Annotated in this window: 38 protein-coding genes; 29 read left to right on the top strand and 9 right to left on the bottom strand. The window is 73.5% G+C overall.

Annotated elements, in window-relative coordinates:
- Nucleotides 1-68: 68 nt before the first annotated feature.
- A complete protein-coding gene (locus KBX37_RS19115; RefSeq protein ID WP_247658459.1) occupies nucleotides 69-539 on the bottom strand; it encodes a roadblock/LC7 domain-containing protein in 471 nt (156 codons plus the stop codon).
- 252 nt (nucleotides 540-791) lie between these two features.
- On the opposite strand from KBX37_RS19115, the gene KBX37_RS19110 reads away from it, so the two are divergent.
- From KBX37_RS19110 to KBX37_RS19085, 6 genes are all read left to right on the top strand, one after another.
- The gene (locus KBX37_RS19110; protein WP_210777301.1) at nucleotides 792-1,142 is read left to right on the top strand and encodes a VOC family protein; all 351 of its coding nucleotides are present in this window, start codon (nucleotides 792-794) and stop codon (nucleotides 1,140-1,142) included.
- A gap of 3 nt (nucleotides 1,143-1,145) precedes the next feature.
- Nucleotides 1,146-2,468 (top strand): deoxyguanosinetriphosphate triphosphohydrolase, encoded by a 1,323-nt coding sequence (locus KBX37_RS19105; protein ID WP_210777300.1) that lies wholly within the window; start codon nucleotides 1,146-1,148, stop codon nucleotides 2,466-2,468.
- 10 nt (nucleotides 2,469-2,478) lie between these two features.
- Nucleotides 2,479-3,312 (top strand): siderophore-interacting protein, encoded by an 834-nt coding sequence (locus KBX37_RS19100; protein WP_210777299.1) that lies wholly within the window; start codon nucleotides 2,479-2,481, stop codon nucleotides 3,310-3,312.
- Between the two features lie 142 nt (nucleotides 3,313-3,454).
- Nucleotides 3,455-5,104, top strand: a complete 1,650-nt coding sequence (locus KBX37_RS19095; RefSeq protein ID WP_210777298.1) for a BCCT family transporter — start codon at nucleotides 3,455-3,457, stop codon at nucleotides 5,102-5,104.
- Nucleotides 5,105-5,198: 94 nt separating this feature from the next.
- A complete protein-coding gene (gene dnaG, locus KBX37_RS19090) occupies nucleotides 5,199-7,073 on the top strand; it encodes a DNA primase (RefSeq protein ID WP_210777297.1) in 1,875 nt (624 codons plus the stop codon).
- Nucleotides 7,073-7,609, top strand: coding sequence for a hypothetical protein (locus KBX37_RS19085; protein WP_210777296.1), 537 nt, complete (start codon nucleotides 7,073-7,075; stop codon nucleotides 7,607-7,609). The genes dnaG and KBX37_RS19085 overlap by 1 nt, the downstream gene beginning before the upstream one ends.
- Before the next feature lie 6 nt (nucleotides 7,610-7,615).
- Here KBX37_RS19085 and KBX37_RS19080 read toward each other — a convergent pair whose 3' ends face one another.
- The 5 genes from KBX37_RS19080 to KBX37_RS19060 all read right to left on the bottom strand — a co-directional run bounded on the left by KBX37_RS19080 (nucleotide 7,616) and on the right by KBX37_RS19060 (nucleotide 14,681).
- Nucleotides 7,616-8,584, bottom strand: a complete 969-nt coding sequence (locus tag KBX37_RS19080; protein WP_210777295.1) for a TAXI family TRAP transporter solute-binding subunit — start codon at nucleotides 8,582-8,584, stop codon at nucleotides 7,616-7,618.
- The gene (locus tag KBX37_RS19075; protein ID WP_154942541.1) at nucleotides 8,581-8,973 is read right to left on the bottom strand and encodes a roadblock/LC7 domain-containing protein; all 393 of its coding nucleotides are present in this window, start codon (nucleotides 8,971-8,973) and stop codon (nucleotides 8,581-8,583) included. Before KBX37_RS19075 ends, KBX37_RS19080 begins: the two co-directional genes overlap by 4 nt.
- Complete coding sequence (locus KBX37_RS19070) at nucleotides 8,970-11,396, bottom strand: nitrate- and nitrite sensing domain-containing protein (RefSeq protein WP_210777294.1); 2,427 nt, start codon at nucleotides 11,394-11,396, stop codon at nucleotides 8,970-8,972. Before KBX37_RS19070 ends, KBX37_RS19075 begins: the two co-directional genes overlap by 4 nt.
- 65 nt (nucleotides 11,397-11,461) lie before the next feature.
- A complete protein-coding gene (locus KBX37_RS19065; protein ID WP_307849124.1) occupies nucleotides 11,462-12,448 on the bottom strand; it encodes a TAXI family TRAP transporter solute-binding subunit in 987 nt (328 codons plus the stop codon).
- Nucleotides 12,342-14,681, bottom strand: coding sequence for a TRAP transporter permease (locus tag KBX37_RS19060; protein WP_374103795.1), 2,340 nt, complete (start codon nucleotides 14,679-14,681; stop codon nucleotides 12,342-12,344). The genes KBX37_RS19065 and KBX37_RS19060 overlap by 107 nt, the downstream gene beginning before the upstream one ends.
- Before the next feature lie 361 nt (nucleotides 14,682-15,042).
- Here KBX37_RS19060 and KBX37_RS19055 point away from each other — a divergent pair, with 361 nt between their 5' ends.
- Nucleotides 15,043-15,975 (top strand): ABC transporter ATP-binding protein, encoded by a 933-nt coding sequence (locus KBX37_RS19055; RefSeq protein ID WP_210777292.1) that lies wholly within the window; start codon nucleotides 15,043-15,045, stop codon nucleotides 15,973-15,975.
- 110 nt (nucleotides 15,976-16,085) lie between these two features.
- Here the strand turns inward: KBX37_RS19055 and KBX37_RS19050 are convergent, their stop codons facing one another.
- The 3 genes from KBX37_RS19050 to KBX37_RS19040 all read right to left on the bottom strand — a co-directional run bounded on the left by KBX37_RS19050 (nucleotide 16,086) and on the right by KBX37_RS19040 (nucleotide 18,038).
- Entirely contained in the window at nucleotides 16,086-16,997 is a 912-nt protein-coding gene (locus KBX37_RS19050) for a hypothetical protein (RefSeq protein ID WP_210777291.1), read from the bottom strand.
- Entirely contained in the window at nucleotides 16,994-17,518 is a 525-nt protein-coding gene (locus KBX37_RS19045) for a SigE family RNA polymerase sigma factor (RefSeq protein ID WP_210777290.1), read from the bottom strand. The genes KBX37_RS19050 and KBX37_RS19045 overlap by 4 nt, the downstream gene beginning before the upstream one ends.
- Before the next feature lie 274 nt (nucleotides 17,519-17,792).
- The gene (locus KBX37_RS19040) at nucleotides 17,793-18,038 is read right to left on the bottom strand and encodes a flavin reductase (protein ID WP_210777289.1); all 246 of its coding nucleotides are present in this window, start codon (nucleotides 18,036-18,038) and stop codon (nucleotides 17,793-17,795) included.
- Nucleotides 18,039-18,469: 431 nt separating this feature from the next.
- On the opposite strand from KBX37_RS19040, the gene KBX37_RS19035 reads away from it, so the two are divergent.
- The 22 genes from KBX37_RS19035 to KBX37_RS18930 all read left to right on the top strand — a co-directional run.
- Nucleotides 18,470-19,273, top strand: a complete 804-nt coding sequence (locus tag KBX37_RS19035; protein ID WP_307849122.1) for a helix-turn-helix transcriptional regulator — start codon at nucleotides 18,470-18,472, stop codon at nucleotides 19,271-19,273.
- A complete protein-coding gene (locus tag KBX37_RS19030; protein ID WP_210777288.1) occupies nucleotides 19,264-19,455 on the top strand; it encodes a DUF397 domain-containing protein in 192 nt (63 codons plus the stop codon). The genes KBX37_RS19035 and KBX37_RS19030 overlap by 10 nt, the downstream gene beginning before the upstream one ends.
- Before the next feature lie 40 nt (nucleotides 19,456-19,495).
- Nucleotides 19,496-19,684 (top strand): DUF397 domain-containing protein, encoded by a 189-nt coding sequence (locus tag KBX37_RS19025; protein ID WP_210777287.1) that lies wholly within the window; start codon nucleotides 19,496-19,498, stop codon nucleotides 19,682-19,684.
- Nucleotides 19,685-19,814: 130 nt separating this feature from the next.
- Entirely contained in the window at nucleotides 19,815-20,615 is an 801-nt protein-coding gene (locus tag KBX37_RS19020; protein ID WP_210777305.1) for an ABC transporter permease, read from the top strand.
- A 9-nt stretch (nucleotides 20,616-20,624) separates the two neighbouring features.
- Nucleotides 20,625-21,434: an ABC transporter permease gene (locus KBX37_RS19015; protein ID WP_210777286.1), complete on the top strand. Its 810-nt coding sequence runs from the start codon at nucleotides 20,625-20,627 to the stop codon at nucleotides 21,432-21,434.
- Nucleotides 21,435-21,498: 64 nt separating this feature from the next.
- Nucleotides 21,499-22,581: a YihY/virulence factor BrkB family protein gene (locus KBX37_RS19010; RefSeq protein ID WP_210777285.1), complete on the top strand. Its 1,083-nt coding sequence runs from the start codon at nucleotides 21,499-21,501 to the stop codon at nucleotides 22,579-22,581.
- A gap of 211 nt (nucleotides 22,582-22,792) precedes the next feature.
- Entirely contained in the window at nucleotides 22,793-23,971 is a 1,179-nt protein-coding gene (locus tag KBX37_RS19005; protein ID WP_210777284.1) for an ROK family protein, read from the top strand.
- Nucleotides 23,972-24,152: 181 nt separating this feature from the next.
- The gene (locus KBX37_RS19000) at nucleotides 24,153-25,664 is read left to right on the top strand and encodes a sugar ABC transporter ATP-binding protein (protein ID WP_210777304.1); all 1,512 of its coding nucleotides are present in this window, start codon (nucleotides 24,153-24,155) and stop codon (nucleotides 25,662-25,664) included.
- A gap of 31 nt (nucleotides 25,665-25,695) precedes the next feature.
- Nucleotides 25,696-26,808 carry an ABC transporter permease gene (locus KBX37_RS18995; RefSeq protein WP_210777283.1) on the top strand — a complete coding sequence of 371 codons (1,113 nt, stop codon included), beginning with the start codon at nucleotides 25,696-25,698 and terminating at the stop codon, nucleotides 26,806-26,808.
- 124 nt (nucleotides 26,809-26,932) lie between these two features.
- Nucleotides 26,933-27,985 carry a substrate-binding domain-containing protein gene (locus KBX37_RS18990; protein WP_210777282.1) on the top strand — a complete coding sequence of 351 codons (1,053 nt, stop codon included), beginning with the start codon at nucleotides 26,933-26,935 and terminating at the stop codon, nucleotides 27,983-27,985.
- Nucleotides 27,986-28,038: 53 nt separating this feature from the next.
- Nucleotides 28,039-29,214, top strand: a complete 1,176-nt coding sequence (locus KBX37_RS18985; protein ID WP_210777303.1) for a Gfo/Idh/MocA family protein — start codon at nucleotides 28,039-28,041, stop codon at nucleotides 29,212-29,214.
- A 508-nt stretch (nucleotides 29,215-29,722) separates the two neighbouring features.
- Complete coding sequence (locus KBX37_RS18980) at nucleotides 29,723-30,871, top strand: inositol-3-phosphate synthase (RefSeq protein ID WP_210777281.1); 1,149 nt, start codon at nucleotides 29,723-29,725, stop codon at nucleotides 30,869-30,871.
- Nucleotides 30,872-30,947: 76 nt separating this feature from the next.
- Complete coding sequence (locus KBX37_RS18975; RefSeq protein WP_210777280.1) at nucleotides 30,948-31,802, top strand: SCO3242 family prenyltransferase; 855 nt, start codon at nucleotides 30,948-30,950, stop codon at nucleotides 31,800-31,802.
- Nucleotides 31,799-32,716, top strand: coding sequence for a sugar phosphate isomerase/epimerase (locus KBX37_RS18970; RefSeq protein WP_210777279.1), 918 nt, complete (start codon nucleotides 31,799-31,801; stop codon nucleotides 32,714-32,716). The genes KBX37_RS18975 and KBX37_RS18970 overlap by 4 nt, the downstream gene beginning before the upstream one ends.
- A 31-nt stretch (nucleotides 32,717-32,747) precedes the next feature.
- On the top strand, nucleotides 32,748-33,347 hold the full coding sequence (locus KBX37_RS18965) for an EboA domain-containing protein (protein ID WP_210777278.1): 600 nt from the start codon (nucleotides 32,748-32,750) through the stop codon (nucleotides 33,345-33,347).
- The gene (locus tag KBX37_RS18960) at nucleotides 33,348-34,202 is read left to right on the top strand and encodes a TatD family hydrolase (RefSeq protein WP_210777277.1); all 855 of its coding nucleotides are present in this window, start codon (nucleotides 33,348-33,350) and stop codon (nucleotides 34,200-34,202) included.
- Nucleotides 34,202-35,452 carry a metabolite traffic protein EboE gene (gene eboE, locus KBX37_RS18955; protein WP_210777276.1) on the top strand — a complete coding sequence of 417 codons (1,251 nt, stop codon included), beginning with the start codon at nucleotides 34,202-34,204 and terminating at the stop codon, nucleotides 35,450-35,452. Before KBX37_RS18960 ends, eboE begins: the two co-directional genes overlap by 1 nt.
- Complete coding sequence (locus tag KBX37_RS18950; RefSeq protein WP_247658439.1) at nucleotides 35,449-36,978, top strand: alkaline phosphatase family protein; 1,530 nt, start codon at nucleotides 35,449-35,451, stop codon at nucleotides 36,976-36,978. Before eboE ends, KBX37_RS18950 begins: the two co-directional genes overlap by 4 nt.
- Entirely contained in the window at nucleotides 36,975-38,042 is a 1,068-nt protein-coding gene (locus tag KBX37_RS18945; protein WP_210777275.1) for a polyprenyl synthetase family protein, read from the top strand. Before KBX37_RS18950 ends, KBX37_RS18945 begins: the two co-directional genes overlap by 4 nt.
- Nucleotides 38,043-38,378: 336 nt before the next feature.
- A complete protein-coding gene (locus tag KBX37_RS18940) occupies nucleotides 38,379-41,246 on the top strand; it encodes a PQQ-dependent sugar dehydrogenase (protein ID WP_210777274.1) in 2,868 nt (955 codons plus the stop codon).
- Nucleotides 41,247-41,320: 74 nt separating this feature from the next.
- Entirely contained in the window at nucleotides 41,321-43,435 is a 2,115-nt protein-coding gene (locus KBX37_RS18935) for a ThuA domain-containing protein (protein ID WP_210777273.1), read from the top strand.
- A 114-nt stretch (nucleotides 43,436-43,549) separates the two neighbouring features.
- Nucleotides 43,550-43,831 (top strand): hypothetical protein (locus KBX37_RS18930; RefSeq protein ID WP_374103794.1); only part of this gene is annotated, 282 nt, incomplete at its 3' end.

Genomic DNA, 43,831 nt, shown 5'->3' with positions numbered 1-43,831 from the left:
GGCGGCTCCGGGTGCCCCGGAGCCGCCGTCGTCGTCGGTGGGTGTGCTGCGTCGCGGCGGGCCGGGCCCTACAGCGGCGGGCGCCGCCAGGTCGATCCGGGCCGCCGCCTGGCCAGCGCCGGCAGCGGGGTACGCCCGGCGAGCGCGCGGTGCACCTGCGGCACGGGCGTCGCGCCCACCGCCACCCGCTGCGAGTCGAACGCCGAGCCGGCCCGCTCGGCCACCGCCCGCGCCTCCACGTGCAGCGCCTCCAGGTCGGCATCCGCGCCGGTGACCAGGGTGAGCAGCGCGTGCCGCCCAGCCGGATAGGTGACCACGGAGCCGGTGGCCGTGTGCACCACCGACTCCCGGAAGCCGCCGCCGCGCACCGTGTGGGCGACCTGGTGGCCCACCCCGAAACTCACCGCGGCGAGGGCGGCCAGGTGGGTCGCGTCGGTGGTCGGCAGGTCGCTGGAGATGAGCATCCCGTCGCGTCCGCCCAGCACCGTGCCGGCCACCTCGGGGCGGCGTCGGCGCAGCCTCCGCAGCTCCGTGTCCATCACCGTGTCAACGTGCACGAGCGTCCCCCGTTCGTCGCGTTCCGGTCGTCGGTGTCACGTACCGCTCCCGGCACGTTACCGAAGGCCACGCCGCGTCCGCGATCCCGTGACGGTCGGCAATCGGTCGACAACTGTCGTCTGATTGGCGGTTGCGGACCCGCCAGGTGATGTTCGCCGGCGCGCCCCGCGGGCCACCCGGGCGTAACCTGGGCTCCCGCGAGCAGTTGCGTACGACCGGCGAAGGGTGGCCGCATGACCAGCGTCTGGGAGAGCTTGACCGTCGACGCCCGGGACCCGTCCCGGCTGGCCCACTGGTGGGCCGAGGCGCTGGGCTACCAGGTGATCGCGGAGAAGCCGGACGAGGTGGAGATCCGCCAGTCGCGCGACCGGCTGCCCGGCATCGTCTTCGTCCCGGTCGCCGACGGCAAGGAGACCAAGAACCGGCTCCACCTCGACCTGCGCCCGGCCGACCAGGAGGCCGAGGTCGAGCGGCTGGTCGACATGGGGGCCCGGCACGTCGACGTCGGCCAGGGCGACGCCTCCTGGACGGTGCTCGCCGACCCGGAGGGCAACGAGTTCTGCGTGCTGCGACAGCAGGGCTGAGGGGTGCGTGACGCCGACCCGGCCGGGCCGTGGGACGCGTCCGACGCGCGGCGTCGGGTCGACGAGGCGCCCAAGGACACCGGCTACGGCCGGTCGCCGTACGAGCGGGACCGGGCCCGGGTGCTGCACTCGGCGGCCTTCCGGCGGCTGGCCGCCAAGACCCAGGTGCACGTCGCCGGCACCGACGACTTCCTGCGTACCCGGCTGACGCACTCGCTGGAGGTGGCCCAGATCGCCCGGGAGATGGGCGCCCGGCTGGGCTGCGACCCGGACGTGGTGGACACCGCCGGGCTGGCGCACGACCTCGGCCACCCGCCCTTCGGGCACAACGGCGAGGACGCCCTGGACCGGCTCGCCGCGCCCTGCGGCGGGTTCGAGGGCAACGCCCAGACGCTGCGCGTGCTGACCCGGCTGGAGGCCAAGGTGGTCGGCCCGGACGGCGTACCCGCCGGGCTCAACCTCACCCGGGCCTCGCTCGACGCGGTCGGCAAGTACCCGTGGCCCCGGCAGCCGGGGCTGCGCAAGTTCGGGGTGTACGACGACGACCGGCCGGTCTTCGACTGGCTGCGCGAGGGCGTACCCGCCGGGGACGGCGGCGGCCCGCCCGGCGGCGCGCGGCGCTGCCTGGAGGCCCAGGTGATGGACTGGGCCGACGACGTCGCCTACTCGGTGCACGACGTGGAGGACGGCATCCACGGCGGGTATCTCTCGCTGCGGCCCCTGCTCGATGATCCGGGCGAGCGGGCCGCCCTCTGCGTCGACGTGGCCGCCGTCTACTCCGGCGAGTCCCCGGCCGACCTGGGCGAGGTGCTGGTCGACCTGCTCGCCGAGCCGGAGCTCGCCGCGCTCGCCGGGTACGACGGCAGCCACCGCGCGCAGGTCGCGCTGAAGGCCACCGCCAGCGTGCTGACCGGCCGGTTCGTCTCCGCCGTGGTGACCGCCACCCGGGAGCGTTTCGGCCCGGGCCCGCACCGCCGGTACGCCGCCGACCTGGTGGTGCCGCGCCGGGTCCGGGCCCAGTGCGCGCTGCTGAAGGGGATCGCCTGGCGTTACGTGATGAACCGCCCGGGCGCCGGCGCCCGGTACGACCGGCAGCGGGCGATCCTGGCCGAGCTGGTCGGCGTGCTGGGCGACCGGGCGCCGGACGCGCTCGACCCGGTCTTCGCGCCGCTGTGGCGGGCCGCCCCGGACGACGCCGCCCGGCTGCGGGTGGTGGTCGACCAGGTGGCGTCGCTCACCGACCCGGCGGCGGTGGCCTGGCACGACCGGCTCGTCGGGCGGGCGGGTCGCTCTCCCGACCGGGGGCCCCGCGACGACTTAGGCTAGCCTAAGTGACATGACGGAGCGCCCCAAGAAGGTCACGTCCGCCCGGGTCCTGCGGACCGAGCGGCCCACCCCGCACCTGATCCGCCTGGTCCTGGGCGGGGAGGAACTGGCCGGGCTGCCGGTCGGGGAGTGCACCGACCACTACATCAAGATCGTCTTTCCGGTGTCGGGGGTCGACCATCCCAGGCCGCTGGACCTGGCCGCGATCCGTCGTGACCTGCCCCGCGACCAGTGGCCCCGGCTGCGCGCGTACACCGTGCGCGCCTGGGACCCGCTGGCCGGCGAACTCACCGTGGACGTGGTGCACCACGGCGACGAGGGGCTGGCCGGGCCCTGGGCGGCCCGGCTGCGCCCCGGCGACGAGGTGCTCTTCGTCGGCCCCGGTGGGGCGTACGCGCCGGACCCGACGGCGGACTGGCACCTGCTGGTGGGCGACGAGAGCGCGCTGCCGGCGATCGGCGCGGCGCTGGAGCGGCTGCCGCTCGGCGCCCCGGCCGCCGTCTTCGTCGAGGTCGACGGGCCGGCCGACGAGCAGCGGCTGCTCAGCCCCGGCGCGGTGGCGCTGACCTGGCTGCACCGGGGCTCCCGGCCGGTCGGCGCGGCGCTGGTCGAGGCGGTCCGGGCGCTGGAGTTCCCGCCCGGCCGGGTGCACGCGTTCGTCCACGGCGAGGCGACCTTCGTCAAGGAGCTGCGCCGCCTGCTGCGCGTCGAGCGCGGGGTGCCCCGCGAGGCGCTCTCCATCTCCGGCTACTGGCGTCGGGGCATGGACGACGAGGGCTGGCGGTCCACCAAGGCGGACTGGAACCGCCAGGTCGAGGCCGAAGAGGTCGCCCCGGTCGGCTGACCCTACCGCGCCCCGCCGATTTCGTACCCGGGTTGTTCTCGGGGCCGCGATGGCTCCGCGAGCATGGGATCTCCCGGTCGACGCGGGTGAACCGTGGGGGTATGCGGCTTTTCAGGAGGTTCGTCGGCGGCACCATGTGACCATGGCGGAGCGGGCGGGGGAGTCGGCGCGGGAGGCCGGGCCGGCGGGGCGGATCGACCCGGTGGTGCTGGTGCTGGGCGTTGCCGGGGTGCTGGCGGTGGTCGGCTGGGGGGTGTTCGGGGGCAGCTCGCTGGCCGGGTTCGGCGCCGCCGGGCTGGCCTGGGCGATCAACACCTTCGGCTGGTTCTTCGTGGTCGCCGCGGACGCCTTCCTGGTGCTCTCGGTGGTGATCGCGGCGTCCCGCTTCGGCCGGATCCGACTCGGCGCGGACGACGACGAGCCGGAGTTCAGCACGATGGCCTGGGTGTCGATGATGTTCAGCACCGGCATGGGCATCGGCCTGGTCTTCTATGCCGTGGCCGAGCCCATCCAGCACTACGCCGCACCGCCACCGGCCGCCGGCGTCGAACCGCAGACTCCGGCCGCCGCCGAGGTGGCCATGCAGTACACCCTGTTCCACTGGACCCTGCACCCGTGGGGGATCTACGCCATCGCGGCGCTGGCGCTGGCGTACTCGACGTTCCGGAAGAAGCGGGGCAGCCGCATCTCCGCCGCCTTCGAACCGCTGCTGGGCGCCCGGTCGTACGGGCGGGTCGGACAGGCGGTCGACCTGCTGGCGGTCTTCGCCACCGTCTTCGGCTCGGCGACCAGCCTGGGCCTGGGGGCGCTCCAGGTGGCCGCCGGCCTGGAAAGCGCGACCGCGGTGCCCGACAGCACCGCGATCGAGCTGGTGGTCATCGCCGCGCTCACCGCCGCCTTCGTGGTCTCCGCCTTCACCGGGCTGCACAAGGGCATCAAGTGGCTCTCGACCACCAACGTGGTGCTCGCCGTCGGGCTGATGGTCTTCGTCTTCGTGGCCGGGCCGACCATCTACACCCTGGAGGTGCTGCCCGCCTCGGTCGGTGACTACCTCAGCCGCCTGACGATCATGTCCACCCGGACCGGGGCCTTCTCCGACCCGGCCTGGCTCGGCGCGTGGACCATCTTCTACTGGGCGTGGTGGATCTCCTGGGCGCCGTTCGTCGGCATCTTCATCGCCCGCATCTCCAAGGGGCGCACCATCCGGCAGTTCGTCACCGGGGTGCTGCTGGTGCCCAGCGGGGCGAGCGTGATCTGGTTCGCCATCATGGGCGGCACCGCCCTGCGGGTGCAGACCACCGGCACCCGGGACCTCGTCGCCGATGTCTCGGCGAGCACCGAGAAGGCCCTCTTCGGCCTGCTCCAGGCGCTGCCGCTGGCGGCGCTGACCACGGTGCTGGCGATGGTCCTGGTCGCGCTCTTCTTCGTCACCGGCGCCGACTCGGCGGCGCTGGTGCTGGGCTCGCTCAGCTCGCGGGGCGCGCTGCGGCCGCACCGGGGCGTGGTGGTGCTCTGGGGCGTGCTGATCGGCGCGGTCGCCGCCGCGCTGCTGCTCGCCGGTGGCCTGGCCGCCCTGCAACAGGCGACGATCCTGGTCGCGCTGCCGTTCGTGGTGGTGATGCTCGGGCTCGCCGTGGCCCTGCTGCGCGACCTGGCGCGGGACCCGACGGTCAACCCGCCCGTGGCCAGGCCGCGCCGCTACGGCCTGGTTGCCGCGATGCGGGCCGCCCGGTCGTACGAGGAGGAGGATCCGCCACCGGTGACCCGGTGGTTCCACCGCCCCCCGCGGTGACACCACCCCCGCCGGCGTCGTTCGCCACACGCGCGTCCCCCCGGCGGCGGATCGTCGGTCCGGCAGGGCAGGATGTACGCCGAGGGGGTGGCAGATGGCTGGGCGGATCCGGGACGAGGACATCGCGCTGGTCCGGGAACGCACCTCGATCGCCGAGGTCATCTCCGACACGGTGACCCTCAAGTCCGCCGGCGGCGGCAACCTCAAGGGCCTCTGCCCGTTCCACGACGAGAAGAGCCCGTCGTTCAACGTCTCGCCCGCCCGCAACGTCTGGTACTGCTTCGGTTGCGGGGCCGGCGGCGACGCCATCAAGTTCCTGATGGACGCCGAGCACCTCAGCTTCATCGAGTCCGTCGAGCGGCTCGCCGCCCGCGCCGGCATCCAGCTGCGCTACGTCGAGGGCGACAACGCCGCCCCGCGCCCTCGCCCCCAGCAGGGGCAGAAGCAGCGGCTGGTGGCCGCGCACGCCGCCGCCGTCGAGTTCTACCAGGCCCAGCTCACCACGGCCGCCGCCCGGCCGGCCCGGGAGTTCCTGGCGCAGCGGGGCTTCGACCGGGCCGCCGCCCAGCGGTACGGCTGCGGTTTCGCCCCGGACGCCTGGGACCTGCTCACCAAGCACCTGCGCCAGCAGGGCTTCAGCCACGACGAGCTGGTCACCGGCGGGCTGTCCCGCCCGTCGCGCTCCGGGACGCTGATCGACCGGTTCCGCCGCCGGCTGATGTGGCCGATCCGGGACATCACCGGCGACGTGATCGGTTTCGGCGCCCGCAAGCTCTTCGACGACGACGACGGCCCGAAATACCTCAACACCCCCGAGACGCCGATCTACAAGAAGTCGCACGTCCTCTACGGCATCGACCAGGCCAAGCGGGAGATCGCCAAGCAGGGCAAGGTGGTCGTCGTCGAGGGCTACACCGACGTGATGGCCTGTCACCTCGCCGACGTGCCGACGGCCGTGGCGACCTGCGGCACCGCTTTCGGCGCCGACCACATCGCGGTGCTGCGCCGGCTCCTGCTGGACACCGACGCGGTGGCCGGCGAGATCATCTTCACCTTCGACGGGGACGCCGCCGGCCAGAAGGCCGCGCTGCGCGCCTTCGAGGACGACCAGCGCTTCGTCGGGCGTACCTTCATCGCGGTCAGCCCGGACAACATGGACCCGTGCGAGCTGCGCCTGGCCAAGGGCGACCTGGCCGTGCGCGACCTGGTCGCCCGCCGCGAGCCGCTGGTCGACTTCGCGCTGCGGCACGTGATCAACCGGTACGACCTGGACACCGTCGACGGCCGGGTGGAGGCGATGCGCCGGGCCGCGCCGCTGGTCGCCAAGATCAAGGACCGGGAGAAGCGCCCCGAGTACGTCCGCAAGCTCGCCGGCGACCTCGGCATGGAGATCGAGCCGGTGCAGCGCGCGGTGCTCGCCGCCGACGCCACCCCGACCGCCGAGCGGCGCTCGCCCGCCCCGACCCGGTCGACGGCGACCCCCGAGCCGGCGGTGGACAGCCCGCAGTCGATGGTCGAGCGCGAGGCGTTGAAGCTGGCCCTCCAGGAGCCGGTGCTGGCCGGGCCGATGTTCGACGCGGTCGACGCCCCGGAGTACCGGCACCCGGTGCACGCGGCGGTCCGCGCGGCGATCGCCGCGGCGGGCGGGGCCGCGGCGGCCACCGGCGGCGCGGTCTGGATCGAGTCGGTCCGCGACGCCTGCGAGGACCTGGCCGCCCGGGCGCTCGTCGGCGAACTGGCCGTGGAGCCGCTGCGCATCGACGGCGAACCCGACCCCCGGTACGTCTCGATCACCATGGCCCGGTTGCAGTGGGGCTCGGTCACCGCCCGGATCCGGGACCTCAAATCCAAGATCCAGCGGGTCAACCCGGTGAACAACAAGGACGAGTACTTCGCCCTCTTCGGGGAACTGCTCTCGCTGGAGCAGCACGCGCGGGCGCTGCGCGAGCAGGCCGCGGGAGGACTGTGATGGGACTGTTCAGCCGCAAGCCGAAGCTGCCGCCCGCCGCCCGGCCCCAGCTCGCCGACGACGAACGGGTGCTCGCCTGGGCGACCGCCGGCAACGGCGAGGGCGACGGCGTGGTGGTGGCCAGCAACCTCGGGCTCTGGCTGCCCGGCCGCCCGCACCGACTGGGCTGGCACGACATCCTCAAGGCGGTGTGGTCCGGCCACGAGCTGACCGTCACCCCGGCCGAGCGGGTCACCGAGCGCGACGGCTACCAGGTGGTGGCGGACTGCCCGGCCGAGACCTACCTGCTGGTCGACCCGGGCGAGCTGCCGCACCAGGTGCGGGCCCGGGTCACCCGGTCGGTGGCGTACACCGCACACCACCCGGTGCCCGGCGGCGCCGGGCGGGTCGCGGCCCGGCGGGTGGCCGGGGTGAACGGGCTGAGCTGGACCGTGCGCTTCGACCCGGGCACCCCCGCCGACGACGAGGCCGTGCTGGCGGAGGCCGACCGGCTGGTTGCCGCCGCCCGCGCCGCGACCGCCCCCGCCGACGCCTGAACCGGCTCACCCGCCCTGGTAGAACCGCGCCGCGCCCGGATGCAGCGGGATCGGGTCGGTGCTGGACGCGCTCTGCCGGGTGAAGTTGCCCGCCTCCGGGTGCACCCCGATCAGGTCGCCCTGATGGGCGAAGAGCAGCCGGGTCAGGTCGTACGCCAGCTCGTCCGGCATGTCCGCACTGACCAGGATCATGTTCGACACCGTGACCGTCGGCGTGCCGGACGGCGTGCGGTAGGCGTCCTTCGGCAGCTCGGCGGTGGTGTACACCGAGCCGTACCGGGCGTTCAGCGGCTCGATCAGGTCGGCGATCGGCAGCAGCGTGAACGTGCCCGGCGCGCTGGAGAGCAGGTCGGCGATGCCCGGGGTGGGCAGGCCGCCGGAGAAGAACATCGCGTCCAGCGTGCCGGCCCGCATCCGCTTGACCGTCTCCGGCAGGGACAGGGTGAACCGGTCCACGTCCCGGTCCGGATCCATCCCGGCGGCGGTCAGCAGCCGCCCGGCGATGATGTCCGTGCCGGACTTCGGCGAACCCGTGGAGACCCGCTTCCCGCGCAGCCCGGCGAATTCCTTCACCTTGGCGTCGGCCCGCACGATCACGTGGGTGTAGTTGCTGTAGACCCGGGCCAGCGCCCGCACCGGTTGGGGTTGCCCGACGAAGGCGCCCTGCCCGGTGACCGCGTCGGCCGCGGTGTCGGCGAGGCTGAAGGCGATCTCCATGTCGCCGCTGGCCAGCCGGGTGACGTTCTCCACCGACGCGCCGGTCGGCTCGGCCCGCGCCTCGTACCCGGGCAGGTGGCGGCTGATCACGTCGGCGTAGCCGCCGCCGAGCTGGTAGTACACGCCGGTGGTGTTGCCGGTGGCGAGAAAGATCCGGCCGCCGTGCCAGGCCTGCGGCGGCGCGGCCGGCTGCCCGCAGCCCGCCACCAGCAACGTCACCAGCAGGGCGGCCAGCCAGGGCGGTGGCCGGCGGGTCACGCCCGGACCGCCGGTTCCAGCGCCTCCGCCACCCGCTGCACCAGGGTCGCGGTCTCGAAACCGATCTGACCCAGATCGCAGCCCGGCGCGGCGAGCACCCCGAGCAGAGCCCGCTCGCCGACCGCCATCACCAGCATCACCCCGCCGTCCATGTCGACGATCTGCTGGCGTACGCGGCCGGCGGACATCAGCCGCGCGGCGCCGACGGTCAGGCTGGCCAGGCCGCTGATCACGGCGGCGAGCTGGTCCACCTGGTCGGGGGAGAGGTGCGGTGAGGAGGCCAGGCGCAGCCCGTCCTCGGAGACGGCTACGGCGTGCGACACGTCCGGCACCTGCTCGGCGAAGTTCGCCAGGAGCCAGTCCAGGCCGGCGCTCACGGGTGTGGTCATCGGTGTCTCCCGTTGGGTCTCGTCTGCTGGTTACGTCGCATCGCGCTGGCCACCCCCTCGGCGAGCGCGGACAGTCGGGCCCGCACCACCTCCGGGTCGAGCAGGTTCTCCGCCGGCCGGACCGACGGGGTGTCCGGCAGCGTCGGGAGCTGACCGCCGCGGGTCCGGCGGGGCAGGCCGGCGCCGGGGGCCGCCGGCCCGGTCGACGGGTGGGCGGCGCCGGGCGGCGGCGCCACGGCGGCCCGGAGCACCGGCGGCCGGGGCGGCGCCGCGACCCGGGTACCGGGGATGACCACCGGCAACGTCACCGTCGGCGCGTGGTGGACGTCGGTCGGGTCCGGCCGGAACAGGCTGCCGCCGTACGCCGGCGTCAGCCGGGGCGCGGGCGTCGAGTTCGGCACGGTCGTCGCCAGCGCCGGCGCACCGGCCCCGGCCCGGAACCAGGCCGCCGTCGAGGCGGGCTGGCGGACGGGAACGGGACGCCGGGACACCGCCTCCACCCGGACGAGCGCCGACTCGGGCACCTCGACCTGGGCCACCGTGCCGGTGCCGGTGTTGTGCAACTGCACCCGGATCCCGTACCGGGCGGCCAGGTGGGCCACCACGTGCAGGCCCATGCTGCCGGCCGCGGCGCTGGAGAGCACCGCCGGGGCGAGCAGCCGCTTGTTGATCGCGGCGAGCCGGCCCTCGCTGATGCCGATGCCCTGGTCGTGCACGCGCAGCGTGAGCCCGTCGACCGTCCGCCGGCCGTCGACCTGCACCAGGGTGTGCGGCGGCGAGTAGTTGGTGGCGTTCTCCAGCAGCTCGGCGAGGAGGTGGACCAGGTAACCCACCGCCGACCCGTGCACCGCGGCCGCCGGCACGTCGATCTCCACCCGGGTGTAGTCCTCGATCTCCGAGGAGGCCGCGCGCACCACGTCGGCGAGCAGGTGGTCCCCCTCGTACGCCCGCCCCGGCTCGCCACCGGCGAGGACCAGCAGGTTTTCGCCGTTGCGGCGCATCCGGGCGGCGAGATGGTCCAGCGCGAAGAGCCGGGCCAGTGCGTCCGGATCGGTCTCGTCGCGTTCGAAGTCGTCGAGCAGGCGCAGCTGCCGGGTGATCAGGGTCCGGATCCGGCGGGCCAGCGCCTCGGCCATCCGGGTCACGTCCAGCCGCAGCTCGGCCTGCTCGCCGGCGAGCCGCAGCGCCGCCCGGTTGACCGTGTCGAACGCCTCGGCCGCCTGCGCGACCTCGTCCCGCCCCTGCCGGATGTCCTCGGTCAGCCGGGTCGACTCGCCCTCGGCCGGCGCGCCCTCCCCGGCCGCGATCGCGGTGATCCGCTCGGGCAGCTCCGAGTTGGCCACGGTGAGCGCCGCCACCCGCAGCCGGCGCAGCCGGCGGCTGGTGCGTACGGCCAGCAGCGCGGCGGCCAGCAGCGAGGCCGCCGCGACGGCGGTGGTGGCCCCGCCGGTGACCAGGGCCCGTCGGCGGGCGTCCCGGGCCAGGCTGGCGGCCTGCTGGTCCAGGTCCTCGGAGAGCTCCCGGCCGAGCAGGTTGAAGCGCCGGATCGTGCCGCTCTGGGCCACGTACCAGGCGTCGCCGTCGACCTTCAGCGCGGCGGCCAGGGTCTCGCCCTTGACGGCGGTGTCCCGCATCCGCTGGGCGGTCGCCACGTCGGCGCCGGCGACCAGCCGGGCGTACGCGGCCTCGGCGTCGGAGTCGGCGATCCGGGAGAACTCGGCCTGGCGCTGCTCCCGCGCGCCCCGCAGCTGGCCGAGCCGGACCAGTTCGCCCTGGGCCAGCTCGCCGCGGACGAAGACCGTCCGGAGCAGGTCGCGTTCCAGCGCGGCCAGGTGTTCCTGGCTGGCGACCGCCGCCACCTCCCGGGCGGCGTTGGCCAGCTCGGTGTCGCGCAGCTGCGCGGGCAGCGCGTCGGCGACGGTGAGCAGCGACTCGACCAGTGCCACGTAGGTGGGGTCGGCCCCCTCCGACGTGGGCGCCGACCGGCGGGCGGGGTCGAGCTGGTGGAGCTGGTCGTCGGCGGTGTCGAGCACCCGCCCGAGGTCCGGTGCGGCCCGGCGGGCGTCCCGGCTGGCGGCGCGGAACCGGTCGACGGCGGTGTCCACCCGCAGCCGCTGGGCGTCCACCAGCGGCCGGCCGGTGGAGCCACCCCGCTGGCGCAGGGCGGCCGTCTCGCCGAGTTCCCGCTCCAGCTCGTGCACCAGGCGCACGGTGGCGGTGGCGGTGCCGGCGAGGACCCGGGCCCGGTCGGCGTCGGCGGAGGCGTCCAGCGCGGTGCTGGTCTGGCTGGCGCCCAGCACGACCAGGCCGACGGTGGCGACCAGGATCGGTGCGAGCAGTTGGGTGCGGACCGACCAGAGTCGGCCGGTGTGGTCTGCCGGCCGGTTGTGCCGGCGGACGCGGGCGGGGCGGGGGAGCGGCACGCGGGTCTCCCGGGAATGGTCGGGGACGCCGGGCCCGGGCGGCGGCCCGGACCCGGCGCCGTCGGTCAGCTCGCGCCGAGGTCCTGCAGGGCCTTGGCCGCCCCGCGGTGCAGCGGTACGGGGTCGGTCTTGCGGGCGTTGTCCAGGTTGATGCCCTTGGCGGCCGGGTTGGCCTGAGCCAGCGCGTCCTTCTTGTCGAAGACGGTCCGCGCGACGGCGCAGGCGACGTTGGCGTTGAGGTCCTTGCGGACCAGCAGCACGTTGGGCACCACGATGGTCGGGGTGTCCGTCGCCGTCTTGTAGACGTCCGCGCGGATCGTCCCGGCCTGGTACGCGGGGTTCAGCTCGGTCATCTTGGGCAGCAGCGGGGCGATGTCCAGGAACCTCACCTTGTCGCCGGCCGTGGTGAACAGGTCGGTGACCCCGCCGGTCGGCACCCCGCCGGACCAGAAGAAGCCGTCGATGCTGCCGTCCTTGACCCCCTCCACGGTCTTGGCCAGGTCGAGCCGCTGCGCCTGGACGTCCTTGGCCGGGTCGAGACCGGCGGCGGTGAGCAGGCGGTTGGCGATGACCTCGGTGCCGGACTTGGGGGAGCCGGTGGAGATCTTCTTGCCCTTCATGTCGGCGACCGAGCCGATGCCGGAATCGGCCCGCACGATCACCTGGGTGTAGTTGTCGTAGATCCGGGCCAGCGCCTGCACCGGCTGCGGCGAGGTGAAACTGCCCTTGCCCTGCACCGCGTTGACGGCGGTGTCGAAGAGCGAGAACGCGACGTCGTACTGGCCGCCGACGAGCTGCTCGATGTTCTGTACCGAGGCGCCGGTCTCGGCGGCGGTGCCGGTCAGCTTGCCGTCGGTCGCCGTGGCGAGCTGGCCGGCGAGGGCGTTGCCGACCACGTAGTACACGCCGGTGGCGTTGCCGGTGGCGATGCCGACGCGGGTGCTGTCAGTGACCTTGCAGGTGATCTCGCTGGCGGCGTCGTCCTTCGTCGCGCCGTCCTGTTTGCCCCCGCACCCGGCGGCGCCGCTCGCGACGAGGGCGAGTGCCCCCACTCCCGCGGCCAGCCGCACGTTGATCCGTCTCACTGTTTTCCTCCCCATAATTCACCGGTGGTGTTGCCGACGGCTCGCCGGTCCGGTTGGCGGAGCCGCGTCGTACGAGGACACCCGCCACCACGGCGGCGGCCAGGACCGCGCCGACCGTGACGGGTACGGGTTCGAGCCAGAGCAGCGTCAGCCCGGCGAGCGCGCCGAGGATCCGTTCCGGTACGCCGGCCGCGCCGACGCCGGGCAGCCAGCCGCCCGCCGCCACGGCCAGCACGGCGACGCTGAGCGCGGAGACCACCGCGGCCACGGCGACCCGCTGCGGCCCGCCGATTCCGAGCAGTCCCAGACCGGCCGGGGTGATCACGAAGGCGATCGGGATCAGGTAGGCCGGCAGGGCGTACCGCAGGGTCTGCCACATGGTCGGCACCAGCCGGCCGCCGGTGACCGCGGCGGCGGCCACCGCGGCGAGCGCGGTCGGTGGGGAGACCTCGGACAGGACCGCGAAGTAGAAGACGAACATCGCCGCGGCGGGCGCGGCGACCCCCAGCTCCAGCAGGGCCGGGCCGATGATCACCCAACCGATCACGAACGAGGCGGTGACCGGCACGGCCAGCCCCAGCAGGCTGAGCGCGACGGCGGCCAGCACGGCGGTGAGCGCCAGCACCACGGCCGGGTCGGACGAGACCGCCTGCGCGCCGGAGACCAGCAGTGCCGCCGCCTGCGGGCCGAGCCCGGTCTTGGTGGTGGTCGCCGTGATGATGCCGGCCGCGGCGCAGACCGCGCTCACCGCGAGCACCCCGCGCGCGCCGGTGCCCAGCGCCTCGACCAGCCGGGCCGGGGTGAGCCGGTGCCGGCGGTCCAGGAAGGACAGCGCGGCGGCCAGCACGGTCGCCCCCACCACCGCCTTCGTCGCCGAGACGCCCAGGGCGAGCAGGCCGGTGATCACCAGCAGGGACAGGAAGTGGTAGCCGAAGCGACCCAGCAGCCGCCAGGGCGAGTCGGCGTGGACGACCACCGGGCGCACGCCCGAGCGCCGGGCGTCGATCTCGACCGCGAGCAGGATGCCGAGGTAGTACAGCACCGTCGGGATGGTCGCCCAGCCCAGCACCTGGAGGTACGACACGCCCAGGTACTCGGCGATGATGAAGGCGGCCGCGCCGAGGGTGGGCGGGGACAGGATCGCCCCGACGCCCGCGGCGGCGAGCATCCCGCCGGCGCGCTCGGCCGGGTAGCCGGCCCGGCGCAGCACCGGCCAGGTCACCGCGCCGATGCTGACTGTCGTCGCCGCGCCCGATCCGGAGACCGTGCCGAGCAGGAAGCCGGAGGCGACCGCCGTGCGTCCGGCGGCGGTCCGGGAGCGCCGGAAGGCGGCGGCGGAGAGTTCCACGAAGAACCGCCCCGCCCCGGAGAGGTCCAGCACCGCGCCGTAGATGGTGAACAGCACGATGTACGAGGCCGCGACGTCGAGCGGGGTGCCGTAGAACCCGCTGTCGGAGTTGTAGAACGCGTCCACGAGCTGGCCGAAGTCGAGCCCGGCGTGCGCCACCGGCCAGGACTGCGGCAGCAGCCCGCCGTAGTAGCCGTAGGCCAGGAACAGCAGGCAGACGGCGGGCAGGATCCAGCCGGTGGTGCGCCGGCAGGCCTCCAGCAGCAGGAGCAGCAGCACGGTGCCCATCGCGACGTCGAGCCCGACGAGCAGGCCCTGCCGGTCGAGGAAGGCGTCGTACCCGCCGCCCCCGCCGCCGACGGTGAACGGCAGCACCGGGTAGAGGCAGGCGACCAGGGCCGCGGCGGCCAGCAGCCAGTCCGACCGGGTCGGGCCGGTCGGGTCCGGCCCGTCGACGGAGGTGGGTGTGCGGCCCGGCCGCCAGGGAATCGAAAGGCCCGCCGGGTACGCCAGGAACACCGTCGGCAGCACGCCGGCCAGGAAAACGATCAGGTAGTACTTGCTGCCCTGCGGAAGTGGTTGAAAGACCTGGACTAGTGCCAGCAGCGCGATCCCCACCGTCGTGCCGGTGACCAGAAGTCGGACCGGGCCGGTGAGCGAGCGCCCCGGTTTCTCGTCCTCGAATTGCGCGGCGAGTTCGCGGGTGTCCGGCACCGCTACGCGGGGCGGTGCGCCCGCCGTGACCTGCGGCGGGAGGGGCGTCGGAGCGTCCTTGAGGGCGGCTCCCGCCCCCCTGGAGCCGGGGTGCGGCGCCTGCGGGGCGGGACCGTCGGAGAAGCGTACGGACGACACGAGGGGGCACGATACGCCAATTATCTACGCCACGGAACATTGCCGATTATCATTGCGGTCGGTAATGGCGATCTATTTCAATCACGCAGCGGGATCTGAGTAAAGCAGGATTTAACAAATTGATTGAGCTGAACTGTTGACAGGCGCCGGTGGCCGGGGTGCGTCCGAAAAGGATCTGTCCAGTATGGCCCGCATCGCCCCACTGATGGGCCGCGTCGACGGTCCGACGGCTCGTTGCACGGGAGCGTACCGCGCGGTGACTGTCCGTAGTGTCAACTACTCTGCGTCGTCGGATCCGAGCCGGCTGTGGTGGGCCCGGAAACCCGTCGAGGGTGTCGGACGTCGCCGGTAGGGTCGGCCGGTGACCACTGCTCAACCACTCATCCAGGCTCGGGGGCTGGTGAAGCGGTTCGGCGACTTCACCGCCGTCGACGGCATCGACGTCGAGGTGCGCCCCGGCGAGGCGTTCGGCTTCCTCGGGCCGAACGGCGCCGGCAAGTCCTCCACCATGCGCATGATCGGCTGCATCTCCCCGCCCAGCGGTGGCGAGCTGCGCATCCTCGGCATGGACCCGGTGCGCGACGGCCCCGCCATCCGGGCGCGGCTCGGCGTCTGCCCCCAGCTCGACAATCTCGATCCCGAGCTGACCGTCCGGGAGAACCTCACCACCTACGCCCGCTACTTCGGCGTGCCCCGCGCGGTGGCCCGGGCGCGCGCCGCCGAGCTGCTCGACTTCGTGCAGCTCACCGAGCGGGCCGACAGCAAGGTCGAGCCGCTCTCCGGCGGCATGAAGCGCCGGTTGACCATCGCCCGCGCGCTGGTCAACGAGCCCGAGATCGTGCTGCTCGACGAGCCGACCACCGGGCTCGACCCGCAGGCCCGGCACCTGGTCTGGGAGCGGCTGTTCCGGCTCAAGCAGCAGGGGGTGACGCTGGTGCTGACCACCCACTACATGGACGAGGCCGAGCAGCTCTGCGACCGCCTCGTGGTGATGGACGGCGGGCGGATCGTCGCCGAGGGTTCGCCCCGGGAGCTGATCGAGCGGCACTCCACCCGCGAGGTGGTCGAGCTGCGCTTCGCGGCCGAGTCGCAGGAGACGTTCGCCGGCAAGCTCGACGGGCTGGGGGAGCGGGTCGAGGTGCTGCCCGACCGGATCCTGCTCTACGTCACCGACGGGGACGCCGCCGTCGGCCAGGTGGAGGCGCGCGGCCTGACGCCGGCCAGCGTCCTGGTCCGGCGCAGCAGCCTGGAGGACGTCTTCCTGCACCTCACCGGGCGCACCCTGGTCGACTGATCAGCGGTTCCTCGCGCAAAGCGACGAACGCGGCAACCCCCGTCCTGTCGACGGGGGTTGCCGCGGGTGCTGGCCGGACACCCGAGCCTGGCTTGACCTGTCGAACCCGGTCAGCGGGCGACGGGAGGGATCGGGACGTCGACGTCGAGCCCGTAGTCCGAGTACAGCCAGGTCACCTCCATCTCCTCGTGGTAGCTCGGCTGGTCACCCCCGTGATGGTTCGGATATTCGATGGTCGTGCTGAAGGAGATCTTGCTGACTTTCTGCGACTTCACGCCGATCTCGATGATCCCCTTGCCCGGAATTTTCTTCGGCAGGTCCGCGTCGCTGGGCGTGCTGACGTAGCTGAACGAGTAGCGTTCGACGGCCGATTCGCCGCTACCGGCCGTGCCGAGCGCGGTGACCGTGCCAACGCTTCTCAGGGCCTCGAGCTGGGACGCCGGATTGACCGTGGTGGCCGGGTCGGCGAAGGGGACGTAGATGTGGTGGAGGCTGCGGAAGATGGCCGGCTGGCCGTAGTTTCGCCACCTGCCGCCCTTCGAGCGGTAGAGGTCGCCGTCGACGATCCGCTCCTCCCCATCTTGCGCGAGCCGCCCCTTCACCGGTCTGGTCACCCGCCCGGTGGGCCCGTTCGGATCGAATTCCCCTTCGAAGGACTCCTTGGCGGAACCCGGCTTGCCGACGTCGACCCAGTTGCGGCTGGTGGAGACGCGGAACCGGAAGCTGCTCTTCGCGGTTGCCTGTGCCGCCGCGGCCAGCCGAAGTTCCGGGGTCACGGCGGCGGCGGTGGGGCCCGGCTGAGCAGCGGTACTGGCCGGATCGCCGCCCGGGCCGACCAGGCCGACGGTGGCTGCGGCCACGACGCCGAACAGTGCGAGCGCGCCGCCGGTGGTAGCCACCGTCCGGCTCCGTCGCGCCCGCTGGCCCCGGTTGATCAGGTCGTCGGTCGGCGGCTCGTTCGGCGGCTGTGCGTCGGCCAGATCTCGCAGCGCCATGGAGAGGTCCCTTTCGTCGGTGCTCACTTGACTGCCTCCAAGGTGGTTGCGCGGGGATGGGGAATGAGGTCACGCAGCTTCGTCATGGCGCGGCTGTGCTGCGTCTTGACCGCGCTGACCGAACAACCCAGCTCGGCGGCCGCTTGTCGCTCGGTCAGGTCGACGTAGTACCGCAGCACGATCACCGCCCGCTGTTGACGCGACAGCGTCATCAGGGCAGCGCGCAGGTCCTGGCGTGCCCCGTCCAACCCCGCGTGCGGGTCGACCCGGTCGGGCGGTTCCGCCGTCAGCGTTTCTCGACGGAAACGCCGCCACCGGCTGACGTTGCCGTTGATCAGCATCCGGCGCAGGTATGCGTGCGGGTCGCCGTGACCGACCTTCCGCCAGCGGACATACAGCTTGACCAGACACTCCTGCAGCAGATCCTCGGCCCGTTGCCGGTCACCGATGAGCAACGTGGCGAACTGCAGGTGACGGGGCCACGCTTCCGCGACGAAGCTCGCATAGCTGGCGTTGCTCGACGCCGGATCGGCGACTTCCTTGGTCATGTCTCTCACACGCTCGGGATCCTCGAAATGGTCTACACCGTCGGCCACCGGCAGCAGCCGGCCAACAGCAAACCAGCCGGGTGCAGAGCTGCCCGCCTGGGACCAGGAGGGTCTCGCCCCGCTGCTGGGGCGACCTGTCGCGGCGGCCGCTCCGGATGGCGATGTGCGCGCCGGCACTGGCCGGGCTGGTGACCGAGCTGGCCACCGGGGTGTCGGCGGGCCTGGCGGTGCGCCGGCGCGCCACCCGAGCTGAGCCGATCGGCCATGATGCTGGTCAACGGGCCCTTGCCCAGGTCAGGAAACGTTCGGCCATCCCCTCCGGCGCGTCCTGTCCGGTCAGCACGGCGAGGTCGGTCATGGCCTCGTGCATCAGCGTGGCAAGGTAGATCAGCAGGCCCGTCCGGTTCTCGCGGTACTCGCCGAGCAGCGCCAGCCGGGCCGGGGAGCAGGGCCACGCGGCGCCGCAGACCCGGCAGCGCCACGACGGGCGCGCCGCGACGTGCGGGCGGTAGCGCGGCATCAGCGGGTGCCCTCCCCGGCCCGGCGCGGCGACGGCAGCCAGTGGCCGCCGTTCGCACGCCATTCCTGCGCGGGGGTCAGCCGCCCCGGGCGCCCCGGGCCATTGACTGGGAAGACCTCCGTCGGCGCGGTCGCCCACGCCGGGCGTCCGTTGGGCGTACGCCGGGGGAGCGCGGTGGGTGGCGTCGGGCGGCGGCAGCGCCAGAACCTGAGTCGCATGCGGTGAGCCTCCGTCGAGCTGGGAAGGGGCGCCCGGGACCTCGTTGTCGCCGGGCGCCCCCGGCCTGGTTCCGCCCGCCGTCCGATCCCGTGAGCGGTTCCGCTGCGTGACAGTCTGGTGGGGACCCGACTACGGTGGGAGATCCCGCGTGCCGACGACCAGGGCGTATGTCGGCCGGTCCCAGGCGGTACGAGGATGTACGGAGGCTGTCCGTGGAACGCTCGTCCATGTTGGACCACTTCGCGGAGGAGTTGCGGCTCGCCCGGGCCACCAGTGGCATGTCCCAGACCGCGCTGGCCGAGGCGCTGAGCTATTCGGGCGCCCTGGTCGCCAAGGTGGAGACCTGCGAGCGTCGGCCGAGCCTCGACTTCGCCCGCCGGTGCGACACCGTGTTCGGGGCGGACGGGCGGTTCGAGCGCATCCAGCGACGAATCAGCCGCGAGACCGTGGTGCCCTGGTTCCGCGACTGGGCCGGCATCGAGCAGGAGGCCACAGCGCTACGCACGTTCGAGCCGCTGTGCGTGCCCGGCCTGTTGCAGACCGAGGGCTACGCCCGAGCGCTGCTGGCCGGCGGCGGACTGTTCGCGCCGGACGAGATCGAGCAGCAGGTGGCGACCCGGCTGGACCGCCAGGCGCTGCTCACCCGCGACCGACCCCCGCTGCTCACCGCCGTCGTCGACGAGCACGTGCTCCGCCGCCGCGTCGGCGGGCCGGAGGTGATGCGCGAGCAGTCGCAACACCTGATGAAGCTCGGCTCGACCCTGCCTAGGGTTCGGATCCAGATCGTGCCGCTGACTGCCGGTGCGTACCCTGGGATCAACGGTCCCTTCGTGATCGCCACCTCGTCGCAGGGAGAGGATGTCGTTTACCAGGAGGGGCAACTCCACGGGCAGGTGATCGACCGCGCCGAGTACGTGCGGCAGATGGTCGAGGTGTGGGAGTCGATCCGTGGTGAGGCACTATCGCAGCAGCAGTCCCTTGAGTTGATGGCGGAAGTGGCGGAGACATGGATCTGACGGGCGCCCAGTGGCGCAAGAGCAGTCGTAGCAACGGCCAGGGCGGCAACTGCGTGGAGGTGGCCGACAACCTGCCCGGCGTGGTGGCCGTACGCGATTCCAAAGACCCGGGCGGCCCGGCCCTGACCTTCGGCCCGGACGCCTGGCGCGCCTTCGTCGCGTACGCCGCCGATCGGCGGTAGCGGCCCTCTGCGATGACCTGATGGCGAAGGTGGCGGAGACATGGACCTGAGCGGCGCCCGGTGGCGCAAGGGCACCCGCAGCAACGGCAGCGGCGGCGCCTGCGTGGAGGTGGCCGACAATCTGCCCGGTGTGGTGGCCGTACGCGATTCCAAGGACCCGGGCGGGCCGGCCCTGACCTTCGGCCCGGACGCCTGGCGGGCGTTCGTCTCACGCGTCGCCCGGCGGTAGCTCGCCCACCACGGCGGCGCGAAACTGGCACGACACGGGCGGGCACCGGTCGTAGGGTGGCCACGGCCTGTCGTACCCCCGGGGTAGGAAGGCCGTGGTGAACGGCGGCGACGGGGGTGATCGGGTGAGCGTGGCGCAACCGGCGCGGGAGCAGGCCCGGCCGGCGTTGCCGAGGGTGCCGGCGCTGGCGGTGCTGGCGCACTACCTGACCGGCTACCGCCGCACCTGGCGCGCCGGGGTCTTCTCGTCCTTCCTGCTGCCGACGCTGACCGTGGTCGGCTTCGGCCTCGGCGTGGGCGCCTACGTGGACCAGGGCGTCGACGGGGTGCGGTACCTCGACTGGATCGTGCCCGGGCTGCTGGCCTCGACCGCGCTCCAGGTGGCCATCGGCGAGTCGACCTGGCCGGTGTTCAGCAACTTCCAGTGGATCAAGACCTACTCCGCGCAGAGCGCGGCACCGCTGCGGATCCGCGACATCCTCGCCGGCCACCTGGCCTTCGTGCTGTTCCGGGCGCTCACCGCCAGCGTCGCGTTCCTGCTGGTGACGGCGCTGTTCGGGGCGCTGCGTTCGGGCTGGGCGGTGGCCACCCTGCCGGTGGTGGCGCTGCTCTGCCTGGCGGTCGCCGCGCCGACCTTCGCCTACGCGGCGGTGGTGGACAGCGACAGTTGGCTGGCCATGCTGTTCCGGTTCGCGGTGATCCCGATGACGCTCTTCGCCGGGATCTTCTTCCCGGTCGAGTCGCTGCCCGGCGTGCTGCGCTGGCTGGCGTACGCGACGCCGCTCTGGCACGCCGTCGACCTGTGCCGGGCGGCCACCCTCGGCGTGGCTCCGCAGTGGTCGGTCGCCGGCCACCTGCTCTACCTCGCGGCCTGGGCGCTGGGCGGCTGGCTGCTGGCCGCCCGGCTCTTCCGTCGCCGGCTCGTGGTCTAGGAGGCTCGCGTGGTCACTCTCGTCCTGCCCCGGCTGCTCGACGTCTCCGGCACGTCGCGCCGGTCGGCCGCGGTGGTCGAGCGCAACGTGGCGGCGCTCAAGTCGGTCTACTGGCTGCTGCTGCTCTCCGGGTTCGTCGAGCCGGTGCTCTACCTGTTCTCCATCGGGGTCGGGGTGGGCCAGCTGATCGACGGGCTCACTCTGCCCGACGGCCGGGTGGTGGAGTACGCCGCGTTCGTCGCGCCGGCCATGCTCGCCTCCTCGGCGATGACCGGGGCGCTGGCCGAGACCACCTTCAACTTCTTCGGCAAGATGAAGTACCTCAAGCTCTACGACGGGATCATCGCCACCCCGGTGCGGCCCTTCGAGATCGCGCTCGGGGAACTGGGGTGGGCGATGGTGCGCGGCTCGGCCTACTCGGCGGCGTTCCTCGCGGTGATGGTGGCGATGGACCTGACCTCCGTGGGGCGGGCGCTGTTGGCGTTCCCGGCGGCGGTGCTGGTCGGCTTCACCTTCGGCGCTGTCGGCATGGCGCTGGCCACCTTCATGCGCAGCTGGCAGGACTTCGACCTGATGGGCTCGGCGCAGTTCACCCTCTTTCTCTTCTCGGGCACCTTCGTGCCGGCCGAGGACTATCCTGCGCTGCTGCGCTGGGCGGTGGAGGTGACCCCGCTCTACCGCTCGGTGCACCTGATCCGGGACATCTGTGTCGGCGGGTCCGGTTGGCTGTGGCTGCTGGACCTGCTCTACCTGCTGGCGCTGACCGGGCTCGGGCTGGCCGTGGCGTCCCGGCGGATGGTGGGCCTGCTCTACAAGTGAAGGGTTAACGGCCGGCTTTCCCGGGGCATGTCGGGGGGACAACCGTTGACCACGAGGAGGGGCGATGGCCTCCGACGACACGTCCGCCCGGGCCGGGCGCGACCGCGACGACCAGAACACCGCGACCGCGGCCGGGTCCCGTTCGAGCGACCCGGGGGGCCGTAACCCGCGCGGCAGCCGGCCGGTCGGCCCCGAAGAGGGCCCGGACAGCCCGGCCGAGCTGCCCGGCTCCGGCTGGGTGGCGGCCCTGAAGCGCACCGTCAAGGAGTTCCAGGACGACAGCCTCACCGACTTGGCCGCCGCGCTGACCTACTACGGGGTGCTCTCCATCTTCCCCGGGCTGCTGGTGCTGATCTCCCTGCTCGGCCTGCTCGGCGACCGCGCCACCCAGGGGGTCAAGGACACCGTCAACCAGGCGGTGCCGGAGGAGAACATCCGGAAGATCATCGAGGGCGCCATCGAGCAGGCGGGCGCCTCGGGCGGGCTGGCCAGCATCGCCGCGATCGTCGGTCTGCTCGTGGCCTTCTGGTCCGCCTCCGGCTACATCGCCGCCTTCATGCGCGCCTCGAACACCATCTACGACGTGCCCGAGGGGCGGCCGATCTGGAAGACCCTGCCGATCCGGCTCGGGGTGACCGCGGTGATCGGCGTGATGCTGCTGGCCTGCGCGGTGATCGTGGTCTTCACCGGCGGCTTCGCCGAGCAGGTCGGGAGCGCGATCGGCCTGGGATCCACCGCGGTGACGGTGTGGAACATCGCCAAGTGGCCGGTGCTGCTGCTCCTGGTCAGCCTGATGTTCGCGATCCTCTACTGGGCCTCGCCGAACGCCCGGCACGGCGGCTTCCGCTGGGTCAGCCCGGGCGGGGTGCTGGCCGTGGTGATCTGGCTGGTGATCTCCGGCCTCTTCGCCCTGTACGTCAGCAACTTCGCGTCCTACAACAAGACCTACGGCGCGCTGGCCGGCGTGATCATCTTCCTGGTCTGGCTGTGGCTGAGCAACATCGCCATCCTGCTCGGCGCCGAGTTCGACGCGGAGCTGGAGCGCGGCCGGGCCATCTCGGCCGGCCACTCGCCGGAGGAGGAGCCCTACGTCGAGCTGCGCGACGACCGCAAGCTCAAGAAGCGCAACGCCGCCGGGGAGCGCTAGCTCCCGCTGAGATCCCGAGGTCGGCCCCGTCGCGCTCCGGTGCGGTGGGGCCGGCCCTTTTCTTGATCCACTTATAGCTTTTGTCCTAACGGACAAAAGTTGGCGGCGGATTGACCGAAGCTATGGACAGGAGGCACGGAAGGCTCCTACTGTGTCGGACACAACACATCGACGTCACATCGATGTGAACACCGACGCGGAGGTGGATCCCGTGCGGACGGTAGAACCCCTGCACCTACGGCTGTTGCGGCTGCTCCGCGACGCGGGGCCGGCGTCCCGGGCCGAGCTGGGTGACCGCCTCCAGATGCCCCGGCCCCGGCTGCTGGCCGAGCTGGAGCGGCTGGTGGGACTGGGCCTGGTGGCCGAGGCGGGACTGGCCGCCTCCCGGGGCGGGCGCCGCTCGACCCTGGTCGAGCTGGACCCCCGGTTGCGCTTCGCCGCGGTCGACCTCGGCGCCAGCTCGATCGACGTCGAGGTGGTCAACGGCCGGCTGGAGCCGGTCGCGGCGTACGCCGAGCCGGCCGACATCCGCTCCGGCCCGAAGGTGATCCTGCACCGGGTCAACGAGCTGCTGCACAAGGCCCGGGTGGACGGGGCGTACGAGAAGCTGGACGGCGTCGGCGTGGGCGTTCCCGGGCCGGTGAGCTTCCGCGACGGGGTGCCCGTCTCGCCGCCCATCATGCCCGGCTGGGACCGGTTCCCCGTCCGTGAGCTGCTCACCCGCGAACACGGCTGCCCGGCGGTGGTCGACAACGACGTCAACATCATGGCGATCGGGGAACGGCACGGCGGGGTCGCCCACTCGATCGACGACTTCCTGTTCGTCAAGATCGGCACCGGCATAGGGTGCGGGATCTACCTCAGCGGCGAGGTCTACCGGGGCACCGACGGCTGCGCCGGCGACATCGGCCACATCCAGGTCGACGCGCACGGCGCGGTCTGCTCCTGCGGCAACGTCGGCTGCCTGGAGGCGGTGTTCAGCGGGGCCGCCCTGGCCCGCGAGGCCGTCGCCGCCGCCCGGGCCGGCACCTCCCCGGCGCTCGCCGAACGGCTCGCCGCCCGGGGCGTGGTCACCGCCCGGGACGTCGCCGAGAGTGCGGTCGAGGGTGACGTCACCTGCATCCAGCTGATCCGCGACGGCGGCCGGCGGGTCGGCCAGGTGCTGGCCGGCCTGGTCAGCTTCACCAATCCCTCGATGATCGTGATCGGCGGCGGGCTGGCCCAGCTCGGCCACATCCTGCTCGCCGAGATCCGCAGCGTGGTCTACCGCCGGTCGCTGCCACTGGCCACCGGCAACCTGCCGGTCGTCCTGTCCGAGCTGGGCCCCCGCGCCGGCGTCGCCGGCGCCGCGGTGCTGGCGAGCGACGTCGCCTTCGGGGAGGCATCGTGAGCGCGAGGAGTGAGCCGGGTCTGCGAGCCCCGCAGTCGCGAACGGAAGGCGCTCCGGTGAGCGCGAGGAGTGAGCCGGGCCTGCGAGCCCCGCAGTCGCGAACGGAGGCGGCCCGGTGAACGCGGCCGAGGGCGGGACGGCTCCGCTGGTGACCCCGCCCGCCGACACCGTCGCGGGCGAGGTGGTCCTGCGCCTCACCGACGTGGTGAAGACCTTCCCCGGCGTACGGGCGCTGGACGGGGTGCAGCTGGAGGTGCGGGCCGGCGAGGTGCACTGCCTGCTCGGGCAGAACGGCGCCGGCAAGTCCACCCTGATCAAGGTGCTCGCCGGGGTGCACCGGCCGGACTCGGGGCACGTCGAGTGGCGCGGCCAACCCGCCGCCTTCGCCGACCCGCAGGCCGCCATGCGCGCCGGGATCGCCACCATCTACCAGGAACTCGACCTGGTCGAGGACCTCTCGGTGGCGGAGAACGCCTTCCTCGGCCACGAGCCGCGCCGGCTCGGCTTCGTCCGGCGCGGGCAGATGGCCCGCCGTACCCGGGAGATCCTGAGCCGGCTCGGCCACGGCGAGATCCCGCCGGGCCGGATGGTCCGCGCCCTGCCGGCCGCCGGCAAGCAGGTGGTCAGCATGGCCCGGGCGCTCTCCCACGAGGCGCGACTGATCATCATGGACGAGCCGAGCGCGGTGCTGGCCCACGACGAGGTGGGCAACCTGTTCCGGATCATCCGGGAGCTCACCGCGCAGGGCATCGCGGTCATCTACATCTCGCACCGGTTGGAGGAGATCCGCGAGATCGGCGACCGGGTGACCGTACTCAAGGACGGCCGGACCACGGCGGCGAACCTGCCGGCCCGCGAGACCCCGACCCGCGACCTGGTCTCGAAGATGACCGGCCGCACCATCGAGTACGTCTTCCCGGACCGCCCGGCCGGCACCGACACCGGCGCGGAACTGCTGCGGGTCGACGGGCTCGGCCGCGCGGGCGAGTTCGCCGACGTCTCCCTGCGCGTGCGGGCCGGCGAGATCGTCGGCATCGCCGGGCTGGTCGGCTCCGGTCGGTCCGAGCTGCTGGAGACCATCTTCGGCGCCCGCCGCGCGGAGACCGGCACCGTTCACGTGGACGGCCGGGCGCTGCGCCCGGGCAGCGTCGGCGCGGCCGTCCGGGCCGGCATGGGGATGGCGCCCGAGGAGCGCAAGAGCCAGGCGCTGCTGCTCGGCGAGCCGATCCACCGCAACGTCACGCTGGCTACCTTCACCCGGTACGCCCGCCTCGGGTTCACCGACGCCGGCCGCGAGCGTGACGAGGCGGAGCGGATCGCCGACCGCCTCCAGCTCCGGCCCCGGGACGTACGCCGCCCGGTGCGCACGCTCTCCGGCGGCAACCAGCAGAAGGTGGTGGTCGGGCGCTGGCTGCTGGGCGACACCCGGCTGCTGCTGCTCGACGAACCCACCCGCGGGGTGGACGTTGGCGCCCGGGCCGAGCTCTACCGGGTGATCCGCGACCTGGCCGCGCAGGGTGTCGGGGTGCTGCTGGTCTCCAGCGAGGTGCCCGAGGTGCTCGGCCTGGCCGACCGGGTGCTGGTCATGCGCGAGGGCCGGATGGTGCGCGAGGCACCGGCCGGCGAACTGGACGAGAACACCGTGCTCGACCTCGTCATGGCGGGGTCTCTGATGGAAGGCGCGCCCGCATGAACGAGCGCACACAGCGGAGCGAGGTGGCGGCATGAGCGAGACCGCGACGCCCGAGAGCCGGGCGGAGCTGCCGGCGCAGTCCCCGCCGGTCGACCCGGCGGAGACGGCGGCGGCGACCAACAAGGCCGCCGGGCCGGGCCGGCTGTCCTGGTGGCACGGCGACGGCGGCGAGGGCGCGAAGCGCAACCTCGGCCTGATCGCGGTGTTGGTGGTGCTGGTCGTGATCGGCGCCGCCACCCGCTCGGACCTCTACTCGAACCCGGACTGGGTGTGGGACAACACCCTGACCATCCTCAAGCTGGCCTCGGTGGTCGGCGTGGTGACCGTCGGGATGACCTTCGTGATCATCGGTGGGGGCATCGACCTCTCCGTCGGCGCGATCGTCGCGCTCGCCGGGGTCTGGTGCACCACGGTCGCCACCCAGAGCTACGGCGCCGGCGGCATGATCTTCTCGGCGCTGGTCGTCGGGTTGGCGGTCGGCCTGGTCAACGGGGTGCTCATTTCGTACGGCCGGCTGGTTCCGTTCATCGCCACGCTGGCGATGCTGGTCGCGGCGCGCGGTCTGGCCGCGGAGATCTCCGACAAGCAGACCCAGGTCTCGAACAACACCTTCATCAACGGGATCGCCGCCAACAAACTGCTCGGCATCCCGCTGCTGGTCTACATCCTCGCCGCGGTCGTCGCGGCCGGCTGGGTGCTGCTCAACCGCACCACCTTCGGCCGGCGTACGGTCGCGGTCGGCGGCAACCCGGAGGCGGCCCGCCTGGCCGGCATCAACGTCCGGCGGCACACGGTGCTGCTGTACGCGCTGTCCGGGCTGTGCTGCGGCATCGCCGCCATCATGCTCACCGCCCAGGCCAACTCGGCCCAGGCGGCGATGGCCAACCTCTACGAGCTGGACGCGATCGCCGCCGCGATCATCGGTGGCACGCTGCTCAGCGGCGGGCGGGGGACGATCGTCGGCTCCCTGCTCGGCGTGATCATCTTCTCGACGATCACCAACCTCTTCGCCATCAACGGCCTCTCCACCGAGGCCCAGAACATGGTCAAGGGCGGCATCATCGTGGCGGCCGTCCTGGTCCAGCAGGTGCAGTTCCGTAGCCTCACCCAGTTCCTCGGCCGCAACCGGGCCACCACCGCCTGACCGCCGCGGCGCGGTGACGCGCCGCCCTCCTCACGACACACCGCATCTCGGCGGCCACCTGACGACGGTGGCCGGGATCCGCACACCCTTTTTCGCCCCCATCACCGTCACTTTGGAGGTCGTCATGACCCAGCACAGTCGTGACCTGTCCCGCCGCCGGTTGCTGTTCGGCGGGGCCGCCGTCGGCGCCGGCGTGCTCCTCGCCGGCTGCACCAGCAACGAGACCGAGCCCACCGCCGCGCAGACCAAGGCGGCCGCGACCGGCGGCAACGCCGAGCCGGGCAAGAAGGTGGTCCTCGGCTTCTCCGCCCCGGCCGCCGACCACGGCTGGATCGCCGCCATCACCAACAACGCCAAGGCGCAGGCCCAGGCGTACTCGGACGTGGAGTTCAAGTCCGTCGAGGCCGGCGCGGACGCGGCGGCGCAGCGGGCGGCACTGTCCACGCTGATCTCGCAGAAGCCCGACGTCATCGTGCTGCTGCCGCACGACGGCAAGGAACTCAACGCCTTCGGCCTGGAGGCGATGAAGGCCGGCATCCCGGTGGTCAACCTGGACCGTGCCTTCCCGGACGCCCGCGCCTACCGGCTCCAGATCAAGGGTGACAACTACGGCATGGGCGTGGCCGCGGCCACGTACATCGTCGAGCAGCTCAAGGCCAAGGGCGTGAGCACCCCGATCATCGGCGAGATCCCCGGCATCGACTCGCTGGAGCTGACCCAGGAGCGGTCGAAGGGCTTCGCCGACACCCTCGCGGCGAACGGTCTGAAGGTGGCCAACCGCCGGCCGGCCGAGTTCACCGCCGACTCCGGCCAGCAGGCCGCGACCGGGCTGTTCCAGGCACTGCCGAAGATGGACGCCCTCTGGAACCACGACGACGACCAGGGCATCGGCGTCCTCGCGGCGGTCAACCAGGCCAACCGCAAGGAGTTCTTCATGGTCGGCGGCGCCGGCTCGAAGAAGGCGATGGAGGACATCCAGTCCGACAACACGGTGCTCAAGGCCACCGTCACCTACAGCCCGTCGATGGCCTCCTCGGCCATCTCGCTGGCCCGCCTGATCGGCCAGGGCAAGGGCATGTCCGACCTGGTGGAACTCCAGGTGCCCAAGGAGATCGTGCTCGCCTCCGAGACGATCACCAAGGAGAACGCGGGCACCTACCTCAAGCTCGGGTTCTGACACACGGGGGGAGACCCACCTTGTCCACACAGCACAGCGAACTGCGGGTCGGCATGGTCGGCTACGAGTTCATGGGCGCGGCGCACTCGCAGGCGTGGCGCACCGTGAACCGGGTGTTCGAGTTGCCGGCGCGGGTCCGGATGGCGACGATCTGCGGCCGGGACGCCGGGAAGGTCGCCGCCGCGGCCGACCGGCTCGGCTGGGACGCGTACAGCACCGACTGGCGGGACCTGGTCGCCTCGGACGACATCGACGTGGTCGACATCTGCACACCGGGGGACAGCCACGCCGAGATCGCGCTCGCCGCGCTCGCCGCCGGCAAGCACGTCATCTGCGAGAAGCCGCTGGCCAACACGGTGGCCGAGGCCCGGGAGATGACCGCCGCCGCGGCCACCGCCCGGGCCGCGGGGGTACGGTCGATGTGCGGGTTCAACTACCGCCGGGTGCCCGCGGTCGCCCTGATGCGGCAGCTCGTCGCCGAGGGCCGGCTCGGGGTGCTGCGGCACGTCCGGGCGGCGTACCTCCAGGACTGGATCGTCGACCCGCAGTTCCCGCTGGTGTGGCGGTTGCAGAAGGACAGGGCGGGCTCCGGCGCGCTCGGTGACATCGGCGCGCACATCATCGACCTGACCCAGTACGTCACGGGCCAGCGGATCACCGGGGTCAGCGCGGTGACCGAGACGTTCGTCAAGGAACGGCCGTTGCCGGGCGGGTCGAGCGGCCTGGCCGCGCAGGCCGACGGCAACGGCCGGGCCACCGGTGCGGTCACCGTCGACGACGCGGCGGTCTTCGTCGCCCGGCTGGACGACGGGGCGCTGGCCACGTACGAGGCGAGCCGGTTCGCCACCGGTCGCAAGAACGCCCTCCGGGTGGAGATCAACGGGTCGCTCGGGACCGTCGCCTTCGACCTGGAACGCCTCAACGAGCTGGAGTTCTACGACGCCACCCGGCCCACGGCCGAGCAGGGCTTCACCCGCATCCTGGTGACCGAGTCCGAGCATCCGTACCTGTCGGCCTGGTGGCCGCCGGGGCACATCATCGGCTACGAGCACTCCTTCACCCACCAGATGCGCGACTTCGTCGAGGCGGTCGCGACCGGCGCCGACCCGACGCCCTCCTTCGCCGACGCGTTGCAGGTCCAGTTGGTGCTGGACGCGGTGACCCGGTCGGCGGAGCTGGGCTCCCGGTGGTCGGAGGTGGAGCCCGCGCTGGCCGCGCTCCCCGTCTGACCAGGCCACCTCCGGCGCCGATCGGCGAGGACCCGACCGCGGTTGCGCCCCGCGGGCGGGACGGGATCGGCACCGGAGGGCGTGCCGCCCCGGCCACCACGGCCGGCGGCGCACGCGTACGACGGTCGTCCGGTGCGGCCGGACCGGGATTCCCCGGCCGCACCGGAGGACCGCCACCATCGTCCCGGCGACCCGCAGCAGGCCGGCCGCCACCGGTCGGGCCCGGGCCGCCACCACCACACGTCCGGTCGCGGGGCGCGCCGCCGCCCGTCGACCGGATACGGGGGAGGCAGGGCCGAGACGCCGACCGACCCTGCCTGCCAGCCCCGTCCGCACGCCGTGCGGGGTACCGGGTCCGGCGTCGCGCCGCCGACGTCGCCGCCGCGGCCCGGTCCCGCCCCGGACGTCCGGGCGGACGGGGCCCCGGCGGAACGGTGTCTTTCCAGCGCACGATCTGATATTGATTTTGCTAAATGCAAGGGCGGTTCCTCCGGACGGAAGGAGCACCATGCGTACGGGTGTCTGGCTGGTGGGGGCGCGCGGTTCGGTCGCGACCACCAGCATCGTCGGCGGTCTCGCCCTGCGGGCCGGGCTCACCGCGCCGACCGGTTGCGTCACCGAGCTGCCCGCGCTGCGCGGGCCGGCCCTGCCCACCTTCGCCGACCTGTTCTTCGGCGGCCACGACCTGGCCACCACCCCGCTGACCAAGCGGGCCGAGACGTTGGCCGACGCGGGCGTGCTGCCCGGCCGGCTGGCCGCCACCCTCGCCGCCGACCTCACCGCCGTCGAGGAGGACCTGCGACCCGCCCCCACCGGCGGCACCCAGGCCGACCGGGCCGCCGCCGTCGTCGCCGACCTCACCGCGTTCCGCCAACGGCACCGGCTGGACCGGGTGGTGATGGTCGACGTCTCCGCCACCGAACCCGCCGCCCGGCCGCACCCCGGGCACGCCGACCCGGCCGCCCTGCGGGCCGCGCTCGCCGGCCCCGACGAGGTGCTGCCGCCCAGCTCGCTCTACGCGTACGCCGCCGTCGAGGCCGGCTGCCCGTACGTCGACTTCACCCCGTCCACCGGGCTGCGGCTGCCGGCGCTGGCCGAGCTGGCCGTCGCCCGCGGCCTGCCGTACGCCGGGCACGACGGCAAGACCGGGGAGACGCTGGTCAAGTCGGTGCTCGCGCCGATGTTCGCGATGCGGCACCTGGCCGTGCGCACCTGGTCCGGGACCAACCTGCTCGGCGGCGGCGACGGCGCCACCCTGGCCGACCCGGCCGCCAACGCCGCCAAGGTGAGCAGCAAGCAGCGGGTCCTCGGCGAGACCCTCGGCTACCTGCCGCAGGGCGGCACCCGCATCGAGTACGTCGAGGAGCTGGGCGACTTCAAGACCGCCTGGGATCTGATCACCTTCACCGGTTTCCTCGGCACCGGCATGCGGATGGAGTTCAGCTGGCACGGCTGCGACTCCGCGCTCGCCGCCCCGCTCGTGCTCGACCTGGCCCGGCTCACCGCGGCCGCGCACGCCGCCGGCCGGGTCGGCCCCCTGACCGACCTGGCGTTCTTCTTCAAGGACCCGCTCGGCTCACCCACCCACTCGCTCGGCGAGCAGTGGCAGCGGCTGGTCGAGTTCACCGGGCGGCTGCACGCCGGGGGGACGGCATGAGCGAGCGCAGCGAGCGAATCATTCAGCGCAGCGCGGTGGAGCCTCATGGCGTGGCCGACCGAAGGGAGGCGACGGCATGAGCACGCTGGGCGACCTGGCCGAGCTGGTCCGGGCGCCGGCCGCGCTCTCCGTACCGGGTGACGTGGTCGCCGGCGCCGCCGCGGCCGGGGCGCTCGGTCCGCGTACCGCCGGACTGGCCGGCGCGTCGGTGCTGCTGTACTGGGCCGGGATGGCCGCCAACGACTGGGCCGACCGCCGGCTGGACGCGGTCGAACGCCCCGAGCGGCCGATCCCCAGCGGCCGGGTCTCGCCCGCGACCGCGCTCGCTCTCGCCGCCGGCCTCACCGCCGCCGGCGTGGGCCTGGCCGCCGTCACCGGCGGCCGGCGGGCCGCCGCCGTCGCGATCCCGCTCGCCGCGACGATCTGGGGGTACGACGTGGCGGCGAAGAACACCGCCGCCGGCCCGGCCGTGATGGCCGCCTGCCGGGGGTTGGACGTGCTGCTCGGCGCGGCCGGCGGGCGGCCGGTCCGGGCGCTGCCGGCGGCGCTCACCGTCGCCGCGCACACCGTCACCGTCACCGCGCTCTCCCGGCGCGAGGTGGCCGGCGCGGACACCGCGCTGCCGCTGCGTACCCTCGCCGGCACCGCCCTGGTCGCGCTCGCCGCCGCCCGCCGCCCGACGACCCCCACCGCCGTGCTGCCCGTCGCGCTGGCCGGCTGGTACGCCGCCCGGTACGGCGGGGCGCAGGCCCGGGTGGCGGCCGACCCGTCCGCCGGCCGGGTACGGGCGGCGGTCGGCGCCGGGATCACCGGGCTGCCGGCGTTGCAGGGCGCGCTCACCGCCCGGGCCGGTGCCGGCCTGCTCGGCCTGGCCGTGGCGGCCGCCGCGCCGCTGGGCCGCCGGCTGGCCCGCAGAATCTCCCCGACATGACCAGCCGGCAGCCCCACCCGCCGGCCCCGCCGCCGCGGCCGACCCCTGACCCGGTCGGCCGGGAGCACCGGGCCGGGGCGGGGCCGCGGCTCGGCGACGGCACCAACGGCTTCGCCAACCACCGGCTGGACGACGCCCTCGCGGTCATCGCCGAGCTGGGCTACCAGGGCGTCGCGCTCACCCTCGACCACGACCACCTCGACCCGTTCGCGCCCGGGCTGGCCCGCCGGGTCGACGAGGTGGCCCGCCGGCTGGACTCGCTCGGCCTCGCCGTGGTCGTCGAGACCGGGGCCCGCTACCTGCTCGACCCCTGGCACAAGCACGCGCCGACGCTGCTGCACGACGAGCCGGCCCGGCGGATCGACTTCCTGACCCGGGCGGTCCGGATCGGCGCCGATCTCGGCGCGGAGGCGGTCTCCTGCTGGGCCGGCGTACGCCCCGACGCCGTACCGCCGGCCGTCGCCTGGGACCGGCTGGTCGCCGGCTGCGCCACGGTGCTCGACGCCGCGGACCGCGCCGGGATGACCCTCGGCTTCGAGCCGGAGCCCGGGATGCTCGTCGAGGACATCGCCGGCTGGCAGCGGCTGCGGCAGGCTCTCGGCGGCCCGGCGCGCTTCGGCATCACCCTCGACATCGGACACTGCCGCTGCCTGGAGCCGCGCCCGGTGCCCGAGTGCGTCCACCAGGTGGCCGCGCACCTGGTCAACGTACAGATCGACGACATGCGCCGGGGCGTGCACGAACACCTGGAGTTCGGTGCCGGCGAGATCGACTTCCCGCCGGTGCTGCGCGCCCTCGCCGACGCCGGCTACCGGGGGCTGGTGGCGGTGGAGCTGCCCCGGCACTCGCACGCCGCGCCCACCGTCGCCGCCCGGTCCATCGACTTCCTGCGCGCCGCCGCCGAGGTGGCCTAGACACCGACCAGCACCAGGGGAGGAGAGACGGATGACACCGGATCGACTGCGGGCCGCGCTCGAGGGCGTACCCGATCCCGACTGGCTGGCGGCGGCGCTGCGCCGCGTCGCGGCCGAACCCGCGACGATCGCGCGGTTCTTCCCGGCGGCCGGGCGGCACTGCGGTCGGGGCGACCTGGCCGGGGCGCCCGGCTGGACCGCCGACGAGGCGGCCCGCGCGCTGCTGCTCACCGCACTGCCCGCCGACCACGCCAGGCACGCCGAGGCGCTGTACCGGCACGGCGACGCCGCCGAGAAGCGGGCCGTGCTCAAGGCGCTGCCGCTGCTGCCCGTCGGCGCGGCCGGGGTGCCGCTGCTGCACGACGCGATCCGCACCAACGACACCCGGTTGGTGGCCGCCGCCCTCGGCCCGTACGCCCGGCACCTGGACCCGGCGTCCTGGCGGCAGGCGGTGCTCAAGTGCGTCTTCGCCGGCGTGCCGCTGGCCGTCGTGGCCGACCTGGACCGCCGCGCCGACGGCGAGCTGGCCGCGATGCTCGCCGCGCTCGCCGCGGAGCGGCACGCCGCCGGCCGGGAGCTGCCCGCCGACGCCACCGACCTGCTCGACCGGCTCACCATCAGGGAGGCGTGAATGCGCATCTTCGACCCGCACATCCACATGACGTCGCGGACCACCGACGACTACGAGCGGATGGCCGCGGCCGGGGTCCGCGCGGTGGTGGAGCCGGCGTTCTGGCTGGGGCAGCCCCGCACCAGCCCCGCCTCCTTCGCCGACTACTTCGACTCGCTGATCGGGTGGGAGCCGTTCCGGGCCGGGCAGTTCGGCGTCCGGCACCACGCCACCGTCGCGCTCAACCCGAAGGAGGCCAACGACCGGCGCTGCCGGCCGGTGCTCGACCTGCTCCCGCGCTACCTGGAGAAGGACACCGTGGTGGCGGTCGGCGAGATCGGGTACGACTCGATGACCCCGCAGGAGGACGAGGCGTTCGCCGCCCAGCTGGCCCTGGCCGTGGCACACGACCTGCCGGCGCTGGTGCACACCCCGCACCGGGACAAGGCCCGGGGCGTCGAGCGCAGCCTCGCCGTGGTCGCCGAGTCCGGCATCGACCCCGGTCGGGTGGTGCTGGACCACCTCAACGAGGTCACCGTCAAACTGGTCCGGGACAGCGGCTGCTGGCTGGGCTTCTCCATCTACCCGGACACCAAGATGTCCCCACCCCGAATGGTGGAGCTGCTGCGGACGTACGGGCCGGAGCGGGTGCTGGTCAACTCCGCCGCCGACTGGGGCCGCTCGGACCCGCTGCTGACCCGGGCCACCGGCGAGGCGATGCTGCTGGCCGGGTTCACCGACGACGACGTCGACCGGGTGCTCTGGCGTAACCCGGTGGAGTTCTACGGGCAGTCCGGCCGGCTCGACCTGACCGATCTGGACGCCGCGTCGGCCGGGACCTTCGCCGGGAACTCGATCCTGCGCGGCGGCGACTGATGCGGCTGCGGCACGCCGACGGCAGCACCGTCCACCTCGGCTACTGCACCAACGTGCACCCCGCCGAGGACGCCGCCGGCATCCTCGCCCAACTGGACACCCACGCCGAGCCGGTGCGCGAGGCGCTCGGCGCCGACCTGCTCGGGCTCGGCCTGTGGCTGGCCGCGCCGGTCGCCGCCGAGCTGGCCGCCGACCCGGCCGCCCGGCGCCGGCTGCGCGCCGAGCTGACCCGCCGGGGGCTGGAGGTGGTCACCCTCAACGGCTTCCCGTACGCGGCGTTCCAGGCACCCGTGGTCAAGGGCGCGGTCTACCGTCCGGACTGGACCACCGGCGCCCGGCTGCGCTACACCCTCGACCTGGCCCGGGTCCTGGCCGACCTGCTCCCCGACGACGCGGCCCGGGGCTCGGTCTCCACCCTGCCGCTGGCCTGGCGGCAGCCCTGGGACGCCACCCGCGCCGACGCCGCCCGCCGCCGGCTGGACGACCTCGCGGCCGGGCTCGCCGCGATCGAACGGGACACCGGCCGCCCGGTACGGGTCGGCTTCGAGCCGGAGCCGGGCTGCGTGGTCGAGCGCACCGGGCAGGCGGTGACGGCGCTGGCCGGCGTGGACACCGACCGGCTCGGCGTCTGCCTGGACCTGGCGCACCTCGCCTGCGCCTGGGAGGAACCGGCCGAGGCGCTGGCCCGGCTGCGCGCCGCCGGGCTCCCGGTGGTGAAGGTGCAGGTCTCCGCCGCCCTGGAGGCCGCCCACCCGCCGGCCGCCGCCGACGCGCTGGCGCGCTGGGTGGAGCCCCGCTTCCTGCACCAGACCCGGGCCGCCGGCACCGCCCACGCCGCCGACCCGGCCGACCCGGCGTACGCCGCCGACGACCTGGACGGCGCGCTGGCCGACCGGCCGCCGGGGCCGTGGCGGGTGCACTACCACGTGCCGCTGCACGCCCCGCCCGAACCACCGCTGACCTCGACCGTGCCGGTGCTGCGTACCGCGCTGGCCGAGCTGTTCGCCGGTCCCGCCGCCGGCTGCGACCACCTCGACGTCGAGACGTACACGTGGGGGGTGCTGCCGGCGGCGCGCCGGCCGCGCACCGACGGGGAGCTGGCCGCCGGCATCGCCGCCGAGCTGGCCTTCGCCCGCGACGAGCTGGTCGCGCTCGGCCTGACACCGGCGGTGGAGTCCCGTCCCGACGATCGGAGGGGTACGACGATGAGTGAACGAGTGGCTGACCGACATTCCGAGGTGCCGGCATGAGCCGTCGACTGGTGGTGCTGGACGTGGTCGGGTTGACCCCGCGGCTGCTGGCGCACATGCCCCGGCTGCGCGCGGTCGCCGACGAGGGGTTCGCCGCCGGCCTGGGCGCGGTGCTGCCCGCGGTGACCTGCTCGGCGCAGGCGACCCTGCTCACCGGGGAGCTCCCAGCCGGGCACGGGATCGTGGGCAACGGCTGGTACTTCCGCGACCTCGGCGAGGTGCTGCTGTGGCGGCAGCACCACGCGCTGGTCGGCGGGGAGAAGCTCTGGCAGGCCGCCCGCCGGGCCGAACCGGGTTACACGGTGGCCAACGTCTGCTGGTGGTACGCGATGGGCGCGGACGTGAACTGGACGGTCACCCCCCGCCCGGTCTATCACGCCGACGGGCGTAAGGAGCCGGACTGCTGGACGGACCCGCCGGAGCTGCACGACACGCTCACCGATGCGCTGGGCACCTTCCCGCTCTTCACCTACTGGGGGCCCGGCGCCGGGCTGCCCTCCTCGGCGTGGATCTGCCGGGCCGCCGAGCGGATCCTCGCCGACCACGCCCCCGATCTCACCCTGGTCTACGTCCCGCACCTCGACTACGACCTGCAACGCTTCGGCCCGTCCTCGCCCCGGGCCGCCGCCGCGGCGGCGGAGCTGGACGCGGCGCTGGGCCCGCTGCTGGACGCCGCCCGCGTGCGGGACGCCACCGTGGTGGCGCTGTCGGAGTACGGCATCACCGACGTCTCCCGCCCGGTCGACGTCAACCGGCTGCTGCGTGCCGAGGGGTTGCTGCGGGTCTACACCCAGGCCGGGATGGAATACCTGGACCCGTGGACGTCGCGGGCCTTCGCCGTGGCCGACCACCAGGTGGCCCACGTCTACGTCCGGGACCCGGCCGACGTGCCGGCGGTGGCGAAGCTCTGCGCCGGCCTGCCCGGGGTGGCCGAGGTGCTCGACGCCGACGGCAAGGCGGCGGCCGGGCTGGACCATCCGCGCGCCGGCGAGCTGGTGCTGGTGGCCGAGCCGGACGCCTGGTTCACGTACTACTACTGGCTCGACGACGCCCGCGCCCCGGACTTCGCCCGGCTCGTCGAGATCCACCGCAAACCCGGGTACGACCCGGCGGAGCTCTTCTTCGACCCGGCCGCGCCCGGGGCGGCGAAGCGCCGGGCGGCGGTCGCGCTGGCCCGCAAGAAGCTGGGCATGCGGTACCTGATGAGCGTGGTCGGCCTCGACGCCGGGGCGCGGGCGGTCCGGGGTTCGCACGGTCGGCTGCCCGCCGACCCGGCGGACGCCCCGGTGCTGCTCTGCTCCGACCCGGCCGCCGCCCGGGACCGGCTCGCGGCCACCGAGGTGAAGGCGCTGCTGCTGGAGCTGGCCGGGCTGGCCCCGCCGCCCGCCCCGGCCGGTGCGGCGCCGGTGCCGTCCCGGGCCGCTGTGGCGCCGGTGCCCTCCCGGGCCGCCGTGGCGTCGTCGGGTGTTTCCGGGCGACCGCCCGGTCCGGCCGGACCGCCGCCGGGACCGGGGGAGCGGCGGTGACCGTCACCGCGCCCCCGACCGACACCAGCGGGCTGCGGGCGCGCTTCGACGCCGAACTGGTGGCCTTCCTGGACCGGCAGGGGCCGGACTGGCCGGACGGCGCGCCGCGCGGCATCTTCGCCGCCCTGCACCGCTTCGTGCTGGCCGGCGGCAAGCGGTTGCGCCCGCTGTTCTGCTACTGGGGCTGGCGCGGCGCCGGCGGCGGGGACGACCGGCCGATCGTGGTCGCCGCGGCGGCGCTGGAGCTGTTCCACGCGTTCGCCCTGATCCACGACGACATCCTCGACGGCAGCGACCGCCGCCGGGGCGCGCCGTCGGTGCACCGGCTCTTCGCCGACCTGCACACCCGGTCCGCCTGGCGCGGCGACCCGGAGGCGTACGGGCGCAACACCGCGCTGCTCTGCGGGGACCTCTGCGCCGCCTGGTCGGACCAGATGTTCCACGAGTGCGGGTTGAGCACCGCGCAGGTCTGCCGGGGGTACGCGGTCTTCGCCCGGATGCGGACCGAGGTGATCGCGGGGGAGTACCTGGACCTGGTCTCCGGTGTCGGGGACGGCTCGGTGGCCAGCGCGCTCACCGTGATCCGGATGAAGGCCGCCCGGTACACGGTCACCCGCCCGTTGCAGATCGGCGCGGCGCTGGCCGGCGCCGAGCCGGAGCTGGTGGCCGCGCTCACCGACTTCGGCGACCCGCTCGGCGACGCGTTCCAGCTCCGTGACGACGTGCTCGGCGTCTTCGGTGACCCGGCGGTGACCGGCAAGTCCGTCCTGGACGACCTGCGCGAGGGCAAGCCGACGGTGATGATGGCGCTGGCCCGCGACGCCGCCGACCGGGCGCAGACCGCCCGGCTGCGCGACCTGTTCGGCAATCCCGATCTGGACGCCGACGGCGCGGCCGAGCTGCGCGCGATCATCGAGGCGACCGGGGCCCGCGAGCAGATCGAGCGGCTGATCCTGCTGCGCGCGGACGCCGCCAGGGCGGCGCTGGACCGGCTGCCGCTGGCGGAGCCGGCGCTGGCGGCGTTGGCCGCGCTGGCCGGCCAGGCGGTGCACCGCCGAAGCTGACGTCGGCGTGCCACCGCCCGCCGGGGCCTTTCCTCGCCATGTCCGCGATCTTTCAGCCGATTGAACGAAAGTTCGCTTCCATGGGGCAGAAGGTATGGACAGACAAATTCACAAGCCTTAATGTTCGTGGCATCACGAACATGTTTCGTCGAGGTGAACCGGCGGCGCGGTAACCCATCGACTGGTGGCCTCCGGGCGCGCGGTCCCCCGCCCCGACCGGTGGTCACGGCCGGTCCGGCGCCGCCCGGACGGCCCTGCCGCATCCCCGTACCCGGCACCGGCGCGACGGCGCGCGCCCCACCCTGGCAGTCACTCGTCAGGAAGGGACAGCACAGAATGTCCATGAAGGACGCACCCACCCACCGCTCCCCACGATGGTCCTCCGCCGCGTCCGCCCTGCTCCTGGTGGCGGCCGTCGGCACCGTCGGCGTCACGGCCGGCCCGACCGCCCTCGGCGGCCCCGCCCCGGCGGCCGCCCACGTCATCACCGCCACCGACTTCCAGCAGGTCGAGCTGGCCCGCGGCGTCGCCGAGACGGGCGAGCCGATGTCCCTGGCCGTGCTGCCGGACCGCTCGGTCCTGCACACCGCCCGCAACGGCACCCTGCGGCGCACCGACGCCAACGGCACCACCTCGGTGATCGGCACCCTGTCGGTCTACACCCACGACGAGGAGGGGCTGCAGGGCGTCGGCGTCGACCCGAACTTCGCCACCAACCGGCACATCTACCTCTACTACGCCCCGCCGCTGTCCACCCCCGCCGGCGACGCGCCGGCCACCGGCAGCGACTTCTCCGCCTGGCAGGGCGTCAACCGGCTGTCCCGGTTCACCCTCAACGCCGACTTCACCGTCAACCAGGCCAGCAAGGTCGACGTGCTGGACGTACCCGCCGACCGGGGGCTGTGCTGCCACGTCGGCGGGGACATCGACTTCGACGCCGCCGGCAACCTCTACCTGTCCACCGGGGACGACACCAACCCGTTCGACTCCGCCGGCTACGCCCCGCTGGACGAACGGACCAACCGCAACCCCGGATACGACGCGCAGCGCAGCGCCGGCAACACCAACGACCTGCGCGGCAAGATCCTCCGGATCAAGGTGAACGCCAACGGGTCGTACTCGGTCCCGTCCGGCAACCTCTTCCCGGTCGGCACCGCGAAAACCCGGCCCGAGATCTACGCGATGGGCTTCCGCAACCCGTTCCGGATGAGCGTCGACAAGGCCACCGGCATCGTCTACGTCGGCGACTACGGCCCCGACGCCGGCACCACCTCGGCCACCCGGGGCCCCTCCGGCCAGGTCGAGTTCAACCGGGTCACCGCGCCGGGCAACTACGGCTGGCCGTACTGCACCGGCACCAACACCAGCACCGAGACCTACAACGAGTGGGACTTCGCCACCGGCACCGGGGGCGCCAAGTACAACTGCACCGGCGGCCCGACCAACAACTCGTTCCGCAACACCGGCCAGAGCACGCTGCCCGCGGCCAAGCCGGCCTGGATCCGGTACGCCGGCGACGCCGGCAGCCCGCCCGAGTTCGGCGGCGGCTCCGAGTCCCCGATGGCCGGCCCGGTCTACCGCTACAACGCGTCGTCGACGTCGACCACCAAGTTCCCGCAGTCCTTCGACGGGCAGTTCTTCGCCACCGAGTTCGGCCGTGGCTGGATCAAGCCGATCCACGTCAACACCGACGGCTCCCGCGGCACCATCGACAGCTTCCCGTGGACCGGCAAGCAGGTGATGGACTCCGCCTTCGGCCCGGACGGCGCGTACTACGTGCTCGACTACGGCACCGGCTACTTCAACGGCGACGCCAACTCGGCGCTCTACCGCTTCGACCACATCGGCGGCGGCAACCGGGCGCCGACGGCGAAGGCGACCGCGGACAAGACCTCCGGCGCCGCCCCGTTGACCGTCAACTTCTCCTCGGCCGGGTCGTCGGACCCGGAGGGCGGGGCGCTGACGTACGCGTGGAATTTCGGCGACGGCACCACCTCCACCGCCGCCAACCCGTCGAAGACCTACACCACCAACGGGACGTACACCGCCACGCTCACGGTGAAGGACCCGCAGAACGCCACCGGCAGCGCCAGCGTGCTGATCAGCGTCGGCAACACCGCCCCGACCGTGACGATCAACAGCCCCGGCAACGGCAAGCTCTTCTCCTACGGCGACACGGTGCCCTTCAGCATCACCGTCACCGACCCCGAGGACGGCACGATCGACTGCACCAGGGTCAAGATGACCTACGTGCTCGGCCACGACCAGCACGGCCACCAGATCACCTCGAAGACCGGCTGCTCCGGCTCGATCGCCATCCCGGTCGACGGTGAGCACGACGACGCGGCGAACATCTTCGCCATCTTCGACGCCGAGTACACCGACGCGGGCGGGCTGACGACGCACACCCAGCACACCCTCCAGCCCCGGCACCGGCAGGCCGAGCACTTCAAGACCTCGTCCGGCATCAACACCTTCGACAAGGCGACCGCCGAGGGCGGCAAGACCGTCGGCGACATCAACAACGGGGACTGGATCGCCTTCCAGCCGTACCAGCTGGGCAACGTCACGTCGTTCAGCGCCCGGGTCTCCTCGGCCGGCGCGGGCGGAACCCTCCAGGTCCGGGCCGGGTCGGCCACCGGCACGGTGCTCGGCTCGGCCACGGTGCCGGTCACCGGCGCCTGGGACTCCTTCACCACGGTCACCGGCGCGATCTCCGGGGCGCCGGCGGGCACCACGACGCTCTACCTGACCTTCGCCGGGTCGGGCACCGGGGCGCTCTACGACGTCGACTCGTTCACCTTCACCACGGGCGCGACGGTGCGCACCGGGCCGGTGGTCGGGCTCGCCGGCAAGTGCCTGGACGTCCGCAACGCCGCCACCGCCGACGGCACCCAGATCCAGCTCTACACCTGCAACGGCACCACGGCGCAGACCTGGACGGTGACGCCCAACTCGACGATCAAGGCGCTCGGCAAGTGCCTGGACGTCTCCGGCGGTGGCTCGGCCGACGGCACCAAGATCCAGCTCTGGACCTGCAACGGCACTGGCGCGCAGAACTGGTCCGCCCAGGCCGACGGCACGGTGCGCAACCCGCAGTCCGGCAAGTGCCTCGACGTTTCGGGCAACAACTCCGCCGACAGCACCCCGGTGCACCTGTGGACCTGCACCGGCGCCGCCAACCAGAAGTGGACCCTGCCGTAACCGAGTGCACGCGCGGGGACCCCGCCCGGCCCGCCGGCCCGCCCGGGGTCCCCGCCCACCGATAGGAGAGCGACATGCGCAGACTCCTGCGTCCCGTCCTCGGCGCGGCCACCGCCGTCCTCGCCGTCATCGCCTGCACCGCCCCCGCCACCCCGGCGTCCGCCGCCGACGCCCCGTACGACGTGCTGGTCTTCTCCAAGACCGCCGGGTTCCGGCACGACTCGATCGCCGTCGGCACCCAGGCCATCCGCGACCTGGGCGCGGCCAGCAACTTCACCGTCACCGCCACCGAGGACGCCACCGCGTTCACCACCGGCAACCTGGCCCAGTACGAGGCGGTGGTCTTCCTCAACACCACCGGCGACGTGCTCAACGCCAGCCAGCAGACCGCCTTCGAGTCGTACATCGGCTCCGGCGGCGGGTACGTCGGCGTGCACGCCGCCGCCGACACCGAGTACGGCTGGTCGTTCTACGGCAACCTGGTCGGGGCGTACTTCGCCTCGCACCCGGCCATCCAGCAGGCCAACGTCAAGGTGGAGAACCGGGCGCACCCGGCCAGCGCGCACCTGCCGCAGACCTGGACCCGCACCGACGAGTGGTACAACTACCAGACCAACGCCCGCTCCACCGCCCGGGTGCTGGCCACCCTGGACGAGTCGTCGTACTCCGGTGGCGGGATGGGCGCGGACCACCCGCACTCCTGGTGCAAGACCTACAGCGGCGGCCGGGCCTTCTACACCGGCGGTGGCCACACCCAGGCGTCGTACGCCGAACCGGCGTTCCGGGCCCACCTGCTCGGCGGCATCCGCTACGCGGCCGGCCGCGCCAGGGCCGACTGCCGGCCGGAGACCGGCTACACCACCCTCTACAACGGTTCCACCACCGGCTGGTCGCAGGCCGGGCCGGGCAGCTTCACCAATGCCGACGCCACGCTCACCTCGGTCGGCGGGATGGGGCTCCACTGGTACAGCGCGAAGCAGTTCACCAACTACTCGCTCAAGCTGGACTGGCGGCTCGCCGGCGACGACAACTCCGGGGTCTTCATCGGCTTCCCGCCGTCGACCGACCCCTGGTCCGCGGTGAACAACGGCTACGAGATCCAGATCGACGCCACCGACGCGGCCGATCGCACCACCGGCGCGGTCTACACCTTCAAGTCCGCGGACATCGCCGGCCGGGACGCGGCGCTGAACCCGCCGGGCGAGTGGAACACCTACGAGCTGCTGGTCGAGGGCGAGCGGCTCCAGGTCTTCCTCAACGGAGTGAAGATCAACGACTTCACCAACACCAACCCGGTCCGCTCGCTCGCCGGGCACATCGGCCTGCAGAACCACGGCACCGGCGACGACGCCTCGTTCCGCAACATCCGGATCAAGGAACTCGGCTCCACCCCGCCGGGCGGCAACACCACCGTCCAGGCCGAGGCGTTCAGCTCGGCCGGCGGGGTCACCCCGTTCACCAAGGCCGGCGCGAACGGCGGGCAGACCCTCGGCTACATCGACCCGGGCGACTGGTCGGCGTACAACGGGGTGGACCTGACCGGGGTGACGTCGTTCCGGGCGCGGGTCGTCTCCGGCGGGCCCGGCGGCACCATCGGAGTGCGTACCGGCTCCACCACCGGCACCGTCCTCGGCTCGGTCGCGGTGCCCAACACCGGGAGCTGGACGACGTACGCCGACGTCACCACCGCCCTGACCGGGGTGCCGTCCGGCACCCAGAACCTGTACCTGACCTACACCGGCACCGGCACCGGGCTCTTCGACGTCGACGACTTCACCCTGGTCCGGGGCGGTGGCGGCGGCACCGGCGGCACCGGACCGATCAAGGGCCTGGCCGGCAAGTGCCTGGACGTCCGCAGCAGCGGCACGGCCGATGGCACGCAGATCCAGCTCTACACCTGCAACGGCACCGGGGCGCAGACCTGGACGGTGACGCCGAACTCGACGATCAAGGCGCTGGGCAAGTGCCTGGACGTCTCCGGCGGCGGTTCCGCCGACGGGACCAAGATCCAGCTCTGGACCTGCAACGGCAGCGGCGCCCAGAACTGGTCGGCCCAGGCCGACGGGTCGCTGCGTAACCCGCAGTCCGGCAAGTGCCTGGACGTGGCCGGCAACAACTCCGCCGACAGCACCCCGGTCCAGCTCTGGACCTGCAACGGCGCGACCAACCAGAAGTGGACCCTGCCCTGACCCACCGACCTGGTCGTCCACCACGTCGATCCGGTGCACGCGACGCCGCCGGGGTGCCCACGCACCCCGGCGGTGCCGCGTCCGGGGCCGGGCGGGTGGGCGTACCTTGACCGCATGGGACGGCTCGCGGAGTGGCGCCGGATCGCGCGGGCGCACCCGGCGGTCGTCGACGCGCTGCTGGCCGCCGCGCTCTTCGTGGCCGGCCTCCTGCCGGTGAACCCGCCCGGGGCGCCGCTCAGCCTCGCCGCCGTGCTGCTCGCCGCCATCGGCTCCGGGGCGCTGGCGGTGCGCCGCCGCCACCCGCTGCCGGTGCTCGCCCTGACCACCGTCAGCGTGGTGCTCGCCCAGCTCGCCGGGGTCGCCCGGGGGGCCATGGTGCTCACCGTGGCGATCGCC

Source organism: Micromonospora sp. U56 (genome assembly GCF_018070095.1).
Lineage (GTDB): Bacteria > Actinomycetota > Actinomycetes > Mycobacteriales > Micromonosporaceae > Micromonospora > Micromonospora purpureochromogenes.
This window is presented reverse-complemented; position numbering and strand designations above follow the sequence as displayed.

What these genes read in the sequence shown, in the direction of transcription:
- KBX37_RS19115 (WP_247658459.1), bottom strand. Translation starts at nt 539, where the DNA reads ATGGACACGGAGCTGCGGAGGCTGCGCCGACGCCGCCCCGAGGTGGCC.
- KBX37_RS19110 (WP_210777301.1), top strand. Translation starts at nt 792, where the DNA reads ATGACCAGCGTCTGGGAGAGCTTGACCGTCGACGCCCGGGACCCGTCC.
- KBX37_RS19100 (WP_210777299.1), top strand. Translation starts at nt 2,479, where the DNA reads ATGACGGAGCGCCCCAAGAAGGTCACGTCCGCCCGGGTCCTGCGGACC.
- KBX37_RS19095 (WP_210777298.1), top strand. Translation starts at nt 3,455, where the DNA reads ATGGCGGAGCGGGCGGGGGAGTCGGCGCGGGAGGCCGGGCCGGCGGGG.
- dnaG (WP_210777297.1), top strand. Translation starts at nt 5,199, where the DNA reads ATGGCTGGGCGGATCCGGGACGAGGACATCGCGCTGGTCCGGGAACGC.
- KBX37_RS19085 (WP_210777296.1), top strand. Translation starts at nt 7,073, where the DNA reads ATGGGACTGTTCAGCCGCAAGCCGAAGCTGCCGCCCGCCGCCCGGCCC.
- KBX37_RS19075 (WP_154942541.1), bottom strand. Translation starts at nt 8,973, where the DNA reads ATGACCACACCCGTGAGCGCCGGCCTGGACTGGCTCCTGGCGAACTTC.
- KBX37_RS19045 (WP_210777290.1), bottom strand. Translation starts at nt 17,518, where the DNA reads ATGACCAAGGAAGTCGCCGATCCGGCGTCGAGCAACGCCAGCTATGCG.
- KBX37_RS19040 (WP_210777289.1), bottom strand. Translation starts at nt 18,038, where the DNA reads ATGCCGCGCTACCGCCCGCACGTCGCGGCGCGCCCGTCGTGGCGCTGC.
- KBX37_RS19030 (WP_210777288.1), top strand. Translation starts at nt 19,264, where the DNA reads ATGGATCTGACGGGCGCCCAGTGGCGCAAGAGCAGTCGTAGCAACGGC.
- KBX37_RS19025 (WP_210777287.1), top strand. Translation starts at nt 19,496, where the DNA reads ATGGACCTGAGCGGCGCCCGGTGGCGCAAGGGCACCCGCAGCAACGGC.
- KBX37_RS19010 (WP_210777285.1), top strand. Translation starts at nt 21,499, where the DNA reads ATGGCCTCCGACGACACGTCCGCCCGGGCCGGGCGCGACCGCGACGAC.
- KBX37_RS18995 (WP_210777283.1), top strand. Translation starts at nt 25,696, where the DNA reads ATGAGCGAGACCGCGACGCCCGAGAGCCGGGCGGAGCTGCCGGCGCAG.
- KBX37_RS18990 (WP_210777282.1), top strand. Translation starts at nt 26,933, where the DNA reads ATGACCCAGCACAGTCGTGACCTGTCCCGCCGCCGGTTGCTGTTCGGC.
- KBX37_RS18985 (WP_210777303.1), top strand. Translation starts at nt 28,039, where the DNA reads ATGGTCGGCTACGAGTTCATGGGCGCGGCGCACTCGCAGGCGTGGCGC.
- KBX37_RS18980 (WP_210777281.1), top strand. Translation starts at nt 29,723, where the DNA reads ATGCGTACGGGTGTCTGGCTGGTGGGGGCGCGCGGTTCGGTCGCGACC.
- KBX37_RS18975 (WP_210777280.1), top strand. Translation starts at nt 30,948, where the DNA reads ATGAGCACGCTGGGCGACCTGGCCGAGCTGGTCCGGGCGCCGGCCGCG.
- KBX37_RS18970 (WP_210777279.1), top strand. Translation starts at nt 31,799, where the DNA reads ATGACCAGCCGGCAGCCCCACCCGCCGGCCCCGCCGCCGCGGCCGACC.
- KBX37_RS18965 (WP_210777278.1), top strand. Translation starts at nt 32,748, where the DNA reads ATGACACCGGATCGACTGCGGGCCGCGCTCGAGGGCGTACCCGATCCC.
- KBX37_RS18960 (WP_210777277.1), top strand. Translation starts at nt 33,348, where the DNA reads ATGCGCATCTTCGACCCGCACATCCACATGACGTCGCGGACCACCGAC.
- eboE (WP_210777276.1), top strand. Translation starts at nt 34,202, where the DNA reads ATGCGGCTGCGGCACGCCGACGGCAGCACCGTCCACCTCGGCTACTGC.
- KBX37_RS18950 (WP_247658439.1), top strand. Translation starts at nt 35,449, where the DNA reads ATGAGCCGTCGACTGGTGGTGCTGGACGTGGTCGGGTTGACCCCGCGG.
- KBX37_RS18940 (WP_210777274.1), top strand. Translation starts at nt 38,379, where the DNA reads ATGTCCATGAAGGACGCACCCACCCACCGCTCCCCACGATGGTCCTCC.
- KBX37_RS18935 (WP_210777273.1), top strand. Translation starts at nt 41,321, where the DNA reads ATGCGCAGACTCCTGCGTCCCGTCCTCGGCGCGGCCACCGCCGTCCTC.